The following is a 46,135-nucleotide window of genomic DNA, read 5'->3' as shown; positions in this document are numbered from 1 at the left end:
CGGTCAGCGGTCAGCGGTCAGCGGTCAGCGGTCAGCAGTCAGCGGTCAGCGGTCAAGATCAACGCAACACACAACACACAACACACAGCACTTCAAATGCGCCTTCTTCCGACTCCCGACTTCCGACTCCCGACTCCCCCGTCATTCGTACATCTCGCAATACGATCGACATTCGCGGGACTCGGGTTGCTGATGCAGAGCCAATGATGGAACAGGCGATCGCGCAAGCATACGACAGCGGTGTGCTGTGGATTATTCACGGACATGGCACGGGAAAACTGAGGCAGGGCGTTCACGCGTTCTTGCAACATCATCCTCAAGTGGAACGCTATGAGTTGGCAAGCCGGACGGATGGTGGGGCTGGAGTGACGCTTGCTTACCTGCGTTAAAGAGCTATCAGCGGTCAGCCGTCAGCTATCAGCAGTCAGAGAAAAGCTGATGGCTGATCGCTAATGGCTGGTCTAAGCGCGTGCCGTTAATCTTTACTGAACGGGGCGAACGATCGCGGGCAACCGCTCCTTTGGCTGAAAGACGGCTCGAAGGGCTTGATCCAAGGTTTCTGCCATTGCGATCCGATTTTCGTAGGCAACAATTACTCGCACAAGGGTCGGCAGGCTGTTTTGCTCTGCCTGTAGGTACAATGGTTCCACATAAAGAAGAGACTGTTCGATCGGAATGACCAGCAAGTTACCCTGTAGCGCCCGTGAGCCAGCGCGATTCCACAGAGAAATTTGCTGCGATATCACAGGATCTTGGTTAATGCGCGCTTCAATTTGTTCAGTGCCGTACACCAATTGCTGTTTGGGAAAGACGTACAGCAGCGACTTGCCATAGTTTTCACCATCCGATCGGGCGGCTAACCATGCCGTTAGATTCGTCCGTCGATTGGGTGTGTAGGGCAGCAGCAGAATGAATTCTTCGTCTTGTGCCAGATCTCCAGCTTCGTTCTTGGCGTTTGCCAACTTCGTGATGAGGTAATAAGGTTCTACAAGCTGCGGCTGGTCGCCATAGATTTCGGTCGGCACCTGCCACAGATCTTCCCGGTTATAAAAAACCTGCGGATCGGTCATATGGTACGTTTGCAGCCGCTCTGACTGGGCGCTAAAGAAGTCTGCGGGATAACGCGTGTGGTTCTGTAAGGCGACTGGCATCTGACTAAGCGGCTTAAACAGAGTTGGAAACGCAGCCGACCAGGTTTGAATAAATGGATCACCAGGATCGGCAAGGTAGAAGTCAACGGAACCGTTGTACGCATCCACGACCACCTTGACCGAATTCCGCATGTAGTTAAATTTTTCGCCGCGTGGTGTCGCCTGCACACCGCTGACAGACGCAAGCTGGCTGGGATCAGAGTAGGGATAACGATCGCTCGTCGTATACGCATCCACCATCCAATACAGGTAGTTTGGCGTTTTAATCGAGCCTTCTTCCCGCTTCCCTGCGCTTGCCTCCTGACCAACATCTGCCACTACCAGATACGGATCATGGTCATATTGCAGAAAAGGCGCGATCGCACGGATGCGATCGTTAATATTGCGTCGAAACAGCAGTTTTGTCTGCGGCGTAAAGTCAGTCGTTAGCAGCATTTGCCAATCTCTGAGGTAGCCTGCCAGCAAGCAACGTTGCCAAAGCGAACCAATGCCAATACCACCAGCGCCATCGTAAACGTTGTACGCATTAGTGCTGCCGTTGGGGTAGTCCAGCTCTTGCACTCGTGTCCCCGTCATGACATAGGTATTGGACAACTCACCGTAGTAGAGGCGAGGGTTGGCAGTGGGGATGCTAGCGCGGAACGCATCGACGGGACTCGGCTTGCTGTCGATCGGGGCTGTACTGGCTCCAATATCCTTCACGTAGTAGTTAGGCAAGCCCCCATCTGCTACCTCATTGACCGGACTGAGCGTGAAGCCATAACCGTGCGTATAAACCAGATGTTCGTTAACCCAGGTTTGCGCTTCTTTCGGCACCGCTGCATAGTCCAACTCCCGCGCAGCAATTAATACCTGCTGCTTCTCCAGGATTGCCTTCGCAGCGGATTCCTCAGCCCCTCTCTCCTCTCCTCTCTCCCCTCTCCCTTCAAAGGTATAGCGATCGATATCGGCATCAAAAAAGCGGTAGTAAGGTCGAATTTGTTGCAGTTGACGGTTTGTTTCTAAGAGCGGTCGCGTGTCCCAAAGGCGAATATTGCGTGTGGTCTGCTGATTGGCTGCGAGTGTTTCAACCGTCAGGTTGGCTTGTGGATTAAATGGCTTTACCTCAATTTTGTCTAAGGCAAAAGCTGCCTGGGTGAGTGCAATACTACGACGAATGTAGGGCTGTTCGAGAGCAAGTTCATTGGGCTGTACAACCAGTCGCTGAATGACATTGGGAAGAAGCACTGTAGAACCAAGGGCGATCGCAAGATAGGAGCCGAGCAGCACAAAGACAAAAGAACCCGAAAGCAAAGAAGGAACAGTCAGCTTCATATCGATACCTTGCCTTCTGCCCTCTTCTAACATCATTGACTCCTGCTTCGCTTGTGGAGTCAACAACGGTACCTCCTGCCTTCTGCCCTCTGCCCTCTGCCTTCTGCCTTCTGCCTTCCGCCCAATCGCTTGCCAGCCCAAGACGATCGCGATCGCCCCTGCCAGAACGCTAAGCACCGTATAGGCTGGCGAAAGCACGTTCATATCCGTATAGCTAGCCCCGTAGGTTACGCCACGGGTTGAGTAAAGCAACTCATACCGACGCAGCCAATAGTGCAGACCCACTGCCAGCATGAAGCAGCTACCTAAACCCGCTAGATGCTGCTTTTGACGGTACGAAAAACCATGAAAAAACCCTTGACTTAAGCTATTGCCTGCGAGGAGGTAAACCAACAGAACAGCTAACAGCCCATATAAAGACAGATCAACGAACCAGAACGCTAACAGTTCTACGATCGGCAGCCCAAACACATAAAAGCTGATGTCATGGCTAAAAACAGGATCGGTTTTACCAAACGGCACCGCATGGAACCATTGCAAAAACCGACTCCACTGCGCCGACAGAATGAACCCCAGGCTCAGACTAATGGCAAGGGCGATCGCGCTTAATAGTCGTGCCGGATACAGCAGTATGGCGATCGCGACTGCGGCTAGGAGTCCAACGAACAGATAGACGGTTGGGGAGAAGGCTCTCAGAGACAGGAACTCTCTACCCTGCCAATGAGCATCAAAATGAAAGCGATCGGGTAGCGCCAGCAGCCCATTGCTTTGCTGAATCGCACTTTGCCAAGCCGTCACGCCAGCCTGCACCTGATGCAGTAAAAGCAGCCCCACCAGCAGAATAAGTCCCAACACACCTGGCAGTAGCCACTTGAGGGGGAGCGGTTTGCCTACAAGGGCAGTCGATCGCCGAGTAAAGCTGCGGTGAGCTTGAAGGCGGCGATCGCTTCTTAGTAAGCCTCTTGCCATCAAGTCCGCGACTTTTTCTGATGTTTGAGACTGTTTGAGCCGTTGAGCCAGCGCCAGATTTGTCAACAGAAAACCAGCGCTGATGCTCGAAACGATCGCCCAACCGCCGACCTGAGTCAGCAAGCGTAGCCAGAAAACTTCTGTGTAACCGACTTCTGCAAACCAAAAGCGCTCAGCGGCAAACTGGCAAATAACGCCAATCAACCCTACCAGTGCTAGCGAAAGTCCAATTAACCGTAATACGCGCCCATTCATGACTGAATGCTAACCGAAAGCGAGAAGCTTGTTGAAAGATCACTGCACAGCTTTAACGTCAATTCGACGAGGTCAAAAGATAGCAGGAGGCGGTGCTGGTAAGTCTTTGCACTCTAAGTCTAAGGAGGGCTTTTTCTCCTGATAAGTATACGCGATTAAACCTGCCAGCAAGTTGACTAAGCAATTGAACCAACTGCGTGTGCGAAGCGTGTGCGAAGCACTTAGGCGTGAGTGTTCAATCTGGCACAGGTTCTTGAGTTGGTCGTTCATCGATGCCATGAGTGCTCGCTTCCGCAACAAAATCTTGTCAATCAGCTTGACCAGGCGGCTTTTCATGTTCTTCTTGGACTTAGTGATGAGTGACCAGGTTCGGAAACGCACGTCGCCAGTGCGGCAAGACGCACAAGGTATAAAACTCCTTAAACGTACGAAAGCCAGACCCGTGAAACGCCACAGCGTTGGCGCAGCCGCTTCTGTGGAGCCTCGTCATCACTTCGCTCAAGCTGAGGCGGGAATGGCTCCGGCGTTCACCAGCCATGGAGGGCAACTGGACTTGGTGTTGCCAACCGATGGTGTTCTCAATGAGCGTGACAACATCATTGTTCTGGTAGATGAGGCTCACCGCACCCAGGAAGGTGATCTGGGCATGAAGATGCGAGCCGCGTTGCCCAATACGTTCCTGTTTGGCTTTACCGGAACACCCATCAACAAAGTCGATCGCAATACCTTCTATCTGAGTCGCTACGGCTTTGAGGAATCGATTGTGATGGAGCCGCACTGCCACTTCATTTTGAGCCACGCCTCGTGGAACTGCACATCGATAAGGCGGCGATCGACGACGGTTACGCAGAACTAACGGGTAGTCTCTCAGACCTTGATTGAGAGACTCTGGCAAAGACCGCGAACTCATGCACCAGAATGTCTTGGTTGAAGCCATTCGAGATGATCTGGATGAAATTGTGCTCTGTTGGTTCTGAAGATGATGAGATTGACTAATGAACTTTGTTCAATTTTTTCAGCTCTTCCTTCAAAGAGTTGATTGGGCTTGAATCTAGACTGGTTTTCAAAGGTCGTCGCTCTGCTCCATTGGTTGTGTTGGGTGCTCGGATAGCAAAGAGCGTTGGGTGAAGATGAGATGCGATCGCCGTCCTGTGCTCCCAACGCAGCTCCAGGTTTCTTCTGGCGGCGCGTCTGCCGCTAGATCCGACAATTGTACTATGCGAGGCTGAATGATCAAACTTACGCCGATCGCCCACGCGATGGATATCAACCAGCCAGCTAAGATGTCACTTGGAAAATGCACGCCTAAATATAAGCGCGTCCAGCCGATCGCCACGACGAAGGCACTACCCAGACTAGCAACCCACACTGACCAGCGGCTGCCCCACGTCAACAGCAGCAACGCCGCCACGAACGTCATGCTTGACATCGCATGACCACTGGGAAAGGCAAAATCAAGTTCTGGCGCAGCAGCATCCCATAGGCTAGGGCGAACGCGATGTAGCCAAAACTTGACCGTGCGGTTAATCACGATGCTGCCACCCAAGGTAAGCAGCCAGTAGGTGAGCGATCGCCAGCGTCGCAGAGATAGCAACACGAGTGAGAGCACAACCCCAGCCGGAAACACGCCGTGAAAGACCCCAAACTTTGTCAACGTCGAGGCGATGCGATCAAGCCTTGGCTGTGCCGTTGCATGAATCGCCAGCAGAATGGAAGTATCCCACGAGAAGCCGCTTGGCTTTCGCCACACAACCACTGCAAGTTGTTCAAAAACCAGCAACGGCAAACACACTCCGATCGCCAGTAGCAACAATAATTGCCATCGCGCTACCAGAATCTGCCGCAGAAATTGAAGGAACGATCGGGGTTGCTTCCAGCGATCTAAATCTAACATCCAGTGAAGAGCCTTAAAATGACCGCTTTTATTGTAAGAAATTAACTCATAACGGATGAGCCAATTTCCAACTGACGGCGACCAAAAGCAGATAAATGATAAACCGTAGCAGTCGCTGTGGCGCTAAGCTGCACAGCTTTGCCCCCACCAGCACCCCTGGCACAGAACCCAGCCAGATGGGTAAAACCAAACTCCAATCAACCGTTCCCAATGTCAAATGCCCGATCGACGTAAACACTAGCAAAATGCCAGCTTGTGCCAAGTCAGTGCCGACCAATTTACGGGCATCCAGTTGAAAGAACGCAATCAGCACCAGCGCAAACATGGAGCCAGACGACACGCTGGTTAAACCAACGATGCAGCCTAAAACGGCACCGATCGCGATCGTGAAACTGCGACCACGCAAAGTAGCTAAATCAAACTTCGGTAATGCTGGTAGTTGCCAATCTGGTGCAACAGTTAATAGCAGCAGTTGCACCAGCGCTATCAGGGTCACAATCAGGATAGCGCCGCCGATCAGCCGCACCAGTAAATCATCCAGATTTATCGCTGCCATCTGCCGCAGATGATGCAAAATGCCAACACCGACCAGCGAACCAGGCACGCTGCCTAACGCCAACCATTGAACAACAGTGCGATCGACGGTTTGCTGTCGCCAGTGCTTGACTCCACCGACCACTTTCATCAATGTCGCTGCAACCACATCAGAGCTAATGGCAACCGAAGCAGGCACTTGAAAGACGAAAATCAGCATTGGCGTAATCAGAGAAGCGCCCCCAATCCCAGTTAGACCCACAACAATGCCCACGCCAAAACTCAGGCAAGAAAGGAGTAAGGTGTCCATCATGAGGGTACGATCGCCGCCTTAAGCCAAACAGTACCTAAAGGAGCGATCCCTTCCTTGGCAAACAGAGTGGGCAGTGACAGAATCTGAAAATGGATAAGCAGTAAAATTCCTACTGTAAAGATGGAAGAAGAAACGACCCCGAACAACAATTCTTGCTTTAAGTGGCGTTCGTGAGTGGGAGCTTGAAAGACGGCGATCGCACCGACTTGCATCAAAAGAATACCCAGCAGATTGGAGAGCCAGTAGCCGATAATGGTTCCAGGTAAGAACCAATCTGCCGCCATCCAGTGGCAGAGATAGCCAAAGCCATAGGCAACAGGTAGATTAATAATCAAGTCATTCCACCAGCACAAGGGTGAGAGCAGCCAGCCGATCGCAAAGAGTAAGCCGCCCCCCATCTTCTTCCAGGAAGGACGGTTCCAGAAAAGGTTACTCATTCTGCGAAACAAGGAGTTCAACCCACGATCGCGTTCCACTAGCGGGGCTGAGGTTGGCTCCTCCTTTCTTTCCACAAGCTCATTCATATTAAGTACGGTATCTTAATGGGTTTACCGTATTTTATTATGTCACGGCTTGAACACTTAAAGTTTGATGCCCTACTGTATCCTCACAAAACCACTCCAAAGATAGAGATTGGTGGCATCAATGCCGTTGCGCTGGACTAAATGTAATACATGGGCGCTTTCTGCTGGTGCGCTTCCAGTTGTTGGCACAAATCTTGCAGGGTGCAGTTTTGCAAGAAAGCCTGTGAAAGCACATTCGCTTGCTGCCAGGTTTTGTGCAATACCTCGCGTTCTGGCGTGATCAGTAGCGTGTGTTCACGGGGTTTGCGCGTGCCATCCATCAGAGCGATCACCTCTAGCAAACTAATCTGCCAGGGTTCGCGGGTCAACGCATAACCGCCACGCGCGCCTCGCTGACTGTGAACAATGCCGCCGCGCCGCAGGATGGTCAAAATTTGTTCCAGGTAGCGCTCTGGAATGCCATGTCTGGCAGTAATGCTGCTGATCGTCAAAGGGGACTGCTGATCAGGATGGTTAGCCAGTGCCAAGAGTGCTAGTAACGCATATTCCACCTTAGATGATAGGTCTAAAGGCTCGTAATTTAGGCTGTTTGGTGGGCTATTCAAGGCGTTCTTGAAGACTAGAGGTAAATCTATCGACGTTACTCAACGGGTTGCCCAAGCAATTTAGGTTACTTAGGGCATAAATCCTTATTCGTTCGCTTAGAGATTGACAGTGCATCAAATTACGATTAGTCTATCGGGATAAAGTACTTTCTGCAAGCATGGTTACCTCTCTTTACCCGAAACAGCTTGTTGGGCAAACCACTCCCCGCCAGTTTCCGCCTCGATCGTTTGTGCCCCTTACTTATAACTGTGCTTGGAGAATCGAAGCTGGCGCAATGCGATCAGTGACGTGGTTAAAAGATGGCACAGTTGTAGCCCTCGGTTTTTGGGGTACTGGCGATATCATTGATCGAACTCTAGCCTCTGAGTCAGTGCAAATTGAATGCCTGACCAAGGTTGAGGCAACCTTGTTGATGGAATGGCAGCAAGAACCAGAAGCATTGCTCTCTTACAGTCGCCAACTTGAAGAACTAGCCGTCATCCGCAGCCACAGAAAAGTTGATGCCATGCTGCTACAGTTGCTGAGTTGGTTAGCCAACAAATTTGGGCGTGAGGTAGGAGCAGGGCGCTTAATCGACTTCCGTCTGACGCATCAAGATATTGCCGAGCTTCTCGGTACAACTCGCGTGACGATTACCCGCACACTCAACCAGTTTGAACAGCAAGGCTTGATCGATCGCCGTCCTGTAGGACGCATCGTGTTAAAAGAAACGGAAGTCTGGCACTACGAAATTTAAATATCAATCTGCAATTAAGATGCACCTGCAAAAGGACGCTGCGCTCAATGGCACGAGCGATCGGTGCGATCGACAATCCCGCTAAAGAAACTTCAACGCGGAGCATCTTTCCATGTCACGACTAATGTGCCGGACTTGTCCTTGGTTGGAACCAGGTTGAGATAGAGCGTCACGGTCGGTTTTTTCACCTGATAGACGTTGCCACCGCCGTACTGCTGTTGGCGATCGGTCACCTCATAACCGCTGTTTTGTAGGTTCGTTTGAAAGAAGGCATTCATCATGTCTGCTGCCACTTGATCGGGGACTAAGCTGATGTTGCGAATGCCCGATCGCGGCACCTGTGCCCCAGCTCCAAGCCCTTTTTCAGTCGATCGGGTATAAAACAAATCCGGTTGCGCGAAGAGGGAAGGCTCGGCTGTCTTTGCGTCCAAATTGCTGAGAATGTCTGAAACTTCGGGGGGCACTTCTACCGCTTTTTTCAGGTCTTCGAGCGATCGTGGTGCATCCGATAAAACATAGACGGTTCCCTTTTCACTGGTGATCACGCTCAGAAATTGAGTTTGCCCACCACGGGAAACCTGGTAGATCTCTCTGCCTGCCTCCTTTAACGTTGGCTTCAGGTCATACTTCTTTGCGGGTAACTCCCTGGCGAAAAAGGCTGTCACCTGGCTCAAAGCATCATCTACTTGCAAACAAGATGGCAAGCCAAAACAGCCTGGTTGCGAGTTGGGATATAAGGGGAAATCTGCCCAAGAGTTGGCGTTTGGCGAACCAGGAGCGGGTTGAGATGGGGGAGGCGCAACTGCTCGTTTCAATGGAGGAGTTGTCGGACGATCGCTGACCACTCTTGGCGTAACCCTCGGTTTAGGTAGTGTCTTCACAGGTGCAACTTTGGTCAGCGTGGGTAGCTGCGTAATGCGTACCTGTTTCTCTTGAGGTTTGGGTGGCTTAGTGGATTCGTGTCCCATGGGCAAGAACAGGAGTAAGCCATGTAGCCCCAGAGATACCAGAGTGCTTACATTCAACCACCAAGGAATGCGAGATTTCGCTGCCTGATCGGGCAAACTGATGATGTTATGCGCATGCGATCGCTCCACTCCAGAGGAACGAGGAGAGCGATTGGTTTCGTCTGATTGTTCCTCAGCAACCTCTGTTAAATGGGATTCTGGCTGATTTAGCGTCTCTTCTGGTAACAATGGAGTGCCGTCTAGAGAGGGTTGAGCAGAAGGACGAACCGTCCTCAAGCGTTGTATGGAGGCTTCAGACATCATTACCAATCATTCAGCATTGAACAGAGTAGCTTTGGATGGAGCAACCATAGGTGGTAGAGTGCCACGATCGCAGGCAGCGTGAAGAACATTGCCTACCGTTGAGCCGTGTAAATCTGGTCAAACACGGTGCCATCGTCAAAGAATTTCTTCTGAATCGTATCCCAACCGCCAAAGTCCTTTGCCGTGTAGAGTTTCGTCACTTTGGGAAACTTCTTGTCAAACTCCTTTGCCACAGCCGTATTCACGGGGCGAAACCCCACTTTGGCAAACTCCCGTTGCGCTTCAGGAGTAAAGAGAAACTGCACAAAGGCTTCGGAGACGGCACGAGTGCCGTGTTTATCGACATTTTTATCGACCACGGCGATCGGGTTATCAATGGAAATATTGGTTTGGGGCACCACCGTGAAGAAGCCACTCTCTCCCTTCTGAGACGCTAGGATCATTTCATTTTCATAGTTCAGCAACACATCCCCCTGTCCTTGCTTGAAGAAGGCATCGGTGGCTTCCCGCGCATCTTTGGGTAGTACTGGCGCGTTGCGGTAAACCTGAGTGACGTACTCGCGTGCCTTGTCTTCAGCCGTGCCAATTTGACCGACCGAACCCCACAGTCCTAAAAAGTTCCAACGCGCTCCCCCAGACGTTTTTGGGTTTGCCGTAATCACCGTAATTCCTGGCTTGACCAAATCTGCCCACGTCCGAATGCCTTTGGGATTGCCAGGACGAGTGACAAAGGTAATCACCGATCGCGACACAATGCCATCATTTGGCACGTCCTTCTCCCAGCCGGGATTAATCAGCCCTGCTTTCTGGACGCGGTAGGTGTCGAGAGCCAGTGCTAGCGACACCACATCGGCTTCCAGTCCGTCAACCACGGCTCGCGCTTGAGTACCAGAGCCAGCGTAGCTGCGATTGAACTTTACCGCTTGACCACCCTGCTCGCGTTTCCACTTTTCTTGAAACAGCGGGATGATCTTGTCGTGTGCTTCCTTCGTCACAGCAAAGGAAACCAGCGTGAGTTCAACCGTTTTGGGCTGCTGGCTCACCCGCTGTCCCTGAGCGATCGAGGGCGCTGATGGAGCCGTTGGACTGGCAGCAATGACCGGAAAAGATACAGCAAGCCCGAATCCAGCCGCGACTAGCAAAGCAGAGCCTTTCTTGTATGACTGCATTGAGTGTAGCGATCGCGCCAACTGAGTGAGAAGCGATGGCACCGTCACTTGGATTTGCTTTTTCTCTAACTGGTAGGCGTTTCGCATGAGAAGTCCTTTTAATGAAGTTTATCTACGGCAAGCTTGTAGAGATACCGTATTTTTTCTAAGTAAAAGAATGTCACAGCTCCAACGCAAAATCAAGCGGCTTGACTACAAATCTACAAAATGTTGATCAAGTTAGTGGTGTATGAGCTTTTCTCCTTTGCATTGCTCTGTCAAACTGCCTGTAATATTCAATAACCTGCGATCGAGCGATCATGACTACACGAACACCGCTAAAAGTCGTCTCTTATCTGGCTCCAAACTGGTTTGGCTTCTATCAAGCGGTTACAGAGTTTTTGAGTCGAGTGCTGGCACAGGACGTGCAGCTTGTGCAAGGACAATCTGATCCGCTGGACGATCCAGCGTTGCTGCACGATCAACTGGATCTTGCCTTCATCTGTGGGTTGCCGTTTGGTCGCTATTGCCAAATTGCGCCCTATCAATTGCAAGCGCTAGTCGCTCCAGTGATGCAAGCGCCTCGGTATCATAATCAGCCTATCTACTTTGCGGATGTGATTGTGAAAGCGTCGAGTGGCTTCACCGATTTGGAACGTTTGCAAGGGTCAACGTTTTGCTACAACGATCGGGGTTCTAACAGTGGCTATCATCTGGTACAGCAGCGCTTGCAGCATGATGAAGTGCTCCAACCTGTGTTTGATGCCGCGATCGCGTCCGGTTCCCATCAGCAATCGATCCGGTGGGTGCTGGCAGGACAGGCAGATTGGGCAGCGATCGACAGCACTGTGCTAGAACAAGCGCTGCGGGATGCTCCTGAACTCGTGCAGCAGTTGCGGGTCGTCGCGTCCATTGGTCCCTCGCCGATGCCGCCGCTTGTTGCAGCAACGCATTTAGGGAAAGAAGTGATCGATCGCATTCAAGCAGCCATGCTTCAACCTGATGCAAACTTACAAGCGGCAATGCAACGCATGACAGTGCAACGCTATGCTGCGGTCAAATCGGCAGACTACGCGGTTTTTAACAACCGTTTGGCAGTGATGGAATGGTGAGTACAGAGCGCAGAAGAGGCTGCCTTACGTTGGGCATTTTGGTAAATCTGCTTAAACAGAGCGCGTTGAGTGTGGCTACCGCCGATTTCTTGGAAGCGATGCATGACAGGCTTCAAGGCGGTAATTGCCATTAACCAGTCTTCCTGAGCGTGAGCGATCAGTCCCTGAGCGGTCGGAACGGCAATCTCAAGCCATGCCCGACGCTGAGACCGATCGACGGTTTGAGCATGGGCTTGCATACTTTGCAGCATCTCTGCGACCCATACCTTTTTGCCTGTCCGTGCCAGGGCATAAAGGGCGTGTAAATCTTGAAACGGTAAGGTGTGTTCATGCATGCGAGAGCGTAGGTAGAAACTTAACGTCTGCCAACGATCGCCCACGTCAATGCCCTGTAACTCCAAGCGCAGGAGTAGGGCGATCGCTCCGACCTGATCTTTGGGGGTTTCTTTCCGGGCATGTCCCCATACAGAAGTGTCATACAACTCCAGTGTCGTTTGCCAATCGCCTTGCTTCAGGTAGTAAAGGGCAACATGCCACCAGTTGTGCGTTAGCAGCATCGAATTGCAGGTTGCCCAGGTATCCGCATGGCATTCCATCCAGGTGATGCCTTCAGCCACTCGCCCTTGAGTTTCCAGCACGTGGGCAACCGCATGTTGCGCCCACGGATCATGACGGTTCAGAGCGATCGCTTTCCTTCCTATGGACTCTGCCTGCTTCAAGTCACCGCATTGCTCTAGCCCAAATGCCAGCATTCCATAAAGGTAATGATTGTCTGAGTGAGCAGGCAGAACGGTTTCGGCAAGGCGCTTCAGGTTTGTCGCCTCGCCTCGGTAGAAGTAATGATATTGCCCCTGTTGGACTGAGATTAAATCCTGAGGGTAAGTGTGGGCGATCGCCTCATGCCATGAAATCGCTCGATCAATGGCTCCTATTGCCCAAGCATCGATCGCCTGTACATACCACTGCTCTCGCTGAGTGGCGTACAAAGCATGATGTCTAGCTGCTTTGAGATGACAGAGCGCTTGCTGGCGATCGACTGCATTTTCTTGAGAGAGGAAATAAGCAGCAGCGTAGGCATGAGCGATCGCGCAGGTTGGATCAGCAGCTAAAGCATTACTAATTGCATCTTCAGCCTCTTTGCCGTAGCTCAGTGCCTGATGCATGAAGTTGTTGAGGTGAGCAAGTGCGATCGATGAAACACTCGTCACTGCTAAGTCTTGGGCATCTTTGAGCATAGAGAACGTCTACAAATGGAACTCCACTACTGCACGACATTAACACATAGTACGGTTTTTCGATAAACTAACCGTACTATGCTTCCACCCGCTCATGATAGCCATTCGAGTTTGGCTATCAGCCTTCGCTGAAATGCTCCTGTCCAGCCTTCACTGGAATTCTCCTGTCCAGCCTTCGCTGAAATTTTCCTCAAAAAGTCTTGCGAGGTTGAAGTATCTGTGACATACTCCGAACTTGTTTGGATATTTACGGTAATCCTATAGATTAATCGTAGATTAAATTATTTGTTCTGTGAGGCATGGTAAGGAGCTTACGTATGAGTCAGCACAAGTCACTAGGTTACAAGTCATCCAATTCATTCAGCCGCCGTCAGTTCATGGCAACTGCTGCCGCTGGGACTGCTGGAGCGTTGCTCGCTGGAGAATTGAAACAGCTTTCTGCTGTCGCTGCCACCCGTCGTCGTCCTAATGTGCTGTTCATTCTGACGGACGACCTGGGCTATGGTGACCTCAGCGTTGATGGTCAAACTGCTTATCAAACGCCAAATTTAGATCGGCTGGCGCAGGAAGGCACTCGCTTTACCAATGCGTATTCGGCTCAAACCGTTTGCACACCGACTCGCATTGCGTTCTTTACAGGACGCTATCCAGCACGGATACCCGTTGGTTTACAGGAACCACTCGCTTTTATTCGAGACATCGGCGATCGGGTTGGGTTGCCTGCTGAACAGCCCACGATCGCGTCTCTACTGAAACAGAACGGTTACGACACGGCGCTGGTCGGTAAATGGCATGGCGGGTATCCTCCTACCTATGGTCCCTGGCAGAATGGCTTTGATGAATTCTTTGGGCTACTGAGTGGTGGCATTGATTATTTCAGACACGTCGATGGCAATGGCGAACTGGATCTCTGGGAAGGTCGGGCACAAGGACAGTCGGTCAACTATGCGCAAGTAAATGTCAGTGGTTATGCCACCGACTTGTTCACCGATCGTGCGGTTGAATTCGTTAAACGAGAGCGCGATCGTCCCTTCTATCTCAGCCTGCACTACAACGCCCCTCATTGGCCCTTTCAAGGTCCCGACGACAAAGCGCTGAGTGATGAACTGGTAGGGAGAGACAGCGTACCAAACTGGATCAATAACGGTACACCTGCTTCTTACGCTGCATTGATGGAGCGCCTGGATCAGGGGGTTGGTAAAGTTCTGCAAGCACTGCAAGAATCGGGACAGGCGGACAATACGATCGTGGTGTTTACCAGCGACAACGGCGGCGAAAAGTTCTCAAATTTTGGACCCTATCAGGGTAGAAAAGGCAGTCTGTATGAAGGTGGCATTCGAGTACCTGCGTTCATTCGTTGGAACGGAGTCATCAAACCTAACCAGGTGACGGATCAGGTGTTGATTACACACGATTTGACGGCAACGCTTTTGGCGGCGACTCGCACAAAACCAGATCCACAATCCCCACTAGATGGAAAAAACCTGCTGCCTGTCCTGCAAGGACGCAAACCCGCCTCTGCTCGAACTCTGTTCTGGCGGTTTGGGGCAAACCCCGCAAATCGACAAAATGCCGTTCGCAGCGGTAAGTGGAAGTATTTGAGTATCAGAGGCAACGAGTTTCTGTTCGATCTCTCTACTGATCCTGGAGAAACCGTTAATCTCAAAGACGAGCGGTTGAAAACGTTTACGACGCTAAAAGCCCGATTTCAGGAATGGGAATCGCAAGTGTTGCCCTATGCAACCTAAGAGCTTGTTAAAAAATAACTGCACACTTTCAAAGCAGCTATGAGCTATCAGCTATCAGCTATCAGCTATCAGCTTTAAATTATGGGCTGACCGCTGACTAATCCAATGGACTGAATCTCCTCAAACATTTTTCTTTTGGTCTTACGCAAAGATCCCCGACTTCTACAAGGGCGCAGGCTTTGATGGCTAAGTTTTCATCAGAAGTCGGGGATCTAAACCCCTTGTACGTAAATCCTATTCTTCAAGCACGATCGATGAAGCAACAGATTGGACAGCAGACGATCGATAACCCGGTTTTAACCAGCCAGACTAAACGGAACGGTATGCCGCGATCGGGCAAGCCGCCTGACAAAAATATGGTTTGGGTTCCGGGCGGCACGTTTACGATGGGGTCTGATGATCATTACCCTGAAGAAGCGCCTGCTCATGCAGTGACAGTCAGCGGTTTTTGGATGGATCAGTATGCCGTAACCAACAGGCAGTTCCAGCGGTTTGTCAAAGAAACAGGCTATGTTACTGTCGCTGAGCGATCGCCCAAACTGGAAGACTATCCAGGGGCATTACCAGAATTACTCGTAGCAGGCTCGCTGGTCTTTCAGCAACCGCATCGATCGGTTGATTTGCGCACGTGTTGCTGGTGGCGCTACATTCCAGGTGCCAACTGGCGACATCCTGAAGGACCCGGTAGCTCCATCAAAAAACGAGACCATCATCCTGTTGTTCATATTGCTTACGAAGATGCGGAAGCTTATGCAACTTGGGCAGGCAAACTACTGCCAACTGAGGCGCAATGGGAACGGGCTGCGCGTGGAGGTTTGGAAGAATCTGTTTACCCTTGGGGTGATGAATTGATGCCGCATGGAAACGTGATGGCAAATATCTGGCAGGGCGAATTTCCCTGGCAAAATTTGAAGTCGCGCCCACCTAGTCCAGAGGCGGTTGGCTCATATGCTCCCAATGGCTACGGTTTATACGATTTAGTGGGCAATGTTTGGGAGTGGACAGCGGACTGGTATCGATCGCACCTCACCCAAACCAGCCATCAATCCTGCTGCATCCCAGAGAATCCAACTGGAGGCGCGATCGAAGAAAGCTTTGATCCTGAACACGCAGCGGTGCAGATTCCTCGAAAAGTGCTTAAAGGTGGCTCTTTTCTATGTGCGTCTAATTACTGTAGCCGTTATCGATCGGCTGCGCGTCATGCAGAAACAGTGGATACCTCAACGTGTCACATCGGCTTTCGTTGTGTAGTAGACGGTTCGACTTGATAGCGTGTCAATCAAAGCGAGTCTGTTTTTTGGAGAAGAACTCATCATCCAGTCATTCTTCTGCTTACGTACTGTCTATTTGAGAGCTGCGTGGCTGACTCAAAGACTTTATTGTTTATCTACGGCTGCATTCCAACGGCTTGCACTTCTGCGTACACAGCAGCAAAACCCCCACTGCTATTGCGTTTCAGCCACTTCCATCATAGTCCAAATAGGTGATAATTTATTGGTTGATGGAATGCCGTCTTTGGGAAGCTCGTACGAGCCATCGTAACACGCAGAAATACCTATGACCTGAACTTCCATCAAACACAGCAGTGCGTTTGTACCAGTTACACGGTAGCGTGTAGAGCTGTAGTCCAGAATCAAAGCGTTTGGACTAATACATTTGTACTGTCGCTTCGTCTTCGATTGTTGACCTAGCGTCGAGCGGCGAACAGGGTTCCTCTTCCTTGACATTCGCTCCGAATTCGATGCCCCACCCCAATTCAAAATAATCTAATAATCGCTCGTGGCATACGCTAGAATCCTCTTACGTAATCAAAGGAGTTTTTGACATGCCCAGAGGTGGAGCAAGAATTGGTGCTGGTAGACCGCGCGGGTTCGCTCGTCGTGCAGAGGAGTTAGAAACTCTGTTCTACAAAAATGCGGACGTTGAATGGGGCTGGATTGGCGATCGCTTAATCTGCCAGGTAGCCTCGGGTGAGTACGCCCAGTACCTTAAAAAGCGTCTTCTAGATCGGATGTCACGTGAGGCTGCATCTGAGGCTCTTTACGCATCGGATGGTGGTGACTTAGAGCCGATGAGAACTCTCGCGGCGACTGTCAGCCTCTCTTCCATCTGCGATCGCTGAATCCATCACCCCCAAAAACCATCAAAAAAAAAGGGGCTGTTTTTAGCCCTTAAAATTACCACCCAGCAAACCATCATCAAAACTCATCACTAAAACCATCACTCAAAAAACACTGCCTATTTTCTGACACAAATGAAGAGGCGTGTCAGACCATCGCTAAATCGATATGCATTTATGCAGTGCTAAAACGATGGACTAAAAGTGGACTAACGGTAGAATCGGCGTTTGAACGATCGTACTACCGCCAAACCCGCTCGCCCTGGGCTTGCACTTCTGCGTAGACAGCAATTAACCAAGCCTCAGCTTTTATCACAAAATGCTTCCAGTGAGGGCTTTCGCAGCATTGCTGCAAGTCTTTTAAAAACACTGGACTAAAATTGGACTAAATTATCGAGTGTTCTTGGGCGCTGCGATCGCAGTCGGGTTCCTAAACAAGTTGCACCATTGCCCCTTCAGCGTGAGAACGCTACGCAAGCAGATCTCACGCCTGACTTAGGAACGGACAGAGCAAAGCAATTCTTCGTCTCGCCGTCTCTTTTAAGACTCGGTGTGGGTCTTAAAGAGAGAGCAATTGTCTCAAATAAGATCAGCTCCGTACGATCGTCCGACGATCGTCTGAAAGCTGATTCACAACACTCTGCTGTGTCTACTTAAAAAGCTTGTTGCAGTGCAGTACTCAAAGTAGTCGGCTCCATGCTCCCCGTAATTCAAACGGCGACTTCTCAAACCCCTTAGCGACGCTTAAACAGTGCACCGAGGCGATCTTTTATTTGCGCGATCGCGCCTTCAAGTTTGGCATTACCGCCAGGTTGTGGTGCGACTGCTAGCTGAATCGGCTCATCCTTAAACTCCTTGAGCCGATAACCATACTCCAATTGGGTCTGATGCTTCCTTAGCACTGGAAAAAGGCGAAACGCACCCTGAAGAAGATTATCTTGACTGTCAAAAATCGCTCGGTTGATCTGATCCGATCGCTTCACAGCGAGCGATCCCACCGGATACCAGGCTTTTTTGCCCTGAATACGAATATAAATCTCAAAGTCCGGAATGCCTTCAGCCTTCAGCTTGTCATATCGTTTTACTGCTTCAGTCCGCACCGCAGCCCGTTTCGATACATTTGGTACTGGCTGAGCTTTACCAAATCCAGAATTAGCTGCCATATTCAATCACCTGTAGTTCCTTAATAAAAGTTTACTTTATTTTCAGAAATTAACTTCTGCCCTCTGCCCTCTGCCCTCTGCCTTAAACCCCAAAACCTGCACCTCACTCAAATGAGAACCGCAATTTACCTCTAAGCAACAATTCTTGTGAAGGTGAGAAGGAACCTACACTTGCATACCCAAGAACTTAAAATGCGTCTCAATGTCTCGAATAAGACTCAATCTAAGTCTTAACTCAAGTCTTTTCATCTCATGTGAGACATGTGTGTCTAACGTATCTTAAACGAGTCTCAAGAGAGACCTAACCGCTAAGCGTAGGCTTTTATTGTCTCGCGTGTCTCAATTTAGTCTTGCCGTAAGTCTTGAGTTGAATCCCATAGTCTTAAATGAGACAAATCGGCAGCACGTCTCTCCACCAAGATGTCAACTATATGAATTGTGTGTTCATATAATTGATGTTGAGCCGATGACATCAAACTGTTGACATTAAGTAAAAGCAGGGATGACTAAACAAAGGTCTTGAGCCAATGCATCCTGTGCTGTTACCCTTTTGTCTTGCTAGGCGACTCAAGCCTAAAGCATAAGAAAAGCGACGATACAAGCAAACACCTGTACCTCTCTTTTTCAATGTTGAAAGAGTTTGAGGAATGAATTTGAGGAAAACTCTCTAGTTCCGTTTCGCTAGCTCCGCTGCTGTTTTGATTGAAACAAAGCTGACTTAAAATGCAGATGCAACAGACTGAGGTTCAAAAGGCTGCGATCGACCTACCCACAGCAACAGCAGACTTGCAAGCACTCTTCGCAGCGATGGACGACTTCATCTTTGTCTTTGATGCACAAGGATACCATCTGCGAACACTACCGACTCGTCCAACTCTGTTGCAGCCATCAAGCCCAAGTACAGCAGAGACACCCGATCAATTTGTGCCACCCGCGCAAAACCCGCCTTTTCTCGATGCCATCCAGCAAGCGTTAGAGACGGGAGAACCAGTCAGTCTGGTTTATGGCTTACCCGTTCAAACACCGGAGGCATTTTTTGAGGCAACCATTACGCCTCATACAGATAGCTCTGTGCTGTGGGTGGGACGTAACGTCACCAAGCGTCGGCAAAGCCAGGACGTTTTGAGAAAAAGTGAGGAACGGTATCGATCGCTGCTCGAAGCCACTTCACAACTGATCTGGCACACAACCGCAGAGGGTACATTTGCCACAGAACAACTCAGTTGGACTGCGTTTACAGGGCAGCCCTTCAGTGAGTCTCAAGGGTGGGGATGGCTCAAGGCGATCCATCCAGACGACCAGGAACATACAACTACTGCCTGGTCAAAGTCGATCGCCGATCGTACACTCTATAAAACTGAGCATCGTCTCCGGCGCTATGATGGCGAGTATCGTTATATGAGCGTTTGCGCCTTAGCAGTACCCGATCCAGACGGGCACATTTGTGAGTGGATTGGTGTACACACGGATATCACGGAACGGCACGAAGCCGAAACATTGCTTAAAAAAAGCGAGGAACGCTTTCGTAGCTATTTCAACCTGCCTCTCGTTGGCATTGCGATCACTTCGCCCGCTAAGGGCTGGCTGGATGTCAACGATAAAGCGTGTACCATGCTGGGCTATACGCGGGACGAGTTGATTCGCCTAACCTGGGCTGAATTGACCAATGCGGACGATCTGGTACTGGACAACCAATTTTTTGTGCAAATGCTCTCTGGGCAGATCGAGCAATATGCGATGGACAAGCGGTATGTCTGTAAAGATGGCACAACGATTTACACACATCTTGGCGTGGGCTGCGTCCGTAAGCCGGATGGCAGCGTCGATTACACCGTAGCGCTGATGCAGGATATCACGGAGCGCAAACTGGCAGAGGAAGCACTACGGCAATCAGAGGCACAATTGCGAACCCAGACAGAAGAGTTGGAGGAGACCTTGCGATCGCAACGACAGATGCAAGCGCAACTGGTGCAGAGCGAAAAAATGTCGAGCCTGGGGCAGTTAGTCGCGGGTATTGCTCACGAAGTCAATAATCCCATCAATTTTATTCACGGTAATCTCACTCACGTTAGCAATTACATCCACGACCTACTGCACCTGGTTGCAGTGTACCAGCAGCAATATACTCAGCCAACGATCGACGTACAAGCCGCGATCGCAGCGATTGATTTAGACTTTTTGATGGAAGATTTACCTAAAGTCGTTGCCTCCATGAAAATGGGATCCGATCGCATTCGTCAAATCGTGCTGTCGCTGCGTAACTTCTCTCGTTTAGATGAGACAGGGATGAAAGCAGTTGATATCCACGAAGGCATCGACAACACGCTCTTAATTTTGCAAAGCCGCTTGAAAGTGAGAGCAGGAAAACCAAGTATTCAAGTCGTGAAGGACTATGGCAGACTGCCTCTGGTAGATTGCTATGCGGGACAGCTTAATCAGGTGTTTATGAATATTCTGGCAAATGCGATCGACGCGTTAGATGAAGGATCAGAGATGAACGTGGGAACAGCAAATGCAAACGCACCGACTTGCAGCCTGTCACCCATCATTCACCTCCGCACGACTCTTGCTGGCACTGAGTGGGTTGAAATCCACATTACCGATAATGGTGAAGGCATGACCGAGAACGTGCGATCGCGGCTCTTTGACCCATTTTTTACAACAAAGCCTGTTGGTAAAGGCACTGGTATGGGCTTAGCGATTAGCTACCAAATCGTGGTAGAAAAGCACAGTGGTCAACTGGAATGCAGCTCCGCGCCGGGAAAAGGCACAGCATTTACGATCAGAATTCCAACTAAGCAGCAAAAATAGTCACATCCATTCTCTTTAAAGCTGCATAGAATCAAACCTGATTAACAAGAACTTCAAGTCCCTTGTTTTGGGCAGGCTCAGATCAAATTGATATTACAGCCGTTTACGCATCGATAAGCCACAGCTCGCAAGGTGGGCACTGCTCACAACCCTTACGGTAAGATGTTCTGAAAAATAGTAAGCAGTGCCCACCCTACTGAAAATTGCTGAGCAGGCTCACATCAAATTGATAGCAGATTTTTGCTGACCCATCGGTAATCCCAACATCCGTATGATACCAACCCTTACAGAGCGCTTTGATGAAGACTGAGATGTACTGCTACACCTATAATCGAGACAAAACCCCTTTAACGCCTAGCTTTGACTCCTGGCTTAACCCAGAGCGCACAGCGGTACTCTGCATTGATATGCACCGGGGGCACCTGGAGCTTGAGTCTACCTGCCCTGCGCCACGGGCGATCGCAAAAATCGAAGCACACAACGCCTTTCATCGTCACGTCCGCGCCCTCAACATTCCGCTGATCATGGTGCAGCACTGGCAGCGGCACGGCGGTATTGATGACGTTGCCTCCCGCAAGCAAACAGGCAAGGCAAACTGGCGCTACCTCTACGAGCTTTACCTACCGCCCAATCCGCTGATGGATCAGCATAGTTGGGAAGGCACCCCCTGGCTTGATCTCATGGTGGAAACCGAGCCAACCGACTATTACATCCGCACCAAAAAGCGCTTGAGCGGCTTTTATCCCACCGATTTAGAGTTTCTACTCCGCAACTTAGATGTTGATAACGTCGTGCTGACAGGCACCTTTACCGATGCCTGTGTTCTTAGCACCGCCTTTGACGCTGCCAATCGAGATTTTCGTGTGCTGGTGCCTCGTGATGTTGTAGCAGGCTTTTCCGAGGAGGCAGAACAGGGCGCACTGCTAGTGATTTCGCTACACCTGGGCTTGGTCGTTGACTCGGCACCGCTGCTACAAGAATGGTGTATCCGCAAAGGCGTGGAGGGGATAACTAAAGAAAGCGTCAACTGAAAACTGTTATCGGCTAGTCTGGTGTCTACCAGATCCTCGTCTTTTCAAAAGAAGTCAGGGATCTCCGTCAAGTGCCTCTCGTTTGAATATCCCACGCTGAAACCTCACGTTATGAGAAAAAACAAATGCAGCATTTTTTAAAGACGGCGCTTTCGATCGCCCTCGTTAGCACGCTGACCGCAGTCGGTTGTACTCAAAAGCCCCCTGCTGCAACGACAGACGCAGCCACAACTGGCACCACAAGCCCGTCACCTGCTGAAGCCATCGATCGCCTGCGCGGAGTCGTCGAGCCTGCAACGGCAAAGAAGCCGTATCGCATTGGCATTGCGGTCGTACAACTGGCAGATGACTACTGGAAAGGCATGGTCTACGGGCTAGTCGATGAGGCAAAACAGTCCAAAGTTGAGATCGTACGCGTCTTAGCGGCGGGTGGCTATGGCAAAACATCGGAACAAATTGCCCAACTGGAAGCACTCGAAGCGCTCAAGGTGGATGCCGTAATTTTGGGTGCGGCTGATTTTGATGGCTACGACCAGGTAGTCAAACGCCTGACCGACAAGGGCATCAAAGTGATTGCGGCTGGGGTTCCGGTCAACAGCAAGCTCGTCTCGCTGGGTGTCACGATGGATGAGATTGAAATTGGCAAGACGATCGCCAGCTATATCTGCAAGCAAGACCCCAAAGCAGAAGTCATCACACTCCCTGGTCCCAAAGGTCCTGCCTGGAACAAATTGCGCTTTGACGGCGTGCAGGCAGGTGCGAAAGATTGCCCTGGTATGAAGCTCGTTGGCAATACGTTTGCAGGCGATATCACGATTGAAGACGGTCAATCGCAGGCATCGGACATGATGATTAAATATCCTGAGGCAAAATATATTTACGCTGCCGCAGGCGGGCTGGGCACTGGGGCAGGGCTGGCAACCAAGCGCATGAATCGAGTCACGAAAGTTGTGACCTCTGCTGTCACCGCCAAAACGGTTGACCTGATCAAGGATGGGCATATCTCAATGGTTGTTTCAGAACCAGGGATTTTAATCGGACGATCGCTCATCCAATACACCGTACGGCTGCTCAACGGCGATCCCATGCCAAACCTGAAAAAAGGCGATCCCATTCCCTACCCGCAGTTCTTGATTCCTATGTTTGAACTGACCGCCGACAAACTGCCCTCCTATAATTTGAGCAACTACGACCAACCGCCAACAGGCTGGCAACCTCCTGCCTCTGCTCAAGCCGCCGCGCAATGACGATCGTCTCACAGAGACCAACCGCTGCACTCCTCCAGGTTGAAGCGGTTTCAAAGTGGTTTGGCACGACCCAAGCGCTCAATGCCGCCGCACTCACCCTTCAGGCTGGCGAAATCCACGTCCTGCTGGGTGAGAATGGGGCTGGCAAATCCACTCTCGCCAAAATTATTGCCGGTGTGTACCGAGCCGATACAGGCACCATTCGTTTGGATGGCAACCCGGTCAACCTGCCAACGGTGAAGGCAGCGAGACAACTGGGCATTGCGATGGTGTTTCAGGAATTGTCGCTGGCACCGCATTTAACTGTACTTGACAACTTGTTTTTAGGGCAGGAAGGCAACCGCTTTCCCTTGGCATGGTTACATCGGGCGCAAGAGCGTCAGCGCTGTGAGGCACTGTTTGCATCGCTAGAGCTTAATCTGCCGCTGGACGTACCTGTGAGATCGCTCACTATTGCCCAAAAGCAACTGCTAGAGATCGCCAAAGCGCTAGTGCAGCAACCGCGCCTGGTGATGATGGACGAACCCACATCAACGCTGACCGAGCGCGAAAAACGGTTTCTGTTCCAAACCCTGCAAACGCTGAAGCAGCAAGGCGTTGCCATTCTCTATGTCACTCACCATTTACGCGAAGTGCTGGAAGTGGGCACCCGTGTCAGTGCCATGCTGGATGGCTCCGTCAGAACCACTGTTGCTGTGACTCCAGCTTTAACCGAGTCCGTCCTGCTGGAAATGCTCACCGGACGGCAGTTGTCGATGGTGGTCGCGCGATCGTCTCCCACAACAACTCAGCCGCTGTTAACCGTAGACGGTTTAGAAACCAAAAGCTGCAAAGACATTCACTTGCAACTTGCTCCCGGCGAAATTGTCGGCATCTATGGCATTGTCGGCTGCGGACGTGAAAGCGTAGGGCGTGCGATCGCCGGACTCACCCAGCCCCTGCGCGGCACGATGACACTGGCAGGTCAATCCTACGCGCCGCAGCATCCTGGAGCCGCCCTTGCTCAGGGTGTAGGCTTTTTACCCGCCGATCGCAAAGAAGCAGGCATCTTACCAGAGCGTTCCATCCGCGAAAACCTCAACCTTTCCAATCTGGGAGCCTTTGCCAAACGGGGCATTTTATCCCCATCTCAGGAACGGCTGCACACCACCCAACAGCTAGAGCAACTCCAGGTGCGCTACACCTCAATCGAGGATCCCATTACCCGTCTCAGCGGTGGCAACCAGCAAAAAATTCTGTTTGGTCGCGCGATCGCCCGTGCCTCTCGCCTGCTGGTGATGGAAGAACCGACCGCTGGCATTGACATGGGCACTCGCCTGGAACTGTATCGTCAGATGAAAGACCTCGCCGATCGTGGTGCCAGTTTTCTTCTCCTCTCCAGCGATCTTGTTGAAACGCTCTTGCTCTGCAACCGCGTCTATTTGATGTATGACGGGGCGATCGTTGATATCCTCATTAACCCTACCCTCCATGACGAAGAACGAGTCCTGTCAGCCGTTTTAGGCAAAGGATAGAGCCGTAAGCCCCTTTTCTGCGAACGCTATTTTTGAGCGACTGCAAATACCTTTTTATAGAAGCGTGGTAGTGCCTTTTCGTAAAGGGTAAATAAAATAAGGGATGACTGCTATCTTCATCGCCTATGTCAAGCATTCCTCCCTTTCTGTGTTGTCCCAACTGTGGTTCCGAAGACATCATGAAAAATGGCACCACCCGACGAGGCAAACAGAACTATAAGTGCCGCGACTGTGGTCGCCAATTTGTGGAAAATCCGCAGTGGAAACCTCGTGAAAGAGACAGCACTGTGATGCTTGACCGTTTGCTCTTAGAGAAGACCCCTTGGCTGGTATAGCCCGCGTGTTGAAGTTGTCAGAGTCTTGGCTCCAAGGGTATGTCAACCAATGCTACGAGGAGGTGCCGCGTCAGGTGCAGGTGACCCCTAAGCCCAAGGGCGCATTAAAGGTGCAAATGGATGAATTGTGGTCCTTTGTCGATGACAAAGGCAACAAGCAGTGGATCGGGAGCATTTCATCTTTGCCGATTCCGAACTGCCCTCATCCCCTAACCCCTTCTCCCAAAGGGGGAGAAGGGGAACCGAACCGGATTGAAGTCCCTCTCCCTTTTTGGGAGAGGGATTTAGGGTGAGGGCGCAAAAGTGACATGCTCCCCAGTGGATCTGGCTAGCACTGGAGGCGATCGGTGGCAAGAGCGATGAGTTTTTCTCAAAGGCGGGCAATCTGCTGGCAAAAGCTTTGATGCAACTGGCAAAAGGCACTGATTATCCCGATCTGGCAAGACCATACCTTTTCAAACACCCTCTAATTGCTGTCTAGCAAACTCTCACACTTGCTCATCGGGCTCGTGGTCAGTCATTTTCCCTGCGACCACTGGTAGGTTGATTGTTTCACCGCTTTGGTAATATGCCAGTGTTGACAGAAATGAGCGATCGCCTCTTTAGGAACATCAATATTTTGAGATTTCATGCAGTTGCAGTCTCAAAGGAGATTTTGAGGTTAGCGGTCGATGGAATGGTGTAGTTGAGTTTCTCAAAACCAATGACTTCTCCATGCTGATCTTTCATTAAGATCACTTCATCCCCCGTTTCTTCACAGGTGTATTCATCTTGAGGATTACCAAACCAGACGGTTAAAGTATTGCCGACTCGATCGTAGTAAACGTTTACTTCTGCCATATGATTTTTCTTTCACATAAAACTATCAGAATTCAATATGTTCTCAAGCTCCTTTACTAAAGAAGGTAGTTCATTGATTACTGTATCCCAAACAATATCTTCATCTACATTCAGGTAATCATGAACAACTTTGCTTCGCATCCCTACAATCGCCTTCCAATCAATCTGAGGATACGTGGCTCGAAAGCTTGGGGAGACTCGACGAGCTGCTTCACCGATCACTTGCAGAAGATGAGTGAGAGATAGCCGCAATAATTCGTTATTGTCAAAGTCATCTCTGGTTATACCCTGCACAAATTCGATCGCTTTGTTGGCAGTGTCTAGCATGTGCCCAATGTAGACCTGCTCATCCCTCTGAGTCATAGTAGACCTCTGCTTCGGATAGGATGCGATCGCGAATCCGATGATTCAGAAATTTGGGCGTGACGAGATCAATGGGTCGATTTCCTAACAGGCTTGAAAGTTCTTCTTGAATCCGATGGAGTTTAAGAAAGCCGGGAATATGTTCGGGCTGAAATTCGACCAGCACATCGATATCACTATCAGGGCAAAAGTCGTCGCGGAGAACGGAGCCAAATAGTGAGAGTTTAGTGATGTGCCAATGTTGACAGAAGTGAGCGATCGTCTCTTTAGGAATATCAATATTTTGATTTTTCATGCTGTTAGTTCTCGTTCTTTCACAGCTTCAGCCGCATATCTTAAAGATTCCTGAATATCTTCAAGCGCTAAATCAGGATAAGCCTCTAAAATCTCTGCGATCGCCATGCTATCGGCAATCATACCAACGATGGTAGACACCGGAATCCGTATGTCTCTAATACAAGGTACGCCTCCCATCTGGTTGGCATCGGCTGTAATTCGAGTAAATTTCATGTGTTGGGTTTCTCCTATATCGTCGTAAGTGGCGATTCAAAATCGTTGGGTAATCCAATAGCGGGTAAGCCTTCGACGATCGCAACTGTTTCCACGCTGACAGTGATGACTTTTTTAATCAGACTGATAATATAGCCCTCATTTTCTAGCTGATTTGGATCATTAGTGATACCGCTACGTTTATCGGTTTTAATTTGATATTGGTCAATAATCCAATCAAGCGCGGAACGGTTGCCAAGGCGATAGTTGAAAGTTTTAGGAGGAATGCCTGTGAGGGTCAGGAAGTCGTTGTATTTGATCTGGGTTTTATCTTTGGAGAGACGCATTTTTTCGACGCGCAGGTTGAGCGGTTCATCGGGATTTTCAACTTCTTTGAGCGGGTATTCGGGCTGGTCTTCGTAATGGACGTGAATTTCTGCCAATCGTGCGCCTGCTTTTGCTAGAAGCCAAAAGAGATCAGCGGGTTTATCGTTGAATGGGGTAGGTTCTGCGCCTTCGCCTGTGTAGGGAACGAGGGGAATGCGAGGCAGTTCGCGTTTGAGGTTAGCGGCATAGCGTTGACGGTAGTTGGGGTGATGGAGGAGGGCGTAGGCGTAATGAAAGATGTCCCATTTACTGATAGATTCATCGCTGTAATGGGTACGAAATTGCATCAGTGCCCAATCGGTAATATTTTCTCTGCGGTTGGTGCCATCTTCACTGTAGGTATAGAAGGGAAAACATTGAGTTGGACGACCACCAACATCAAGAGAAGGAGTATAACAAGAAATACCAGCCAGAAAAGGAAGCTGTGAGTGGTTTGTAACAGTAATAAAACGATTTTCCGCTTCTGTTTGTTCGGTCGGAACTATTATTGAAAACTGGTATCTACGCTCATTCAAATGAGGATCGAAATAGAGAAACGATTGAGTAAAAGGTCGATAGAGCGATCGTCTTACATGATCTTCTTGATACTCAAGCTTCAATTGACGGTTGACGCAACTTTTCAAACCGTCTGACCAGCTAATTCTAGATTCGTCGCGAACTAAAAAATTATCAAGTTTAACCTTTTCATCTGAATAACGCTGCCGTTTTGAAACCTGCTCGTTGAACGTTTCAATTGTTCTCTTAATATTGTTAGACAATGAATTCTTGTTGAAGTTATAAGCCCATGAATCTCGATTAGTTTTCACTCCTCCACTAAAGTTTTTGAAAACTACTTTTGGCTCAATTAAGCTACTTTCTTTTGCCTCCTGATCGCCGATCGCCAAAAAGCTATTAAATTCTCCCTCCAAGCCAGTTGTTAACCACGTATGTTTTTCATCTGGCGTAATCTCTTGCCACTCCACATTCACGGCACTTTGAAGTCGATCGAGATACTGAAACTTTTGTTCCTTGGTCCAAAACTCATCCAGTCTGGCGTAGTAGATTTTGGCTTTTCGTTTTCTTTCCATTTCTACACATTTTATGAATGAAGATAGTGGTTATTTGTATCTAGAACTTAATCGCCACGAATTCTAATGCGGCTGTCTTCAACAATCCATAACTTTCCTGTAATCGGTTCTTGTGCTAACGCTGAAATAGCGGGTGGCATGATCGAAAGTAAGTAGGGTTTATCCTGACGAGATGTGCGGATAACAATGATGCCAGCAGTATTTTGTGGTGGGTAAGAACGGATATCTGAAAAATCGAGGTCGAGTGTAATCAGTATCCGTTGTTCTTGTTGGCAAATGTCAAAAATAGTCGGATCATTCGAGCCACCTAGACCCTGTTGCTTAACAGTTGTTGCATCATAGCCTGATTGTTGAAGTAAGGCTGCAATTTCTACGGGTAAGTTTTCGTCTGTTTTGAATTTCACGCAGAGGCTTCCATCTGAATAGAGATAATGCGCTCACGAGCTAGTTCGGCAGCGTAAGCGATCGCGGCTTGAATGTCTGCTTCTGTTAAAGATGGATAGCTTTGCATAATTTCTCCTACACTTAATCCAGCAGCAAGGTTGTCAAGTATGACTGAAACCATGATTCGGGTGCCTTTAATACAGGTGCGACCATGACAAATAAGAGGATCTACAGAAATTCGTTCTTGCCAATTCATTGGATGATTACCTCTTTCTTCACAAAAATATTGATGCTCACACCCACCTGAATCCCAAAGACATTATGCGTTGTGCCTGAAAGTTTGGGATTTTTTCGGACATTGCCACCCAGATCAAACGTATAAATCGCATCAAAATCTTGCTCCAGATTTTTTCGCATTCCATCAAAAGCAATCTGCTCAATCACGCTACTATTAGTAACAAAGGCAATAATGCCGTCTTTGCCAACGCGATCGCTCGCCCAGCGGATTGCCTTTACGTAAGGATCAGAGAGCGAATTTTTGTTCGTTGCTTTCGATGCCTTTGAATATGTCTCAGCAACCCGTTTATCAATGATAGGATACTTTCGATTTCGGTTGTTATCGTTCTCATTCGCTTGAAAAGCATTGTAAGGTGGGTTGCCAATAATGACAAAAATGGGAGAGTTACGCTGTCGTTCTACTCGTTGCGTGTTTTCTGGTGCAAACAGCGATAATTGCTGCTCCTCCGCAAGCTCAAAGGTATCAACATAACAGATGCCTTCAAACGGTTGATATTTGCCCGTCAACTCATAAAACTCATGTTCAATGTTCATGGAGGCAATGTAGTAAGGCAATAGCATCACCTCATTACAGTGCAGTTCATGCTCAAACTTGTGGGGCAACGCCGTTTTGCGAATCTCGCGCATTACTCGAATGATAAAATTACCCGTGCCTACAAACGGGTCAAGAATGTGAACGCCTTGATCGCTCAGTGACTTGCCAAACTCGCGCTGCAAAATGTCTTCTACACTCCGCACCATGAAGTTGACAATGGGTTGAGGCGTATAAACAATGCCATGCGTATCGGCAACCTTGATCGAAAAGCCCTGAAAAAACTTCTCGTAGATCACATTCAAAAAATGCTGCTTTTCTGAAAAGTTCTGAATCGTAGCGGCGGTTTCCTCAATGGCGCGATAAAAATAGTCCAACTCTTTTAGAAATGACTCGCGGCTAAATGCCCGTGAGGTCAGCGCATCAATGACCTTCTCAATTTCCACCGCAATCACATTGCGACGGGTGAAATCGGGGTTGTTAAACACTGTGCGAAAAATGCGCTCGGTCAGTAAGTGCTGAATCAACATTTCCTCAACGGCTGCATCGGCAAGGTTAGGGTTAATCGCCTGTTTACACAACAGCGTAAAATTCTCAAACGCAGCAATAAACTTCTTGTTAATCTTGCGCTGCTCTTGAATAAGTTCCTGCAAGCCTCTTGCCAGATCAGGAATGCGTTGCTTGAAATCGTCGCTTGCCTTTTCCCACTGGTCAAACTGGGGTGGGCGATACTCAAAAAACCGATGCAACACCTCTACCAGTTCGGTATCATCTTGCAGATCGGCATCATAAACCTGCTTGCCATCCTGATAGAGCATGGCGCGATCGGGTCGCTGAAAAATAATGTTGTCTTTGGGATAGCCACTCTGAAACTTCTGCTTCACCCATTTTGGCAAATCATCGCCTAGATCCTTCGCTTCCCAATAGCCACGAATCAAGCCAAATTCATCCTGAAGAATGCCATCAACCCGAATCAGCTTGCCCTTACCACCCTTTTTGATGCTGTACTCACCCACCAGCGTCCAGTTAAACTGCTTGCCGCACACCTTCAGCACATCCGCAAACGCATCTTTCACTGCTCCCTCGTGAGAATGCCCTAACTTGGCATACTCCTTAAGCTGCTTGTAATATGCGCGGATCGGCTTGTGGCTTGCTTTTAAACTAAGGTTTGGCATAGCAATCTCGAAAAGGGGGCTTTTGGGCTTCAGTATTCCCACTTAAACCTCTATCCTTCACCTTACAGCCGTTGTTAGATCAATAAGCCACAGCCTAATCAAGATGGGTATGGGGTGTGGGGTGTAGGGTGTGGCGAATGCAAATGAAAACCGCTGTAAAAGCTTGAAATGTCAGCCTCCACACACAAAACTTCGACTTTTAAACAGAAACGATCGCCCCTACCTTACTTCTTCCACCCAAAGACCTCGGAGGCTTTCAAAACCTCCGAGGTTTGAGCAAGCGATCGCGCTTTCAACTACTCACCGACTAACTCACCGTTACCCTCGCTCCATTCCCATTCTCCATGCTAGGTGCTGCGGCAGGAGCGATCATTGCAGTGGGTGTAGCACTCACAACCTTACGAGTCGTGCGCTTACGGAGAGTTCCTCCCGCCTGCACATACTGCAAGCTATCCTTGCCATACCGCGTCACCACACCCATCAGCATCTTTTCCGAATAGCTGCGTAGCTCCTGCTCCATCAGCGTCACCATCCCCGCCATCTCATCTACCGTTGAAAGCATCGTGTTGTAGCTAGCGAGTTGCCCTTGCAACGCTTGAATGCGGGCATCATACTCTGCCAAACTCAACCCAGAGCCAAACTCCAGCGGATCATTAATCGATCGCATCCCAGCGATCCGGCGCATGCCCTTTTCCAACACGATCGAACTGCGTTTCAGACGTGCCATAGAGACCTCCCTGTAAAATTGGTCACGTTTATCTTTAAACTCTAGCCAGTGGTTCAGTGCCTTTCCCTGAGCAAAAATCGGCAAAAATTTGAGTCTTTTTTTATTCAAGTCGCAATTGTTTAGTTGCTTCTACATAGATTTATTTAACGCTCTGGTATAAAAACGATCTTACTTGCCCAAGACACGATCGCAGCAGTCGCCTTTGAGATCCCAACGATCGTGTTGCAGTACCCGAACATCATGTTCAAGTACCTGAATATCGCGTTTAGGTTCCTCAACATCGTGTTTGGGTTCCTCAACATCGTGTTCAAGTACTCAGCGATCGTGTTCAAGTACTCAGCGATCGTGTTTGGGTTCCTCAACATCGTGTTGGAGTACCGAAATATCGTGTTGAGGTTCTTTAACGTCGTGTTTGGGTTCCTAGATCTCGTAGTTGGGTTCCCAAACATTGTGTTTCAGTTCCTCAACAGGCTGAGTGCGTTGGGTCAACCAGGAGCCTTGCTCAACCAGCCGACGGAAGAGTTTAGCAAGGCGATCGACTCAAACCGCTTTTCCAGCACCACCATGCGGCGATCGCGCCAACCCAGTCTTTTACCGTCACTGCTTGATGGGTTCTTTACCACCACAGCGCAACGCCTTAATCAGTGCTGTCCTTAGTCTAAATTTGATGAGTCCGGTAGCTCTACCAGTGATGGCAGTACCAGCCTACCAAGTCATCAGCCGTGAGGCGGCGATGCAGAGTGCCGTAGAGGTGCAGGCGGAACCAGGGCGATCAACTGCGATCGACTTTAGTCAGGCTCACGAGCGCATCACGTATGTTTTGTTAGCCGATCCCTCGCGTCTGGTTTATGCAGCGAATGCTCCCATTGCATCCCGGCAAGCAAACACCCTCTTCTTGCGCCCCATTTCCTAACGTTCCCCGGTGCCACCACCACTAGCATCACCAATCTGAGAGGCTGTTTGAAAAGGTATGGTCTGTAAGCTTAAGCACTCAGCGATCCCCCCTGCCCCCCTTAAAAAGGGGGGAAATACGCTTGTAGTCCCCCTTTTGAAGGGGGATTGAGGGGGATCTAGCTTTTTGCTACTAACAGGAGAACCTTTAAAGCATCCTCTGAGTGTCTAAACCATTGATCAGGCGGGGCAGCATCGCTGGGAAAGTCGGTGCAGCGGTCTTGCAGCAGTGTCAGAGGATGTTTTAAAAGTCCAGATGCGTGTAGCTCTGGCGACTGAAGTCGCGGCTACACGCACAAAACCTGCCTACGCAGGTTCCAAAACCCTCGTGCTGAGGTAGTCCGCGCAGGCGGACTTTGTTGATGTAGTCGCGGTTTTAACCGCCAGACACTTTTCAAACAGCCTCTCAGAAAATCAAGCGAGGGATTAGTTTCTAAATCTCAATTTTCCCTAAAGATGGCGTTTGTATAAGATCCTCAAGTTTAGTCCAGCGTTGCTGTTGATCTAATTCTTCGATCCTTTTTTTCTCAGCATAAATCTTCTGGCTATATTCTTTAGCACGTTCTGGGTTCATAGAACAATCCGTTTCTTTCCACTGTTGAAGTAAGTCACGATAACGGTTGTCACACATGGTTCTTTCTATACAAGCAACCGTAGAGCGAATTATGAGAGGTACTCGCACAATATCAAGACGAGTTTTTTCGTCCAACTCGAATAAATGGTAGACCTGCTCCATTTCTTTGGGGAAAACTGTACAAAGATCTCGTAAAAATGAGATTAAATTAGGTTGGGTAACAATGCTCTCAGAAGTGCTAATTGATTTGTAGCTCTGATCTTCGCTGTGTTTGTCTTTCTCTTGTAAATCGTCTTGAAGTTTTAAGATTTGTCGCCATAGGAATCTGTGATGCGAAAAACTGAATTGTAAATCTCGTTCTTCCAAAGCAGTAATCACAGCTTGACGATACTCTGGATAATGCAAATAGACACGAAGTAATACAGCTTCTGTGGTAATTAAAAATTCATTCGGAATTGACTGAAAAGAACTATCACCACTAATATTTTTTGCTGATGGTCGGCGCTTTCGTCTGACCTGAACCAACAAGTTTTCGGCAAGTAAAGGAACAAGCCGACCATCTTTTCTGCTAAGGATTTCGGCGCAACGACCGATGTAATGTGTACGGGTATTTGCGTTGGTAACATCAGCAAGTAGATCAACAATTTGCTGAACTACTTGCTGAAACTGATCTGCCTGGTTGAGGTCTTGCCCCGCGATCGCCTGCTGAATTTGCCAGTCCAGCCAGAGGGGAGACTCATCTAATAATTGCTGGTAGTCGGCGGGCGTATTCGTTTGGAGAAACTCGTCCGGGTCTTTGCCTGTAGGAATGTTGAGGATGCGAAGCTGCACTTCGCCCTGGTATGCCAGCGCTGCGACTTCACCGATCGCTCGTTCGGCTGCCTGCGTCCCCGCGCGATCGGCATCAAAGTTAAACACAATCCGCTTGGATTCGGTGTAGCGCAACAGTTGGCGCACCTGCGCGAGGCTCAACGCTGTACCCATCGACGCGACGACATTCGTAATGCCTGCACTATGCAGCGCGATCACGTCGAAATAGCCTTCCACGACGACTGCTTGATCCTGCTTGGCGATCGCCGCTCGTGCCTTATCCAGTGCAAACAGGATATTGCCTTTGTCGAAGAGTTCGGTTTCGGGTGAGTTGAGGTATTTCGGCTGTTCATCACCCAGCGATCGTCCCCCAAAGCCCACCACTCGCCCTTGCAGATCATGAATGGGAATCATGAGGCGATCGCGGAAACGGTCATAATAGCTGCCTGTCGCGCCTTTGCGCGGTACAATCAGCCCCGCGCGTTCGACCAGTGCGACGGGATAGTGCTTTTGCTCGACTAGATAACCAAACAGCGTCTCCCAGCCTGCGGGCGCATAGCCCAATTGGAATTGTTGAATCGTCGTGGTGCTAAGCTTTCGTTTGGCAGTCAGATATTCCAAGGCGGCTTTTCCCTGCGGCTGATTCAACGCATGTTCAAAAAAGCGGGCGGTGAGCGCCAAAATTTCGTGCAACTGCTCCCGCACGGAGATCTGGCGCTGGAGTTCTTGCCGCTGCTCTGGCTCCAGGGTTTGTACAGAGACCTGGTAGCGCTTTGCCAGATCCAGCACCACTTCGCTGAAGGAATGTTTCCCCAACTCCATCAGAAACTTGATCGCGTTGCCGCCCGCACCGCAGCTAAAGCAGTAGTAGAACTGCTTGCTGGGGCTGACGGTAAAGCTGGGCGATTTGTCGTCGTGGAAGGGACACAACCCAGTAAAGTCTTTCCCCAGCTTCCGTAAGACAACGTGCTCAGACACTACATCCACGATGTCTGCCCGTTGTCGCACTTGTTCGATCGTGTCGGGGTGGAGACGGGGGATGTCCATAAGGGGGAGTGGGGAGTGGGGAGTAGGGAGAGTGGGGCAGGGGAAGCAGGGGGAGTAGGAAGAGTAGGAAGAGTAGGAGGAATGGGGGAAATGAAGTCTACTTATTGTCGCAAATTTGCTTGGGAATGGGGCAGAAACCGAGTTTCGTATTCACATATCTCTGCTACATGTTGTAGAAGGCAGCACTGTACCGATGATCTCACTCAGCCTTCCATTCGCTTTCTGGACTATCGGCACTGATCATGATGTTGCGTAGAGTGCCGATCGGTCAATCGCGTTTCTTGTGATACGGCACAATCACTTGAAGCTGGCGATCGAGATTGCGCCACTTGCGATGACTGCCTCTTTGAGAGATCAATGCAAACCCATAACGCTCTAGTATGTGCTCAACTGTGCTCAACCTCGTTTGCGTTCATGCGTCGAGGCGAGTCATCCAACCGAAACCTCTCTCAAAATGGCTCCTGTTGCTAGTTTGATTGGGTCTGGCTCAAGGTATAGTTCGATTGCTTTACGAATATTTTTTAATGCGTCTGCTTCTGTTTCTCCGGCTGACACACAGCCTGGTAGTTCTGGGCACCACACTGCCCAATCACCCGTTGCAGGATCGGCTTCAAGTACAACACGTCATTTCATGGTTTTCCCTCTCCATCGGTGATTGCTCATCAAAATTCTACTCAATTGGGAGACGGAGTCGTTTTGTGCGATCGGCGCAGCCTTTAAACCACTTCAGAAACCCAGTTTCTCTCCAGCAGCGAGTCGATTTGAGTTCCAGGCTGGGTGAATTGAGTTTGGAACTGGCTTATCTGAGTAAAAAGCTCGGTGATTCAAGCTCTGAATAGGGTTGTCTGAGTAAGAAGCTCAGTGGAGCCAGTAAAAAGCTCAGTGAAGCTAGTAAAAAGCTCAGTGAAGCTAGTAAAAAGCTCAGTGATTCAAGCTCCGAACTGGGTCGTCTGAGTAAAAAGCTCGGTGAGTTGAGTTCAGAACTGGCTCGTCTGAGCAAAAAGCTCGGTGATTCAAGTTCCAAGCTCGGTGGTTCAAGTTCCGAACTGGGTTGTCTGAGCAAGAAGCTCGGCGGTGCGAGTCTAAAGGTGCAGCGTTGAAGGTTTACGCAGGATGTTAGGCAGCTAAACAACTATGAATGCTGCAACCGAAAGCCCTTGCATTGTTCCAACCCTGCTTTAGTCACCCTCTTTCATCATGTGTCCCACCAACGGCTCGATCGATCATGCAATGCGAAGCGCTCTTGAAACTCCCCACATCAATACCGTCTGGAGGGGGCTTGGGGGACGCAGCCGTCCACCAAATTCGGGGGGTTTGGGGGCTGCCCCCCCAATGGCTCGGATTCCAGCATTACCCGCATCCACTTCTTTCCCTTTGCACACCCAAAAATTTGAGCTAGTTTCGAGGCAACGATCGCAGGAAGACAGGCAGTGCTAACCAAACTCTGGGCGTTTCTGAACACCGATATTCAAGATTTGAATTGGAAACAGGCGGGAGAGATGACCAAAACCGGAACCGATGCCGCCAAAGCGGTGTTTGACCTGGCAAAAACGGTCAAAGAGCAGCAGCCCAAAGTCGAAACCCTGAAGCCCTACATCGGGCAGATTTCCTCGTTGCTGGATGTGCTGAATGCGCCCTTTGCTCAGATTGTGAAAGACACCATTCCTTTCGCACCGCTGGCAATTACTGTTCTGAAGCTGGTCTGTGACGTTACCCACCAGGAGCCGAGTCTGGAGCAATGCGTTGCTCTGGTGAGTCAGGTAGCCTACCTGGAAAGCTTACAGGTCATCCTGAAGGAAACGCCCGACTTGCTCGATCGCCTGGGTGAAGCCCCTGTTTCAGACGCGATCGCCCAGCAAATTAAGCGGTTAGGCGACCTGGAAATTGACGATCGCGATGCCCGCAAAGCCATCCTGTACTTTCACGAGTCGAAGCTGGCGACTGCGTTTAACGAGGTGCTACAGGCGCGACTGCAACAAGCTGGACTGGAAGCAAACGAAGCACAGACGTTGACCGATCGCGTTGCCCGTAAAACCGATGAGTACATGCCGCCTGCATTGGCTCAAGTCGGCGATGGGGTGAAGCGTCTGGTGGAGTGGTATCGCCTGGGTGGGCGCGAGGTGCTGGAGAAATACCTCAGCATTGATGATTATCTGACGCAGCAGATTCAGACTCGCCCGCTGGAAAAGGTCTTTGCGGAGCACTTCACCTTTCGGGATATCTACGTGCCGCTGAAGGCGCAGTTCATTCAGCGAGATGGGGACGTGGACAAGGACAAAGAGCCTGTGGAGCTAGAGCAGTGGGCAAAAGATTTGCTGAATGATGACCAGAAGCGCGATCGCGTCATGTTCATTCAGGGTGGACCGGGACGGGGGAAAAGCGTGTTTTGCCGGATGTTTGCCGATTGGGTGCGGCAGCACGAACATCCCCGCTGGACTCCGATTCTCATTCGCCTGCGCGACATTCGCACGTTAGAGAAAGACTTTGAGGAAACCTTGCGGAAAGCGGTCGATCGCGACTTTGCCCGCAACGATCCAGGCTGGTTGACCGATCGCAACATTCGCTTTCTGTTTTTGCTGGATGGCTTTGATGAACTGCTGATGGAAGGCAGAACCAGCGGTGGGCTGGAAGAGTTTCTCAAACAGGTGGGACGCTTTCAGGAAAGCTGCAAGGACAATGCGGAGAAGGAACATCGGGTGCTGATTACGGGGCGATCGCTCTCCCTCCAGAGCATCGAACGCCTCATGCCCGCCAACCTGGAGCGCGTGGAACTGCTGCCGATGGATGACGCGCTTCAGGAACGATGGTTTACGCAATGGGGCAAATTGATCAACGCCGATCCGGTGCATCTCAAGACAGTTTTGCAGGATGAGCAGTTGCCCGATCGCGTGCGCGAACTGGCGCGAGAACCTCTGCTGCTCTACCTCCTTGCCGCCATGCATCGGGATAGTGAATTCAAGCTGGAAATGTTTGAGGGTACGGCAGGAGTCAAAGCCAGAGATGCCATCTATAACCGCACGATCGACTGGGTGCTGACGAAACAGCGTCCCGAATGGCTCAACCAGGATATCACTGCACTGCAAACCGAAAGTCTCCGCCGCATTCTGGCAGAAGCCGGATTGTGTGTGGTGCAGTCCGGTGGCGAGTGCGCCCCCGTCAAAATGATCGAAGACCGTTTGAAAGGGGACGATGAAGCCAAACGATTGCTGGAGGAAGCACGGTCACGCCTCCAGGGTGATCCACTCCGCAATGCCCTCGCTGCCTTCTATCTCCAGCCCGGACGCGCAGGCAGTGGCTCGGTTGAGTTTGCCCACAAGAGCTTTGGTGAGTTTTTGTGCGCCGGACGCATAAAAGATAGCCTTGCAGACTGGGCACAACCCGGCATCCGACGGCAGGAGTTTTACATCCCCACGGAACAAATGGACTGGGAGATCTACGACCTGCTGGGCTTTGGTGGGTTAACGCCCGAAATTGTGGAATACATCACGGCATATTTCGATATCTGCTCAGACCTGTTTGACGCTGAAAAAATTGTCCGTCTGTTCAAACGCCTGGAGCATTTCTATGTCCGCTGGTGCGATGGCGAATTTATCGATGCACCACCGGAGAACTTACCGCAGAAGAAGATGCGGTTGTTGAAGGAGCAGTTGCCAGACAGAGAGAAACCCCTGGGACAACGCCAGGTCGATGTCTACACCGGACTCAACGTGATGATTCTGCTGCTGGAATTGAATCGTTATGCCCAGGACAGGAATGACTTGAAGGAGCAAATTATCTTTTACCCCAATGGACAAGTAAGTGAAGGAGAGATCACATCTCGATTACTACAAGTTATTCACTATAGCGATTGCCTCGGTCATGCCACCTTTACTGACCTTGCTGGCTCTTTTCTCGCCTGTGCCAACCTCACAAGTGCCGACCTCCCTGACATCAACCTTGAACTCGCCAATCTCACTGGCACCAACCTCACTGGTGCCAACCTCGCCAGTGCCAATCTCACTGGCACCAACCTCACTGGTGCCAACCTTATAAGCGCCCATCTTGCCTGCGCCAACCTTATGAGCGCCTACCTCGCTCATGCTAACCTCGCTCACGCTAGCCTCTACAGCGCTCCTCTCGCCTACGCCACCCTTTCCCACGCCAACCTCGCCAGCGCTAATCTTGGAGAGGCTGATTTAGGTTATGCCAACCTCCAAGATATTTTCTGGGACAAGAATACAAACTGGGAGGGTGTGCAAGGGTTAGAGACAGCGGTGAATGTGCCAGAGGCGCTGAAGCGGCAGTTGGGGATGGAGGAGGAGGTGAGGGGAGAGGAGTGAGGAGTGAGGGGTTTGGGGAGAAGCAGGGGAGGCAGGGGAAGCAGGGGAAGCAGGGGAGGGATGAGGGATGAAGAGCGGATTGATCAACTAGACTGAGGATGATCAGGATCTACAGATTGCGATCGAGTTGTGGAAGTCACCCCTTATGCTGTGGAAGTCTATGCCACTGATGATGGTAAAGTGCCATTTTCAGAGTGGCTCAATGCCCTCAAAGACCTTCAAGGAGCAGCAAAGATTCTGCTGAGACTCGATCGCATCAAACGAGGCAATCTAGGCGACTATAAATTCATTGCCGATGGGGTGTTGGAGTTGCGGATTGACGTTGGACCAGGCTACAGAGTGTACTTTGCTCAAGTCAGTCAGCAAGCGATCGTGATTCTTTGTGCAGGCAGCAAGAACACTCAAACAAACGACATTAAAAAAGCTCAGCGATACTGGATAGACTACAGGAGCCGTGATGATGCCTAGAAGCGTTAATTATCAGGGAGAACTGCTGAAGTACCTGCATGATCCTCAAAAGGCAGTGGTTTACCTGAATGCGGCTTTAGAAGACGGCGATCCTGAACTCTTTGTGACTGCGTTGAGAAATGTGGCAGAAGCTCAGGGGTTAGCGAATGTTTTGCCTTATAGCAATCAATCTTCGAGTACTGACGCGATCAACACGGAAATCCATAGCCTCCTCAAGCTCTTAAAAGACTTGGGACTTGGGCTGACATTAACGGAAACCAGTAAAGCGTCATGAAAGACCACCACATCAACATCTTTTACAGCGACGAAGACGAAGGCTACATCGCCGACATTCCCGACTTGAAATATTGTTCTGCCTTTGGTGAAACTGTCGAAGCAGCCGTTCACGAAGTCCTGCAAGGCAAAGCGGCTTGGTTGGAAACCGCGAAAGCAGAGGGAAAACCTGTCCCGTTGCCGAACTATCGCCCTACCATTTACCAGGTCACGTCATAACATCACTGCTTTAGCTAAAATTTCTGAGTAGCAACATTTCGACTTTCGCTATGACAAACCGCCTTCAAGCCGCGATCGCCGCCATTTCTCAACGATCAGAATCGGAGCAAGATGCGATCGCCGCTTTGATTTTGGACAAGATTAGCGTCATGAGTCAGGAAACGGAGCATCAGTCGATCATCGCCAGCGACCAAATCACAGGGCTTTTTGCTGACGAGCCAGAACTGATGGAGCAGGTTATGCAGTCGATTGGGCACGATCGCGAAGACGATCGACTGCAAAGCCTTGGATGCCAGCGAGAAGCTGAGGGCACGAGAAGAACTTGGAACTAACTGATGGCGATCGTCAAGAACGGGTGTCGTCTTCACCATAGAATGCTGCAATGACAGCTCTGATTTCTGCTGCCGCAATATCCGTTTGGTCAGACTTTGAGTAAATCAGAAGGAGCAGAACATTTGCTGGTGATTCAACCTGATACAGCAGTCGATCGCCTGCGCTTTTGCCTTTCTGAATATCACTGTTTTTGATCCGCACTTTGAAGACGGTGTATCCGGTTCCCGGTATGCGATCGCCCGGAACGTTGCCAGCTTCAAGCTGTTGAATCACAGGTTGGACATCGGTTTGAATCTGACGGTAGCGTTTAGCCAGGTCACGCACTTGTCGCAGAAAGTCATCGGTAAAGCGAAGCTGTACTGTGGGTGGGTCACTCGACATCAAGACTGTCCCATAACTCAGAGATAGGACGAGTCTTTCCAGCTTTGGCATCCTGCAACGACTGACGTAAGCTCTCTAAGATTTTCGCTTTCGGTTCATCGTCTTCATCGCTTTCAGTAGCCTCTGAAATCAGCACAATCACCTCAACACGGCTGTTTTGATTAGTCACCAACGGCGTATCTAACGCCAACTGTCCCTGCTGATCAACGGTTGCCATTACTTTAATTGCTTTCATCGGTCATCTCGATTTTTATTAAATCCACGAATCTTTAGTTGTCACGCAGCAAATCTGCCCTTAAGTCATCAAACGAGCCACACTTTGCGACTCCTGCTTTGAAGTCTGCTTGCAATTGAGCCGCGTTTTGAGCAATTTCTAGTCGTTGCTTCTCAATGCGGCGTTTTTGGATGAGTTCAAACAGCAACGCCTGGTCATCGGCAGGCAGCGCGTCAACGTATTCAACCAGGTCATGAAAGGGAATAGAAGGGTGCATCGATCGCCCATTCCTTACGAGGTGTCCCTACTTTACCAAGAAAAAACGCTGACCATTAAGCGCTTACTCATGATGAAGGGTTAGATGGGCAGTGCCCACCCTACAGTTTGAGGTTTATTCGCTACTAAATTCTGCACACTAAATTCTGCACACTAAATTCTGCAATCATTGCGATCGCCCTACCTTGCTTTTGGTTGGCAATGAGGCGATCGCTATTCACTCTGGGCACTGCGTCACCTACAAGAGCATCAAATTTTGTAAAGCAAATGTCAGAATGGTAGCACCGTAGCCATTCCTTCAGCGCTCTATGACTGTTTTTTCCTCGCTTCCTCCCGCAAATACCACTGCGACACAAATCTGGCTCTGGCAAGGTTTTAGCATTACCTACCAAACTCAAGGCACCCAGGGACCAGCGGTGGTGCTAGTGCATGGCTTTGGTGCCTCGCTGGGTCACTGGCGCAAAAATATACCTGTGCTGGCAGAAAGTTGTCGCGTGTATGCGCTGGATTTGATTGGCTTTGGTGGCTCTGCAAAACCCCCACCAGGGCAGTTAAAACCGGGTGAACAGGTCGAGTACACCTTTGAAACGTGGGGGCAGCAAATTGCCGACTTTTGTAAGGAGGTAGTGGGAGAGCCAGCTTTTCTGGTTGGCAACTCGGTGGGCTGCATTGCGGTGATGCAGGCGGTTGTAGATCATCCAGCGATTGGGCGATCGGTGGCGTTGATCAACTGTTCACTGCGCTTACTGCACGATCGTCGTCGCGCCACCCAACCCTGGTTTAAGCGTCTGGGCGCACCGATCCTTCAGCGCGTGCTCAAGAATGAGTGGCTTGGTCAAACGTTTTTCAACCAGCTCGCCAAACCTGCAACGGTACGCAAGATTCTGCTGAAGGCGTATCGCAATCCAGAGGCTGTGACGGATGAGCTGGTAGATTTGCTGATGGCTCCTGCAAAAGATGTGGGTGCAGCAGCCGTGTTTATCGCTTTTACGGGCTACTCACAGGGTCCGCTGCCAGAAGATTTGCTGGAGCAATTGCCGTGTCCTGCCTTGATTTTATGGGGCGATGCTGATCCGTGGGAGCCGATCGCCCTTGGCAAAGCCTTTGCTGACTATCCTCAGGTGCAGCAGTTTATTCCCCTCGAAGGGGTTGGTCATTGCCCTCAAGATGAAGCACCCGAATTGGTGAACCCGCTTCTACAGGCATGGATTGAGGCAAGATCGCACAGCGATTGAACTTGTACCTGGTTGCTAAGCGCCAGACGGAATTTTACATCGAAAAGATTTAATCGTGAGAGCCTTTTGCGGCACTACTGACCCATAGCGAGACGCTCTTTTAACAAGCCCTATGAGATAATCCGGTTTTTAGAGGAATACTCATGGCTGCGACTTATATTCAAAATGAAACTGAGTTTGATGGGTTGCTGCAAACTGAGACGCTATTTGTTGTAGACTGCACGGCTGCGTGGTGTGGACCTTGCAAACTGGTTGCGCCCTTGATGGATCAACTGTCAGAGGAGTATGGCGATCGCGCTAAAGTCTTTAAGTTAGACCTTGACAACAACAAGGCTGTTGCCACACGCTTTGGCATCCGTAGTATTCCTGCTGTCATGATCTTCAAGCAAGGAGAACTGGCAGAAACAGTCATCGGTGCCAAACCTTACGAAGCCTTTAGCAGTGCGCTCGCTAAACATTTAGCTTAGGAGCTGTGAAGAAGTAATGTCATGCTTTGTAGCGGTCAGCGATTAGCGATTAGCGGTCAGCGATTAGCGGTCAGCAGTCAGCGGTCAGCGGTCAGCAGTCAGCGGTCAGCGATTAGCGGTCAGCGGTTAGCGGTCAGCGGTTAGCGGTCAGCGATTAGCGGTCAGCAGTCAGCGGTCAGGACGAGAGAAAAGCTGATCGGTAAGCTGATGGCAACGAAGGAACGTATCATCAAGATGCGCTTTGACGTGTAGCTTTTTTACACTGTTTTCATTCCACCACTGACCTATGTCTGAAACGCCTACTACTTCTACAAATCGGAAGCCCAGCATCACTGAGCATACCCTTACGCTTGTCGATCGGCAGCTTCCTTACACCGCCTCAGCCGAGTGGCAAACCCTCTTTGATCAGCAGGACAAACCTGTCGCTGAAATGTTTCACGTTTCCTATCTTGTTCAGCCAGAAGGTGCCGCACAACGACCACTCACATTTGTTTTTAACGGTGGTCCCGGTGCCGCGTCTGCCTACTTACACATGGGAGCGCTGGGTCCTCAGCGCATTGCGTTTGGCACACAAGGTACGCTGCCCAAGCCGCCTGTCACGATCGTTGACAATGCCGAAAGCTGGTTGAGCTTTACAGATCTGGTGTTTATTGATCCGATCGGCACTGGTTTCAGCCGTAGTCTGCCACCAGACAAAGAGGCGCAGGATCAGGCTGGCGAGAAAGCCAAGTTAGATGCAGCAGACTCGCCGAAAGAGAATGAGTTTTGGGAAGTTGAGCGCGATTTGAAAGCGCTGGGGGAGTTTATTCAACGCTTTCTCTCGCGTCAAAAGCGCTGGCTGTCACCCATTTTTATTGCAGGAGAAAGCTACGGGGGCTTTCGAGTGGCTCGGTTAGCCCGTAAGCTTCAGCAGGACTTTGGTATTGGACTTTCGGGTGCTATTCTCATTTCGCCAGCGCTGGAGTTCAGTCTGTTGTATGGCAGCGATTATGACTTGACCGCCTGGGCAACCTTACTGCCATCGTTTGCAGCGTCGGCAGCGCATCACGATCGTGCTCAATGGGCAGGCAAACCAGGCGACTTAGCGGCTCATACAACGGCAGCAGAACAATTTGCCCTTAAAACCCTCATTCCGTTGTTGGTGATGGGTGATGGCTTACCAGTTGACGAGCGTCAAACAGCGTATCGACAGTTAGCAGACTTGATTGGCTTACCGCTAGCGGTGGTCGAACGACAAGCCGGACGGATTGGGATTGAGGTCTTTGCACGCGAATTGCTGCGCGACCAAGAGCGGATTGTAGGACTGTATGATGCCTCGATTACGGCGATCGATCCCTTTCCCGATCGCGTGGTGTATGAAGGCATTGATCCAACCCTGGATGGACTCGATCGGCTCTTTACAGGCGCAATCAATAGCCACCTGCGCGATACGTTAGGCGTTGAAACTGATTTGACCTACCAGCTTCTGAATCTAGAAACATTCAAAGCCTGGAAGTTTGACATCAAAGGTGAACTGCGGCAAGGCTTCATTGGAGCCGTAGATGATTTGCGCGTGGGCATGACGCTGAACCCTTACATGCAGGTGTACATCACGCACGGTCTGTTTGATCTGGTTACGCCCTACTTTGCCTCCAACCATCTCGCTACGCTGATGAAACTCAATGCTGAGATTCGTCCTAACCTGACGCTGAAGCATTTTCAAGGTGGACACATGTTCTACACCTGGGAAGTCTCGCGCCAGCAGTGGTTTGCTGAGATGCAAGGCTTTTATCAAACGGCGATCGCGTGATTTTCTGAAGCTGAGTTCTGTTTCTAGGTGGTGTATTCAGCGTTGATCTTGACGTAATCGTAGCTGAGGTCGCAGCCCCAGGCTGTACCAGAGCCGGAACCATCACCAACGCTGAGCGCGATCGCCACGGTATCGTCCTTCAAATAGGCTCCTAATGCAGCTTGCCTCAGGTAGTTGCTGGCAGCCGCGCGATCGAACGCTTGCGGTTGACCCTGCTGCATCATCAAAAACTCACCCAGCTTAATTTGCAGATGATCCTGGTTAAACAGCACACCCGCGCGTCCAGCCGCTCCAGCAATGCGTCCCCAGTTGGGATCACGACCGAAGATGGCAGACTTTACCAGGGATGATCCGGCGATCGTTCGTGCAATCTGACGCGCTTCGGCATCCGTACCTGTGCCAGAAACCTGGACTTCTAGCAAGCAGGTTGCGCCTTCACCATCGCGCGCGATCGCCTTTGCCAAATACATACAGACCTCTGTCAGCATCGCTTCTAGCTTATCTGCTTCGGCTCCTGCTTCTGTAATGGCAGGTGTGCGCGATTGTCCGTTTGCCAGCGCGATGAGTGAATCATTGGTACTGGTATCGCCATCGACCGTAATTTGGTTAAAGCTGCGGTCTGCGGCGCGACTGAGCATCTGCTGCCAGAGTGGAGGTGAGACAGCGGCATCGCAGGTCACAAACGCCAGCATCGTTGCCATATTGGGATGAATCATGCCCGATCCTTTAGCAATGCCGCCAATGCGAACAGGGCGATCGTCTAAAGTGGTTTCAAGCGCGATCGCCTTTGTCACCAAATCGGTCGTCGTAATTGCCTTGGCTGCACTGTCTGCACCATCCACTGAAACAGTAGCAACCAGTTGTGGCAAAGCGGCTTTCAATGCGTCTAGCTTAATGCGCTGCCCGATCACACCCGTTGAAGCAAGCAAGATCAACTCTGAGGGCATGTCTAGCGCCTGACTGAGTGCTTTAGCGCTTTCCAGAGCATCTTCCAAGCCTAGAGCGCCTGTAGCTGCATTTGCCTGTCCGGCGTTGCACAAAATCGCACGAGCGCTGGCTTTGTTCTGGAGACGCTCCCGGCAGTAGTCGACACACGCTGCTCTGACTTGACTGGTTGTAAAGACTCCAGCCGCGATCGCCTCCACGTCAGAGAGAATCAGCGCCAAATCAGGTAAGCCTGATGGTTTCAGCCCCGCTGCCATCCCCACTGCCCGATATCCTCTCGGAGCCGTAATGCTTCCAGGAATTTCCTGCCAATCTGTCATGCCTGCCTCCACTTACTCACTCCTGACAGCGGATTATATCAGGGGCGTGAACTCTTAACTGTTAACAGTTAGCAGACAGGGGAGGAAAGGCAGAGGGCAGAAGGCGCGCTTGCACTCGCTTGAGGACGCTCTTGAAAAAAGCTGTTTGCTGACCGCTGACCGCTGACCGCTGTTTGCTGACCGCTGACCGCTGACCGCTGTTTGCTGACCGCTGACCGCTGAC

At 50.3% G+C, this 46,135-nt stretch carries 44 protein-coding genes and 5 pseudogenes; 23 read left to right on the top strand and 26 right to left on the bottom strand.

All coding sequences use genetic code 11. The features are described from left to right. Nucleotides 1–389, top strand: a 389-nt coding sequence (locus AC5JO6_RS11085) for a Smr/MutS family protein (protein ID WP_496081119.1), incomplete at its 5' end; no start/stop codon positions are given. A gap of 93 nt (nt 390–482) precedes the next feature. Here AC5JO6_RS11085 and AC5JO6_RS11080 read toward each other — a convergent pair. Then, nucleotides 483–3,689 (bottom strand): UPF0182 family protein, encoded by a 3,207-nt coding sequence (locus AC5JO6_RS11080; protein WP_496081118.1) that lies wholly within the window; start codon nt 3,687–3,689, stop codon nt 483–485. A gap of 72 nt (nt 3,690–3,761) precedes the next feature. Next, nucleotides 3,762–4,049, bottom strand: a pseudogene (locus AC5JO6_RS11075) (transposase); the annotation flags it as partial. A gap of 211 nt (nt 4,050–4,260) precedes the next feature. Here AC5JO6_RS11075 and AC5JO6_RS11070 point away from each other — a divergent pair. Continuing rightward, nucleotides 4,261–4,568: pseudogene (locus tag AC5JO6_RS11070) on the top strand (type I restriction endonuclease subunit R); the annotation flags it as partial. A gap of 184 nt (nt 4,569–4,752) precedes the next feature. Here the strand turns inward: AC5JO6_RS11070 and AC5JO6_RS11065 are convergent. The 4 genes from AC5JO6_RS11065 to AC5JO6_RS11050 form a co-directional block, all read right to left on the bottom strand. Further along, a complete protein-coding gene (locus AC5JO6_RS11065; RefSeq protein WP_496081117.1) occupies nt 4,753–5,583 on the bottom strand; it encodes a phosphatase PAP2 family protein in 831 nt (276 codons plus the stop codon). A gap of 46 nt (nt 5,584–5,629) precedes the next feature. After that, nucleotides 5,630–6,427, bottom strand: a complete 798-nt coding sequence (locus tag AC5JO6_RS11060) for a sulfite exporter TauE/SafE family protein (protein ID WP_496081122.1) — start codon at nt 6,425–6,427, stop codon at nt 5,630–5,632. Next, on the bottom strand, nt 6,427–6,867 hold the full coding sequence (locus AC5JO6_RS11055; protein ID WP_496081116.1) for a DUF7980 family protein: 441 nt from the start codon (nt 6,865–6,867) through the stop codon (nt 6,427–6,429). Before AC5JO6_RS11055 ends, AC5JO6_RS11060 begins: the two co-directional genes overlap by 1 nt. 224 nt (nt 6,868–7,091) lie before the next feature. Further along, nucleotides 7,092–7,559: an RrF2 family transcriptional regulator gene (locus tag AC5JO6_RS11050; RefSeq protein WP_496081115.1), complete on the bottom strand. Its 468-nt coding sequence runs from the start codon at nt 7,557–7,559 to the stop codon at nt 7,092–7,094. Nucleotides 7,560–7,717: 158 nt separating this feature from the next. Here AC5JO6_RS11050 and AC5JO6_RS11045 point away from each other — a divergent pair, with 158 nt between their 5' ends. Further along, entirely contained in the window at nt 7,718–8,296 is a 579-nt protein-coding gene (locus AC5JO6_RS11045) for a Crp/Fnr family transcriptional regulator (RefSeq protein ID WP_496081114.1), read from the top strand. 92 nt (nt 8,297–8,388) lie between these two features. Here AC5JO6_RS11045 and AC5JO6_RS11040 read toward each other — a convergent pair whose 3' ends face one another. Together AC5JO6_RS11040 and AC5JO6_RS11035 are read right to left on the bottom strand one after the other, a co-directional pair. Next, the gene (locus tag AC5JO6_RS11040) at nt 8,389–9,567 is read right to left on the bottom strand and encodes a hypothetical protein (RefSeq protein ID WP_496081113.1); all 1,179 of its coding nucleotides are present in this window, start codon (nt 9,565–9,567) and stop codon (nt 8,389–8,391) included. A 92-nt stretch (nt 9,568–9,659) separates the two neighbouring features. Beyond that, the gene (locus tag AC5JO6_RS11035; protein WP_496081112.1) at nt 9,660–10,823 is read right to left on the bottom strand and encodes a sulfate ABC transporter substrate-binding protein; all 1,164 of its coding nucleotides are present in this window, start codon (nt 10,821–10,823) and stop codon (nt 9,660–9,662) included. 212 nt (nt 10,824–11,035) lie between these two features. On the opposite strand from AC5JO6_RS11035, the gene AC5JO6_RS11030 reads away from it, so the two are divergent. Further along, complete coding sequence (locus AC5JO6_RS11030) at nt 11,036–11,827, top strand: phosphate/phosphite/phosphonate ABC transporter substrate-binding protein (protein ID WP_496081111.1); 792 nt, start codon at nt 11,036–11,038, stop codon at nt 11,825–11,827. Here AC5JO6_RS11030 and AC5JO6_RS11025 read toward each other — a convergent pair. Continuing rightward, on the bottom strand, nt 11,785–13,062 hold the full coding sequence (locus AC5JO6_RS11025) for a tetratricopeptide repeat protein (RefSeq protein ID WP_496081110.1): 1,278 nt from the start codon (nt 13,060–13,062) through the stop codon (nt 11,785–11,787). The genes AC5JO6_RS11030 and AC5JO6_RS11025 overlap by 43 nt on opposite strands. A gap of 317 nt (nt 13,063–13,379) precedes the next feature. Here AC5JO6_RS11025 and AC5JO6_RS11020 point away from each other — a divergent pair, with 317 nt between their 5' ends. The 3 genes from AC5JO6_RS11020 (at nt 13,380) to AC5JO6_RS11010 (ending at nt 16,932) form a co-directional block, all read left to right on the top strand. Then, on the top strand, nt 13,380–14,810 hold the full coding sequence (locus AC5JO6_RS11020) for a sulfatase family protein (RefSeq protein ID WP_496081109.1): 1,431 nt from the start codon (nt 13,380–13,382) through the stop codon (nt 14,808–14,810). A 323-nt stretch (nt 14,811–15,133) separates the two neighbouring features. Then, nucleotides 15,134–16,078 carry a formylglycine-generating enzyme family protein gene (locus AC5JO6_RS11015; RefSeq protein WP_496081121.1) on the top strand — a complete coding sequence of 315 codons (945 nt, stop codon included), beginning with the start codon at nt 15,134–15,136 and terminating at the stop codon, nt 16,076–16,078. A 557-nt stretch (nt 16,079–16,635) separates the two neighbouring features. Then, the gene (locus AC5JO6_RS11010) at nt 16,636–16,932 is read left to right on the top strand and encodes a hypothetical protein (RefSeq protein WP_496081108.1); all 297 of its coding nucleotides are present in this window, start codon (nt 16,636–16,638) and stop codon (nt 16,930–16,932) included. Between the two features lie 731 nt (nt 16,933–17,663). Here AC5JO6_RS11010 and AC5JO6_RS11005 read toward each other — a convergent pair. Further along, nucleotides 17,664–18,092 carry an HHL1-like protein gene (locus AC5JO6_RS11005; RefSeq protein ID WP_496081107.1) on the bottom strand — a complete coding sequence of 143 codons (429 nt, stop codon included), beginning with the start codon at nt 18,090–18,092 and terminating at the stop codon, nt 17,664–17,666. Nucleotides 18,093–18,815: 723 nt separating this feature from the next. Here AC5JO6_RS11005 and AC5JO6_RS11000 point away from each other — a divergent pair. The 5 genes and pseudogenes from AC5JO6_RS11000 to AC5JO6_RS10980 all read left to right on the top strand — a co-directional run. Continuing rightward, nucleotides 18,816–20,903 (top strand): PAS domain S-box protein, encoded by a 2,088-nt coding sequence (locus AC5JO6_RS11000; RefSeq protein WP_496081106.1) that lies wholly within the window; start codon nt 18,816–18,818, stop codon nt 20,901–20,903. A gap of 299 nt (nt 20,904–21,202) precedes the next feature. Continuing rightward, the gene (locus tag AC5JO6_RS10995; RefSeq protein WP_496081105.1) at nt 21,203–21,934 is read left to right on the top strand and encodes a cysteine hydrolase family protein; all 732 of its coding nucleotides are present in this window, start codon (nt 21,203–21,205) and stop codon (nt 21,932–21,934) included. A 125-nt stretch (nt 21,935–22,059) separates the two neighbouring features. Further along, the gene (locus tag AC5JO6_RS10990) at nt 22,060–23,181 is read left to right on the top strand and encodes a substrate-binding domain-containing protein (protein WP_496081104.1); all 1,122 of its coding nucleotides are present in this window, start codon (nt 22,060–22,062) and stop codon (nt 23,179–23,181) included. Then, nucleotides 23,178–24,695, top strand: a complete 1,518-nt coding sequence (locus tag AC5JO6_RS10985; RefSeq protein ID WP_496081103.1) for a sugar ABC transporter ATP-binding protein — start codon at nt 23,178–23,180, stop codon at nt 24,693–24,695. The genes AC5JO6_RS10990 and AC5JO6_RS10985 overlap by 4 nt, the downstream gene beginning before the upstream one ends. 125 nt (nt 24,696–24,820) lie before the next feature. Then, nucleotides 24,821–25,197, top strand: a pseudogene (locus tag AC5JO6_RS10980) (IS1 family transposase); the annotation flags it as partial. A 460-nt stretch (nt 25,198–25,657) separates the two neighbouring features. On the opposite strand, the gene AC5JO6_RS10975 reads toward AC5JO6_RS10980, so the two are convergent. The 9 genes from AC5JO6_RS10975 to AC5JO6_RS10935 form a co-directional block, all read right to left on the bottom strand. Next, nucleotides 25,658–25,870, bottom strand: coding sequence for a DUF2283 domain-containing protein (locus AC5JO6_RS10975; RefSeq protein ID WP_496081102.1), 213 nt, complete (start codon nt 25,868–25,870; stop codon nt 25,658–25,660). 12 nt (nt 25,871–25,882) lie between these two features. After that, nucleotides 25,883–26,233: a HepT-like ribonuclease domain-containing protein gene (locus AC5JO6_RS10970; RefSeq protein WP_496081101.1), complete on the bottom strand. Its 351-nt coding sequence runs from the start codon at nt 26,231–26,233 to the stop codon at nt 25,883–25,885. Further along, nucleotides 26,217–26,528, bottom strand: coding sequence for a nucleotidyltransferase family protein (locus AC5JO6_RS10965; protein WP_496081100.1), 312 nt, complete (start codon nt 26,526–26,528; stop codon nt 26,217–26,219). Before AC5JO6_RS10965 ends, AC5JO6_RS10970 begins: the two co-directional genes overlap by 17 nt. Beyond that, nucleotides 26,525–26,743: a DUF433 domain-containing protein gene (locus AC5JO6_RS10960; protein ID WP_496081099.1), complete on the bottom strand. Its 219-nt coding sequence runs from the start codon at nt 26,741–26,743 to the stop codon at nt 26,525–26,527. Before AC5JO6_RS10960 ends, AC5JO6_RS10965 begins: the two co-directional genes overlap by 4 nt. Nucleotides 26,744–26,757: 14 nt before the next feature. Beyond that, entirely contained in the window at nt 26,758–28,077 is a 1,320-nt protein-coding gene (locus AC5JO6_RS10955; RefSeq protein WP_496081098.1) for a type ISP restriction/modification enzyme, read from the bottom strand. 146 nt (nt 28,078–28,223) lie between these two features. After that, the gene (locus AC5JO6_RS10950; RefSeq protein WP_496081097.1) at nt 28,224–28,580 is read right to left on the bottom strand and encodes a DUF5615 family PIN-like protein; all 357 of its coding nucleotides are present in this window, start codon (nt 28,578–28,580) and stop codon (nt 28,224–28,226) included. Next, nucleotides 28,577–28,816: a DUF433 domain-containing protein gene (locus AC5JO6_RS10945; RefSeq protein WP_496081096.1), complete on the bottom strand. Its 240-nt coding sequence runs from the start codon at nt 28,814–28,816 to the stop codon at nt 28,577–28,579. The genes AC5JO6_RS10950 and AC5JO6_RS10945 overlap by 4 nt, the downstream gene beginning before the upstream one ends. Beyond that, on the bottom strand, nt 28,813–30,564 hold the full coding sequence (locus tag AC5JO6_RS10940) for an N-6 DNA methylase (protein ID WP_496081095.1): 1,752 nt from the start codon (nt 30,562–30,564) through the stop codon (nt 28,813–28,815). The genes AC5JO6_RS10945 and AC5JO6_RS10940 overlap by 4 nt, the downstream gene beginning before the upstream one ends. 307 nt (nt 30,565–30,871) lie before the next feature. Beyond that, nucleotides 30,872–31,291 carry a hypothetical protein gene (locus AC5JO6_RS10935; RefSeq protein ID WP_496081094.1) on the bottom strand — a complete coding sequence of 140 codons (420 nt, stop codon included), beginning with the start codon at nt 31,289–31,291 and terminating at the stop codon, nt 30,872–30,874. A 240-nt stretch (nt 31,292–31,531) separates the two neighbouring features. Between AC5JO6_RS10935 and AC5JO6_RS10930 the strand changes: the two genes are divergently transcribed. Continuing rightward, entirely contained in the window at nt 31,532–31,948 is a 417-nt protein-coding gene (locus AC5JO6_RS10930) for a hypothetical protein (RefSeq protein ID WP_496081093.1), read from the top strand. 10 nt (nt 31,949–31,958) lie between these two features. Next, on the top strand, nt 31,959–32,204 hold the full coding sequence (locus tag AC5JO6_RS10925; protein ID WP_496081092.1) for a hypothetical protein: 246 nt from the start codon (nt 31,959–31,961) through the stop codon (nt 32,202–32,204). Nucleotides 32,205–32,675: 471 nt separating this feature from the next. On the opposite strand, the gene dnaG is transcribed toward AC5JO6_RS10925, so the two are convergent. The 3 genes and pseudogenes from dnaG to AC5JO6_RS10910 all read right to left on the bottom strand — a co-directional run. After that, entirely contained in the window at nt 32,676–34,673 is a 1,998-nt protein-coding gene (gene dnaG / locus AC5JO6_RS10920) for a DNA primase (RefSeq protein ID WP_496081091.1), read from the bottom strand. Nucleotides 34,674–34,872: 199 nt separating this feature from the next. Continuing rightward, nucleotides 34,873–35,073: pseudogene (locus tag AC5JO6_RS10915) on the bottom strand (type II toxin-antitoxin system HicA family toxin). Between the two features lie 29 nt (nt 35,074–35,102). Next, a pseudogene (locus AC5JO6_RS10910) lies at nt 35,103–35,297 on the bottom strand (type II toxin-antitoxin system HicB family antitoxin); the annotation flags it as partial. Nucleotides 35,298–36,103: 806 nt separating this feature from the next. On the opposite strand from AC5JO6_RS10910, the gene AC5JO6_RS10905 reads away from it, so the two are divergent. The 5 genes from AC5JO6_RS10905 (at nt 36,104) to AC5JO6_RS10885 (ending at nt 40,284) form a co-directional block, all read left to right on the top strand. Beyond that, nucleotides 36,104–38,992, top strand: a complete 2,889-nt coding sequence (locus AC5JO6_RS10905) for an NACHT domain-containing protein (RefSeq protein WP_496081090.1) — start codon at nt 36,104–36,106, stop codon at nt 38,990–38,992. Between the two features lie 129 nt (nt 38,993–39,121). Beyond that, the gene (locus tag AC5JO6_RS10900; RefSeq protein ID WP_496081089.1) at nt 39,122–39,460 is read left to right on the top strand and encodes a type II toxin-antitoxin system RelE/ParE family toxin; all 339 of its coding nucleotides are present in this window, start codon (nt 39,122–39,124) and stop codon (nt 39,458–39,460) included. Next, entirely contained in the window at nt 39,450–39,734 is a 285-nt protein-coding gene (locus AC5JO6_RS10895; protein WP_496081088.1) for a helix-turn-helix domain-containing transcriptional regulator, read from the top strand. The genes AC5JO6_RS10900 and AC5JO6_RS10895 overlap by 11 nt, the downstream gene beginning before the upstream one ends. Further along, a complete protein-coding gene (locus AC5JO6_RS10890) occupies nt 39,731–39,952 on the top strand; it encodes a type II toxin-antitoxin system HicB family antitoxin (protein ID WP_496081087.1) in 222 nt (73 codons plus the stop codon). The genes AC5JO6_RS10895 and AC5JO6_RS10890 overlap by 4 nt, the downstream gene beginning before the upstream one ends. 50 nt (nt 39,953–40,002) lie before the next feature. Further along, nucleotides 40,003–40,284, top strand: a complete 282-nt coding sequence (locus tag AC5JO6_RS10885) for a hypothetical protein (RefSeq protein WP_496081086.1) — start codon at nt 40,003–40,005, stop codon at nt 40,282–40,284. A 13-nt stretch (nt 40,285–40,297) separates the two neighbouring features. Here AC5JO6_RS10885 and AC5JO6_RS10880 read toward each other — a convergent pair whose 3' ends face one another. The 3 genes from AC5JO6_RS10880 to AC5JO6_RS10870 are packed head-to-tail and all read right to left on the bottom strand — an operon-like array spanning nt 40,298 to nt 41,157. Beyond that, nucleotides 40,298–40,666, bottom strand: a complete 369-nt coding sequence (locus AC5JO6_RS10880) for a type II toxin-antitoxin system RelE/ParE family toxin (protein ID WP_496081085.1) — start codon at nt 40,664–40,666, stop codon at nt 40,298–40,300. After that, nucleotides 40,656–40,901: a type II toxin-antitoxin system RelN family antitoxin gene (locus AC5JO6_RS10875; protein WP_496081084.1), complete on the bottom strand. Its 246-nt coding sequence runs from the start codon at nt 40,899–40,901 to the stop codon at nt 40,656–40,658. The genes AC5JO6_RS10880 and AC5JO6_RS10875 overlap by 11 nt, the downstream gene beginning before the upstream one ends. A 34-nt stretch (nt 40,902–40,935) precedes the next feature. Beyond that, nucleotides 40,936–41,157: a hypothetical protein gene (locus AC5JO6_RS10870; protein WP_496081083.1), complete on the bottom strand. Its 222-nt coding sequence runs from the start codon at nt 41,155–41,157 to the stop codon at nt 40,936–40,938. 307 nt (nt 41,158–41,464) lie between these two features. Here AC5JO6_RS10870 and AC5JO6_RS10865 point away from each other — a divergent pair, with 307 nt between their 5' ends. The 4 genes from AC5JO6_RS10865 to AC5JO6_RS10850 all read left to right on the top strand — a co-directional run bounded on the left by AC5JO6_RS10865 (nt 41,465) and on the right by AC5JO6_RS10850 (nt 44,647). Continuing rightward, on the top strand, nt 41,465–42,391 hold the full coding sequence (locus tag AC5JO6_RS10865) for an alpha/beta fold hydrolase (protein WP_496081082.1): 927 nt from the start codon (nt 41,465–41,467) through the stop codon (nt 42,389–42,391). Nucleotides 42,392–42,534: 143 nt separating this feature from the next. Beyond that, complete coding sequence (trxA, locus tag AC5JO6_RS10860) at nt 42,535–42,858, top strand: thioredoxin (RefSeq protein WP_496081081.1); 324 nt, start codon at nt 42,535–42,537, stop codon at nt 42,856–42,858. A 21-nt stretch (nt 42,859–42,879) separates the two neighbouring features. Next, nucleotides 42,880–43,002 carry a hypothetical protein gene (locus tag AC5JO6_RS10855; RefSeq protein ID WP_496081080.1) on the top strand — a complete coding sequence of 41 codons (123 nt, stop codon included), beginning with the start codon at nt 42,880–42,882 and terminating at the stop codon, nt 43,000–43,002. 142 nt (nt 43,003–43,144) lie between these two features. Next, nucleotides 43,145–44,647 (top strand): S10 family peptidase, encoded by a 1,503-nt coding sequence (locus tag AC5JO6_RS10850; protein ID WP_496081079.1) that lies wholly within the window; start codon nt 43,145–43,147, stop codon nt 44,645–44,647. Nucleotides 44,648–44,670: 23 nt separating this feature from the next. On the opposite strand, the gene argJ is transcribed toward AC5JO6_RS10850, so the two are convergent. Further along, nucleotides 44,671–45,912: a bifunctional ornithine acetyltransferase/N-acetylglutamate synthase gene (argJ, locus tag AC5JO6_RS10845; protein WP_496081078.1), complete on the bottom strand. Its 1,242-nt coding sequence runs from the start codon at nt 45,910–45,912 to the stop codon at nt 44,671–44,673. Nucleotides 45,913–46,135: the final 223 nt, after the last annotated feature.

The sequence above is a fragment of the Tildeniella sp. genome, assembly GCF_059505325.1.
The sequence above is the reverse complement of the archived record's forward strand: the minus strand, read 5'-3'. Positions and strand labels throughout refer to the sequence as shown.

What these genes read in the sequence shown, in the direction of transcription:
- AC5JO6_RS11080 (WP_496081118.1), bottom strand. Translation starts at nt 3,689, where the DNA reads ATGAATGGGCGCGTATTACGGTTAATTGGACTTTCGCTAGCACTGGTA.
- AC5JO6_RS11065 (WP_496081117.1), bottom strand. Translation starts at nt 5,583, where the DNA reads ATGTTAGATTTAGATCGCTGGAAGCAACCCCGATCGTTCCTTCAATTT.
- AC5JO6_RS11060 (WP_496081122.1), bottom strand. Translation starts at nt 6,427, where the DNA reads ATGGACACCTTACTCCTTTCTTGCCTGAGTTTTGGCGTGGGCATTGTT.
- AC5JO6_RS11055 (WP_496081116.1), bottom strand. Translation starts at nt 6,867, where the DNA reads ATGAGTAACCTTTTCTGGAACCGTCCTTCCTGGAAGAAGATGGGGGGC.
- AC5JO6_RS11045 (WP_496081114.1), top strand. Translation starts at nt 7,718, where the DNA reads ATGGTTACCTCTCTTTACCCGAAACAGCTTGTTGGGCAAACCACTCCC.
- AC5JO6_RS11040 (WP_496081113.1), bottom strand. Translation starts at nt 9,567, where the DNA reads ATGATGTCTGAAGCCTCCATACAACGCTTGAGGACGGTTCGTCCTTCT.
- AC5JO6_RS11035 (WP_496081112.1), bottom strand. Translation starts at nt 10,823, where the DNA reads ATGCGAAACGCCTACCAGTTAGAGAAAAAGCAAATCCAAGTGACGGTG.
- AC5JO6_RS11030 (WP_496081111.1), top strand. Translation starts at nt 11,036, where the DNA reads ATGACTACACGAACACCGCTAAAAGTCGTCTCTTATCTGGCTCCAAAC.
- AC5JO6_RS11025 (WP_496081110.1), bottom strand. Translation starts at nt 13,062, where the DNA reads ATGCTCAAAGATGCCCAAGACTTAGCAGTGACGAGTGTTTCATCGATC.
- AC5JO6_RS11020 (WP_496081109.1), top strand. Translation starts at nt 13,380, where the DNA reads ATGAGTCAGCACAAGTCACTAGGTTACAAGTCATCCAATTCATTCAGC.
- AC5JO6_RS11015 (WP_496081121.1), top strand. Translation starts at nt 15,134, where the DNA reads ATGCCGCGATCGGGCAAGCCGCCTGACAAAAATATGGTTTGGGTTCCG.
- AC5JO6_RS11010 (WP_496081108.1), top strand. Translation starts at nt 16,636, where the DNA reads ATGCCCAGAGGTGGAGCAAGAATTGGTGCTGGTAGACCGCGCGGGTTC.
- AC5JO6_RS11005 (WP_496081107.1), bottom strand. Translation starts at nt 18,092, where the DNA reads ATGGCAGCTAATTCTGGATTTGGTAAAGCTCAGCCAGTACCAAATGTA.
- AC5JO6_RS11000 (WP_496081106.1), top strand. Translation starts at nt 18,816, where the DNA reads ATGCAGATGCAACAGACTGAGGTTCAAAAGGCTGCGATCGACCTACCC.
- AC5JO6_RS10995 (WP_496081105.1), top strand. Translation starts at nt 21,203, where the DNA reads ATGAAGACTGAGATGTACTGCTACACCTATAATCGAGACAAAACCCCT.
- AC5JO6_RS10990 (WP_496081104.1), top strand. Translation starts at nt 22,060, where the DNA reads ATGCAGCATTTTTTAAAGACGGCGCTTTCGATCGCCCTCGTTAGCACG.
- AC5JO6_RS10985 (WP_496081103.1), top strand. Translation starts at nt 23,178, where the DNA reads ATGACGATCGTCTCACAGAGACCAACCGCTGCACTCCTCCAGGTTGAA.
- AC5JO6_RS10975 (WP_496081102.1), bottom strand. Translation starts at nt 25,870, where the DNA reads ATGGCAGAAGTAAACGTTTACTACGATCGAGTCGGCAATACTTTAACC.
- AC5JO6_RS10970 (WP_496081101.1), bottom strand. Translation starts at nt 26,233, where the DNA reads ATGACTCAGAGGGATGAGCAGGTCTACATTGGGCACATGCTAGACACT.
- AC5JO6_RS10965 (WP_496081100.1), bottom strand. Translation starts at nt 26,528, where the DNA reads ATGAAAAATCAAAATATTGATATTCCTAAAGAGACGATCGCTCACTTC.
- AC5JO6_RS10960 (WP_496081099.1), bottom strand. Translation starts at nt 26,743, where the DNA reads ATGAAATTTACTCGAATTACAGCCGATGCCAACCAGATGGGAGGCGTA.
- AC5JO6_RS10945 (WP_496081096.1), bottom strand. Translation starts at nt 28,816, where the DNA reads ATGAATTGGCAAGAACGAATTTCTGTAGATCCTCTTATTTGTCATGGT.
- AC5JO6_RS10940 (WP_496081095.1), bottom strand. Translation starts at nt 30,564, where the DNA reads ATGCCAAACCTTAGTTTAAAAGCAAGCCACAAGCCGATCCGCGCATAT.
- AC5JO6_RS10935 (WP_496081094.1), bottom strand. Translation starts at nt 31,291, where the DNA reads ATGGCACGTCTGAAACGCAGTTCGATCGTGTTGGAAAAGGGCATGCGC.
- AC5JO6_RS10930 (WP_496081093.1), top strand. Translation starts at nt 31,532, where the DNA reads ATGTTCAAGTACCTGAATATCGCGTTTAGGTTCCTCAACATCGTGTTT.
- AC5JO6_RS10925 (WP_496081092.1), top strand. Translation starts at nt 31,959, where the DNA reads ATGAGTCCGGTAGCTCTACCAGTGATGGCAGTACCAGCCTACCAAGTC.
- dnaG (WP_496081091.1), bottom strand. Translation starts at nt 34,673, where the DNA reads ATGGACATCCCCCGTCTCCACCCCGACACGATCGAACAAGTGCGACAA.
- AC5JO6_RS10895 (WP_496081088.1), top strand. Translation starts at nt 39,450, where the DNA reads ATGATGCCTAGAAGCGTTAATTATCAGGGAGAACTGCTGAAGTACCTG.
- AC5JO6_RS10890 (WP_496081087.1), top strand. Translation starts at nt 39,731, where the DNA reads ATGAAAGACCACCACATCAACATCTTTTACAGCGACGAAGACGAAGGC.
- AC5JO6_RS10885 (WP_496081086.1), top strand. Translation starts at nt 40,003, where the DNA reads ATGACAAACCGCCTTCAAGCCGCGATCGCCGCCATTTCTCAACGATCA.
- AC5JO6_RS10880 (WP_496081085.1), bottom strand. Translation starts at nt 40,666, where the DNA reads ATGTCGAGTGACCCACCCACAGTACAGCTTCGCTTTACCGATGACTTT.
- AC5JO6_RS10875 (WP_496081084.1), bottom strand. Translation starts at nt 40,901, where the DNA reads ATGAAAGCAATTAAAGTAATGGCAACCGTTGATCAGCAGGGACAGTTG.
- AC5JO6_RS10870 (WP_496081083.1), bottom strand. Translation starts at nt 41,157, where the DNA reads ATGCACCCTTCTATTCCCTTTCATGACCTGGTTGAATACGTTGACGCG.
- AC5JO6_RS10865 (WP_496081082.1), top strand. Translation starts at nt 41,465, where the DNA reads ATGACTGTTTTTTCCTCGCTTCCTCCCGCAAATACCACTGCGACACAA.
- trxA (WP_496081081.1), top strand. Translation starts at nt 42,535, where the DNA reads ATGGCTGCGACTTATATTCAAAATGAAACTGAGTTTGATGGGTTGCTG.
- AC5JO6_RS10855 (WP_496081080.1), top strand. Translation starts at nt 42,880, where the DNA reads ATGCTTTGTAGCGGTCAGCGATTAGCGATTAGCGGTCAGCGATTAGCG.
- AC5JO6_RS10850 (WP_496081079.1), top strand. Translation starts at nt 43,145, where the DNA reads ATGTCTGAAACGCCTACTACTTCTACAAATCGGAAGCCCAGCATCACT.
- argJ (WP_496081078.1), bottom strand. Translation starts at nt 45,912, where the DNA reads ATGACAGATTGGCAGGAAATTCCTGGAAGCATTACGGCTCCGAGAGGA.